Below are 57157 nucleotides of genomic sequence, written 5' to 3'. Positions count from 1 at the left end.
TGAAACTCACAGTAGCAGGGAAAAAATGAGACCACCATCACATAGTTGCAATCAACAAAACTGCAGGTGACATGGGAAATTCTTCACGCTCTAAGGTTCCGGCCCGCGGAGGGAACGACGAAGGCCGCCCCCGCGGGAGCGGCCTTCGAAGAGCTGATCCGCGCGGACTCGGCTCAAGGGGAACCGGAACCATCACGCTCGCGGGTCGCCGGTCAACCACCGTGGGCTAGGCGAAAGGCAGCACCAGTTCTGCGTAGCGTTCCTTCACGGTGGAGAGGACCGTATCGCCGTCGGTATCCCAGATTTCCTGGTTGAAAATTTCCACCTCGATATCCCCGGTGTACCCGGCATCACGGACCCAGGAGCCGATGGTCGCGAAGTCGATGACACCGTCTCCCATCATGCCGCGGGAAAGCAAAGCGTCGGCTGCGATAGGCAGGTTGAAATCGCAGATTTGGTAGGAAGCGATCCGCTGTTCGCGGCCGGCCCGCCCGATCTGCGCCTTCAGATCAGGGTCCCACCAGACGTGGAAGGTGTCTACGGCCACGCCGACGGCGCCCGGATCGTACGGTGCCGCCAGGTCCAGGGATTGCCCTAGCGTGGAGATCAGGGCCCGGTCTGCCGCATACATCGGATGCAGCGGTTCAAGGACCAGCCGCACCCCGTGTTCGACGGCGTAGGGCACCAGGTCCTTCAGGCGGTCGGCCACGCGTTGGCGGGCCGCGACGACATCCTTCTCCCCCGGGGCCAAGCCGCCGACCACCAGGAACAACTCGGTGGTGCCCAGCGCCACGGCCTCTTCGATCGCCGCACGGTTGTCGGCCAGCGCCACTGCCTGGCCCTCGGCATCGGCTGCCGTCAGGAAGCCTCCCCGGCACAGCGATGAGACCCGCAGTCCGGCATCACGGATCAGCTGCGCCGATTCCGCCAGGCCGTGGTCTGCGACGATGTCCCGCCAGGGGCCGATGGCCGGGATCCCGGCGCGGACGCAGCCGTCCACGACCTCGGGCAGGGTCCATTTCTTGGTGGTGGCGCTGTTCAGGGCCAACCGCGAGAAATCGCTCATGCTCCCACCCCATTGGTCTGAAGGAAGGTGGACATCCGGGCTGCGGAGCGCTCAGGATCTAGGAGCAGCCCGGCAGCATCGGCCAGTTCGAAGGTGGTCGCCAGGTGCATGAGCGACCGGCCCGAATGTAGTCCGCCCACCATCTGGAAACCGGGCTGCTGCGCGTTGATCCACGAGAGGAACGCAATGCCCGTCTTGTAGTAGAAGGTGGGGGCGCTAAAGATGTGCTTTCCCAGTTCCCGGGTCGAATCAAGGGTGGCTCGTGCCGCCACCGAATCACCGGCGTCGTAGCTTTGCAGCGCTGCGGAGGCCGCCGGGTAGATGGCGGCGAAGATGCCCAGCAGCGCATCGGAGTGGTGACTGCCGTCCCCGTCGATGAGTTCGGGATAGTTGAAGTCATCCCCGGTATAGAGCCTGACCCCTGCAGGCAGTGAGGCCCGTAGTGCGACCTCGTGCCCGGCGTCGAGCAGGGAGACCTTGACCCCGTCGATCTTCTCGGCATGACCGCTGACCAGCGAGGAGAACGTATCGGTCGCCGTGGCGACGTCATCGGAGCCCCAGTAGCCGGCCAAGGCCGGATCGAACATGGTGCCCAGCCAGTGCAGGATCACCGGTTGCTTGGCCTCACGCAGCAACGTCGAATAGACGTGCAGATAGTCCTCGGCGTCGGTGGCCACGGCGGCCAGCGCGCGGGAGGCCATCAGGATGGTCTTCGCGCCGGCCTCCTCCACCAGAGCCATCTGCTCGCGGTAGGCATCGAGCACGACGTTCAGCCCGGCAGGGCCCGAGGGGACGGTGGCCAGATCCAGCTGGTCGGTTCCCGCGCCGCAGGCGAGCAGATCGCGCACCGATTTGCCGGCGGTGGCGGGGGCCTTCGAGGAGACCACAGCGGCCGCTTCGGCGGCACTGCGGCGGATCAGTTCTCCGGTGGCCGCCCAGTCCAGACCCATGCCGCGCTGGGCGGTGTCCATCGCATCGGCGACACCCAGGCCGTAGGACCAGAGTTCGTGGCGGTAGGCGAGGGTGGTATCCCAGTCCAGTGCCGCCGGGGCTCCGGGCACGTTCTCCGCGTGCACGTCGGGGATGACGTGGGCCGCTGCGTAGGCGTGCCGGGAGGTGATCGGGGCGGTGGGCCTGGACCAGGTCCGTGCCTCGGATAGCTGGTGCGTGCGGGTTCCGCCGTCGTTCCGGGGAAGAATCAGCGAGGCCATCAGAGCGTGATTTCCGGGATGTCGATGGTACGGCGTTCGTCGTTGGAGCGCAGGCCCAATTCGGCCAGCTGGACGCCGCGGGCCGCGGAGAGCAAACCGAAGCGGTGTTCGCGTCCGGCGACGACGTCGGCCAGGAACTCTTCCCACTGCAGCTTGAAGCCGTTGTCCAGCTCGGCGTTGGCCGGGACTTCCTGCCATTGGTCGCGGAAGGATTCGGTCACCGGCAGGTCGGGGTTCCAGACCGGCTTGGGGGTGTGGGCGCGCTGCTGGGCGACGCACTTATTCAGGCCGGCCACTGCCGAGCCGAGCGTTCCATCGATCTGGAATTCGACGAGTTCGTCGCGGTAGACCCGCACGGCCCAGGAGGAATTGATCTGCCCCACGACCTCGTCGCCGGCGGGGGTCTCGAGTTCGAAGATGCCGTAGGAGGCGTCATCGGCGGTCGCGACGTATTCCTGGTCCTGCTCGTCCCAACGGGCCGGGATGTGGGTGGCGGTCTTGGCGTTGACGCTTTTGACCTTCCCGATGATCCCCTCGAGGACGTAGTTCCAGTGGCAGAACATATCGGTGGTCATGCCGCCGCCGTCTTCGGCGCGGTAGTTCCAGGACGGACGCTGCGCTGACTGCACATCGCCTTCGAAGACCCAGTAGCCGAATTCGCCGCGGATGGACAGGATGCGGCCGAAGAATCCCTCATCGACGAGGCGGCGCAGCTTCACCAGCCCGGGCAGGTAGAGCTTGTCATGCACGACGCCGGCGGTCACCCCGGACTCGGTGCCGATGCGGGCGAGCTCGATGGCTTCGTCGAGGGTTTCGGCGGTGGGCTTCTCGGTGAAGATGTGTTTGCCGGCCTGCATGGCCTTCTTCAGCGTCGCGGCGCGCAGGCTGGTCATCGAGGCGTCGAAGACGACGTCGACGGTCGGGTCGTTGATGACCGCATCCAGATCGGTGCTCCATTCGGCGACCCCATGCAGTTCTGCAAGTTCGCGGACCTTGGCTTCGTTGCGCCCGATGAGGATCGGCTCGACCTGGACGCGGCTGCCATCGGCCAGGGTGAAGCCTCCGGCGTCGCGGATCGGCAGGATGGATCGCAGCAGGTGCTGGCGGTAGCCCATCCGGCCGGTAATGCCGTTCATGGCGATACGGATGGTGCGTGGTGTCGAGCCCATGGGACCTCTTTGCTGGGGGTGGATGGTATGAAGACTGATTGGGAAAGCGCATTCCCGTTGTGTCCATCATGCCCATCCAAACAATGCTTGGCAAGCGCTTTCCCAAACTTTTCTGTCATGCGATACTGGAACTCTTGTCCACCATGTGAGCCGTGACGGCCGGCGAAGGGGTAGCGATGTCCGCAACGACACTGGCCGAGGTGGCCCGCAAGGCAGGAGTCTCCCCCGCCACCGCGTCCCGGGTACTCAATGGTTCGGCGCGGATCCCCGGACCGGAGATTGCCGCAAACGTCCGGCGGGCGGCCCTCGAACTGGGGTACGTGCCCAATGCGCAAGCTCAGGGGCTGGCGAAATCCAGCTCGGGGGTCATCGGCCTCATCGTCCACGACATCGCCGACCCGTACTTCGCGGCCATCGCCCACGGCGTCCAGGAAGCTGCGCGGGAACGCAATAAACTCGTCATGCTCGCCACCACCGGCGGCACCCCTGCAGAGGAGGCCACCGCAGTCTCCGCCTTCGCCGCCCACCGGGCTGATGCCATCATCCTGGCGGGCTCGCGGACCACCGCTGCTGCGGACCGTGAAGCCAACAGCACCTTGGCCAACGAGCTGGACCTCTACTGCCGTAATGATGGCCAGGTCGCCGTCATCGGTCGCCCCGTGGAGGGGACCGGTTCCCCCGAACACCACCATGTCATCGCCGTTCCCAACGAAGACCTGGCCTGTCAGCTGGCGGGCGCATTGGCCGCCACCCATCGCGGCCCCTTCCTGATCGTGGCGGGCCCCGAGGGCTTGGCCACCTCGGACGATAGGGTCCGTGGATTCCACCATGGTCTACACGCCGCGGGTGTTCCGGCGGCCGAGGTCTTGCATACCGGATTGGACCGGGCTGGCGGCCATGCCACCGGCGCCGAGCTGGCACCACGGGTCGCCGCGGCTCACCGGGAAGGGGCCCCTGTCTGCCTTTTTGCGGTCAGTGACGTGATGGCCATCGGGCTGGTCGCCGGGCTGCGTGAGGGCGGGGTCCAGGTTCCGCGCGACGCCGCCGTCGCGGGATTCGACGATATCGAGACGCTGCGGGATTTCCATCCCGGATTGACCACCGTGCGGCTGCCGTTGCTGCACATCGGACGGATCGCCGTCGAAAGCACCGTGGCCCTCCCTGGAGGTGCTGCCGGAGCCGAACCCACCGTCACCGGCGAACTCATGCTCCGACGCAGCACCACCGCGGCGGGGCAGGGCTAACGCGGTATTAGTGCCGCGCCAGGCTGAACTGCACCGGCAGCCCGTCCCGGGTGCGGACCGCGATCTCGGTGCGCCCCTGCCGGCCATGATCATGGCCGTGGCGTCCTCCATGATGGTCGTGGCCGCCGTGGCCCTTGCGGGAAGTGACCTTCACGCCGTCGACCTTTTCGGCTAGCTTCCAGGAGCCCTTGACCTTCACGGTCAGGGTGTGGGCCTGGCTCGCGTTTTCCCTCCAGGACACCACGTAGGGAAGGACACCGCCGACGAAACGGCCCTTGGCATCGTATTGGTCCGGGTCTTTGCCCGAATACAGGCGGAGATCCGGATCCGTCACCGACATGACCAGACGGTTCTTTTCACGCCGGGTCATCAACAACGAAGGAGTATCCACCCCTTCGATATCGCCCTCGAACCCGTGCCCCGCCTCGAAGACCGCGTAGCCGGTGATACCGGTCTCCCGATCGCGGACTGCATGCCGGTCGGAGCGCGCCTCCAACACCTCATAGGGGGCTCGCCGGCCGCCCATGGCTTTCGCGAAGGCCGCCGTTTGTTGTGGAGTCCGCCCGATCAGCATCGCGTATTCATAGGATCCGCTCCTCGGTTTGGTCCCATGGCTCAGCCACGCCGTGGCGAAGTCCCCACTGGTGGGTTCTCCGGAGCTCTGGTCCTTCGACTTCTGCGTGGAACGCTCGATCCCCAGGTGCTGCTTGGCCGGGATGTAGTAGCCATTGCCCTTCCCGTCGGCCAGCCATTGTGCATGCTTGGATTTCTTGCGCGATTTGCGCTCGAGCGGGAAGTCGGCGACGGGCCGGGTGGAGTCGATGTAGGTGGGCTCCGACGTCGCCGCCAGGTGGCTCTGGAACAGGGTCGTCCCCGTTTCGTTTCGGCGGTCATTGTTTTCGATCCCCGTACCCACTGCGATGACCCGCTCGTCGAAAAGGAACACTGATTTGCGGGCCCGGTGGCTGGGATCCCAGGAAGGGATCTCGTGCAGGTCCATGGCAAAGAGACCGTGCCGGCCATCGATGTTGGTGGCCCCGCCGAAGCGCGAATCCGAGAGTGGCATGATTTCCACTCCGAGCCCGAGATCGATGAACAGGTCATCAACGGGCTTATGGATCGCCGTCGTGCCCGGGAAACGCCCCCAATCCCAGCCTTCCTGGGAGAACCCGCTATCCAGCAGGGTGATCGGATCGCCCGTGGACTGAACGTTGATCTGCCCGTAGGTGCCGTAGCGGCCATAGATATTGGCGTTTTCGTAGGTCTCCGAGCTCCACAGGTAGCGGTTGTGTCCGCGAACGGTCACCGACCAGTCCTCGCGGCGGTGCACTCCGAGGGCGCCGTAGTTGTAGGTCCAGTGGCCCGTCGGGGAATCTTCCACGGTGACCCCGGTAGCAGCCAATTTGGCGGCCAGCCGTTGGTGGATCGAAGACTGCTTTTCCGGCAGCAGGCGCAGGAAGGCAGCCCCCAGTTCGGGGTCCAGGGCCTTCTTCCCGTCGGGCGTGCCAGCCTGGAACAGCCACTGGAAGGGATCGAGCTTGAGTGTTTGGCCCGCCTTTGGATGGCGGTTACACACGGTCAGCGACCATTCGAATTTATTGGCAAAGGTGCGCATCCCCAGCACCGCCTTTTTCAACAGGGAGTGCGCCGCCTCGGACAGACGGAACGACGTGCCACCCAGGACCATGACCATTGGCGCCAGTCCGGAGAGGCCATCAGCGCTGTAGGCGGGGTAGAACCCGACATGGTGGAATCCCGAGCCATCGGCTTTAATTCCGCCCTGCAAACCGTCACTTGGCTGCAGGGTGACATCGAGGAAGTCGCGGACGGCTGAAAGCCAAGCCGCCTGTTCGCCAGGAGTCTCCCGCAGCATGGCCGCTGCCACAAGGCCCCGGACGTTCGTGTTGTAGATGTCCATGATGCCATCGCGTCGCAGCGGGCGTTCGAGAACGCGCCCCAGGCCGACGAACCAGTCGACATCGGCCCGGGCTTCCTCCAGCAATCCTTCATCCTGGAGGACGTCCTTCATGATAAAGACGGAGTCGTAGTACCCACGGATGTTGTATCCGAGATGGTGGACACTGCCCTGGCTACTGCCCTTGGCCCAACCCACGCGGCGAAGATGCAAGACGGCGCGGACGTACAGCTCGGCCACCAGCGGCCTGCGCGTGGCATCGGCACGTTCCCAGGCCCGGGCGATCTTCTGCATCAGATCCGTGAGCGTGCGCAGTTTGGCGCTTCCAGCCAGCGCAGCCAGTTCGGGGGCGATCTGAGGCGGGAAGATGGCCTGCTGGTTCAAGAGGACCGGTGTCGCCGGCCCACTGGTGGACCGCTCGGGGATGCCGAGCTTGGCCAGTTGCGCCGTCAGATCGGCCACCTGCGAGCCCGTGGTCGCGCCGCCACCGGTGAGGTAGGCCTCAAGGTACCTGGACTTCACCGTCGACACATCGGCCAGCAACGTCGCATCTGTGACCGGTGCCGGCGCCTGGGCATCCTGTAGTTCCTGGAACTTCAGCAGGGCGAGCCAATGCGCATTTTGCGCCGTATCGGCTTCCGGGTTGACGAAAGGGGCCTGCTCGCTCCGCATCGGGTGGTCGGTGCGCATGGACATGTTCAGGACCAGCTGGTCCAGGAAGAGCGTCCCGGAACCCGACGACGGGGCGACGAACCGGAGGGTATCCATGTCGCGGCGCGGTGTGCCTTCCAGGTCCTGGGCCAGGCGGATCCAGACGGTTCGCCAGCCGGTGAAGTCCAGATGGAGGTCGCACCAGGCGTCCTTGCTTCCCTGCCGGCCGAATTCCAGGCGCAGGGTGCCCTGGCGGGCCGTGGAATTGTAGATCCACAGGCCGAAGGTGCTGCGCGATCCGAGCTTCGTCTCGTCGTCCTCCGGGATTCTGGAGTCCTCGGCGTCCAGTGCCGCATCGATCTGCAGGACGGAGCCGGCGGAGTAGTCCCAGCGGAGGGAGTGCTTGCCGATGATGGCCTGCTCGTCACTGATCGCGGGCTCCGCCCCCGAGACCGCAGTGACCTGCTCGGGCACCTTCGTTTCGAAGAGGAAGGTCGGCGGCTGCAGGGCCAGGGCCTTCGCTTCGACGTCACCGGGAGCCGCGGGGGCCATCGGGACCCGGGCACCGGCGGCTTGGGCAGGTGCGGCGCTGAGCGCGAACGCAGCCCCCGCGCTGGCGACGCTGCCGACCTTGATGAGGGTGCGTCGGTTGAATTCGAGGTTGGTCCAGTTCATTGTTTTCCAATCTTCTCCGGTACGCGAACGGGCAACCGGAAGGGCTTTCCATGAGCTCAATCTGGTAGACACCTCCGGCATTTCACCGGGTGCCTCCAGCTGGGACACGGTCAGTCAAGGTGACGCACACCATAGGAATAAATGAGCACCCCGAAGTTCTGTCCGGCCGCGCGGGCCTCAAGCCGGACGGCGGATTAGCTCGAGGACAGCGAGTCGAGGATCTTCCGGGTGGCGGCCAGCGCCTCGCCCAGCTCCGGCAAATCGGGGTTCCAGGCCTTCTCCCATTCCAAGGACACCCAGGGATCGACTCCTGTCGGCGCCTGTTCCCGGTACAGCCGGAGCATCTTCTCCAACGGGATGTCCCCCTCCCCTGGCAGGGTCAGGATCGGGGCATCGGCGGTGGAGCCACGGCGGGCATCCTTGAGCTGGAGGTACTCGATGCGCCCGGCGAGCGCCTTCACGGTCGCTTCGGGTTCCTCCCCGCGTTTCCACGGGTGCAGGACATCCCAAATGGTGCGCACCGCGCCCTGCGGCCCCAGGGGGAACAGGATGCGCGCGGCATCGACCCCGCGTGGATGCGAATCATGAGTCTCCAATAAGAGCTGGACCCCATGCATGGCCGCCGGCCCTTCGGCCGCCGTCAGCCGACGGACTGCATTTTCCTCCAGCTCAAAGGCCTCCTCGCGGTCGGCCTCGGAGGTTGAATCCAGCCCGGCACCGGGAAAGACCCTCACGGCCTTCGCCCCGATGTCTGCCGCGAGCCGCAACGCGGCCTCGAGTTCCCGAAAGACGTCGATGTCCTTTCCGGGCGCGCAGATCTTGACATAGCTCCCCACCGCCAAGATGGTGATCCCGGCATCGGCGAAGGCGGTCTTGACCTTCCCACGCTCGGCGTCGTCCATGCTGGCGGAGATAATTCCACCCTCGTGCATCCGCAGTTCGACGCCGGTGGCACCGTGCTCGCCGGCGAGCGCCAGCACTTCGTCGACATCGGCGTCTGGGCATCCCAACGTGGAGAAGGACAGTTGCATGGGGCGTGGTGCTCCTTGGTATCGCTGACGGTGGTGTGCTCCATTGTTGGCCATGTTCCGTTCAGGCGCTACTGCTTTATTCCTCACCTTGACGTGACGTTGAGTTCCTTCCCAACAGGGCACCGGCACTCAGGGCCGGCCCCGCCACGGACATCAGGAGCGAAGCCATGGACCAGGAACTATCCCGCAGAACCGCACTCAAAGGCGCCGGAGGGGTGGCCGTGACCGGCCTGCTCCTGAGCTTCATCAGCCAAACCGCCCTGCCCGCCCGGGCTGCCGAAATGCCCGCCTTATCAAGCGCCGATTTCGCCACACTGCGCTCCACCTGGGTGGACCAGCTCACCGGCCGGAGGGAATTCATTGCCGGCGATCGGGATTTCGCCAACGCCTTGGCCACCCTGGACCGGGCCGCCGCATCGGCCGTGGGCACCCTGGACTCCTCCGCGGCCAGAACCCGGATCTTCACGGACTTGGGCCTGTCCGCAGCCGGGGACCTGCGCTATACGTATGTGCGCTTATCCCAAATGGCGACCGCCTGGGCCACGCCCGGGGCGGCCTCCTTCGGCCAGGGCACCTTGTTGAAGCAGATCCGTGCCGGGCTGTCCGACGCCCACCGGCTGCGCTACAACGACACCACTGAGGAGGAGGGCAACTGGTGGGCCTGGGAAATCGGGGTTCCCCGGGCCCTGGCGGACACGCTGGTACTGCTCTTCGACGAGCTGGACGAGGACGAGCGGGCCGCATACTGCGCAGCGATCGACCACTTCGTGCCGGACCCGTGGCAGCAGTTCCCGCCCTCGCGCGGGAAGATCACCTCGGTCGGGGCGAACCGCGTGGACCTGTGCCAGGGCATCATCGTCCGCTCACTGGTCGACGGGAACGAAGAGAAGCTCCACCATGCCGTCGCCGGACTGGCCGAGGTGTGGCAGTACGTCACCAGCGGCAACGGATTCTTTGCCGACGGCTCCTTCATCCAGCACAGCACCACCCCCTATACCGGCTCCTACGGGGTGGTTCTGCTCAGTGGTCTCGCCAGGCTCTTCGCGCTGCTCGGCGGAACCGATGCCGCGGTCTCCGATCCGAGCCGGGACATCCTCTTCAAAACCGTTGAGGACTCCTTTGCCCCCTGCCTGATGGCCGGGGCCATGGCCGATTCGGTGCACGGGCGCAGTGTCTCCCGCGAGGAAAACACCGGTTTCGATTTGGGGGCCAGCACCATCGAGGCCGTGCTGCTGCTGTCACGTGCCGTCGACGCACCCACCGCCAAGCGCTGGCGCCGGCGCGCGTTGCAATGGATCACCGATAACGACCACGCCCCCATTCTGGACGGAGCCAGCGTCGCGCGTACGGCACTGGTGAAGGAACTCCTGTCGCTGGGCCTGTCGCCGGCGGCCCCACTGGCCGGCCATTTCCTGTTCCCGGCCATGGACCGCACCATGCACCGCGGCCCCCAATGGTCGCTGTCCACGGCGATGTGCAGCAACCGGATCTCCTGGTACGAATGCGGCAACGGCGAAAATGACCGGGGCTACCATTCCGGCTCGGGCATGACCTATGTCCATGACGCCGATCTGGGCCAGTACGACGACGCCTTCTGGGCCACCGCAAACCATGTCAGGCTACCCGGGACCACCGTAGACACCACGTCCCTGCCGGATAGGGTCGAGGGCCAGTGGGGGGCCGGGACACCGGACAACGAATGGACCGGCTCGAGCGCCAACGAGGAGATCGCCGCCGTCGGACAGCATCTCATCGGTCCCGGAGGCACCGGGCTCAGCGCCCGCAAATCCTGGTTCGTCAGCGAGGACGTCATCGTGTGCCTGGGCTCCGACATCCACACCGGTTCCTCGGCACCGGTGGAAACCATCGTGGACCACCGCAACCTGCACCAGGGCTCCAACGCCTTGGTCACCGCTTCGGGGCGCGTCGCGGCGGCGACCGATGCTGAGTCAGTCCTCTCATCGGACCGCTGGGTCCATCTAGAGGGCTTCGGCGCTTACGTCGCGCTGGACGAAGCGCCACTTCACGTGCTGCGCGAACGCCGGTCGGGGTCCTGGTCAGATGTCAACGCCAAGGGCAGCACCGAGGTGCAGAAACGCAACTACGCCACGCTCTATTTCGATCACGGCACCTCACCGGAGCAGGCCGGCTACGCGTACCTGATCGCCCCGGGCGCCTCGATCCAGGGGGCTGCGAAACTCGCCCGACGGAAGCAGCACACGGTGCTGCGTAATGACGCGGTCGCCCAGGCGGTCTCCTTCGCCCACGAGAAGACGCTGGCCGCCACGTTCTGGGGGCAGGGCACGGTCGCCGACCTCGAACTGTCGGGCCCGGCCTGCGTCGTCCAGCGCGAGGACGGAAACCGGCTTCAGTTGTCGATCAGCGAACCCACCCAGGGCGCTTCTTCCCTCTCGTTGACCTTCAGGACCAGGCGGCGCTACCGGCTCCTCGAGGGTGATAGAGCCAGGCTGACCCGCAACGCCGACGGGTCGACGACGCTAGAGGTCGGTACCCGCGGCCTGGCTGGGGCCACGGTGCACCTCGCCGTTCAGGCCAAGGGCCCGCGGACCTTCACGCCGTCGGGCCGGCAGCACTAGGAGCCGGGGCCCGGCGGTCCGTCGGGCCCGCGGTGGCGGTGCCCGGCACGGTGGCACAGGATTCGCGCACCACAATGCGCGGTCGCAGACGGATCTGATAGATCGGGCAGGCATCGCCTTCTTTCAGCCGGCGCAGCAAGATCTCTGCGGCCATCATGCCCAAACGGTGCTTCGCGGGCGAGATCGCCGTCAACGGGATCGGGGCGATATCGGCCATCTCATCGTCATAGGAGACCAGGGATAGTTCCTCGGGCACGTTCACCCCACGCCTCAGGGCTGCGGTCTGCAGCAGTGTCGCTTCGCGGTCCCCGAACACCAAGGCCGCCGTCGCACGGCTGTCCCGTAGCCGGGTATACATGGCCTCGGCCTGATCCTGCTCCCATTCGGGTTTTGTCGAACTGAAAATCGGCAGTTCCTCCCCGTCGGCAAAAAGTCCGAGGTCGGCTACGGCACTGCGGTACCCGGCGACGACGGCCGATTGGGTGGGGTTGGCGCTCTTGCCCGCTACATTCGACCTCGTCAACACGGCGATGCGTTCGTGGCCCAGTCCGGCCAGGTGTTTCACCGCGTCATAGGCCCCGCCCTGGTGGTCGGAGCAGATGTGTTCGGTCCGATCCGCAGCCCCGAGGTCCTCGAGGCTACGCTCGAGCAGCACCACCGGGACCGGCAGGGCCGCCAGTTCGGCGACCCTCCGCTCCGGATCAGGAATGCCGGTCAAGGTCGGTACGAGCAGCAGCCCGTCGACACCGGCATCGAGCAGGAACTGGATGCTGGAGTTCTCCCGGCTCAGATCGTAATGGTAGGTGGACAACTGCAGGCTGGCCCCCTGCGCCGTGAGGTGCTCCTCGATCCCCTGCAGGACCTTCGGATAGTACAGCTGGGTATCCGGCAGCAGAACACCGATGGTGTAGCGCGGTTTCTTCAAGGCCCGCGAGGGTGGGGTGGCGACGAAGCTGCCGGCGCCCTGCCGCCTGATGACGAGCCCCTTATCCACCAGATCCTCGTAGGCACGCCGGACCGTGGTCAGGGACAGGCCGGTCTCCCGGGCGAGTTGGGCCTCCGTGGGTAGCTTGCTGCCCACGGCCCAAGTGCCCGCGAGGATCTCCCGGCGCAGGTCTTCACTGAGTTCCTGAAATTTCAGGGGCTGCTTGCGGACGTTACGCAGTTCCCCCTGGTCGGCGACGAGCCGTCGGTAGTCTGGCACGGATACTCCTTTGGTCATTCCTCCCATAATGCACGATCGTTGAAGGGGTTTTAAGGGATGATTCGTCAATGACTTCTGAAATCGCTGGATTCTAGCCGTTTTTCTCCGTCAAAAGGGCGCTGATGCCACCTAGTCATTCTTTATTCCTCTCGATAATGCCGGGTATGAAGTAAGGAACACCCGCCATATCCCGTATAGGACTAGGAGTGCCCGTGAAGCGGAACCCACCCAACATCTTGATGATCCTCAGCGACGATCAGGGCGCCTGGGCCATGGGATGCGCGGGCAACGAGGACATCCAGACACCCACCCTGGACGCGTTGGCTGCCGAAGGCACCAGGTTGGAGAACTTCTTTTGTGTCTCACCCGTGTGTTCCCCGGCCCGGGCGAGCCTCATGACCGGCCAACCACCCTCCCGGCATGGAGTCCACGACTATCTGCACGGCGTCGAGGCCGGCCCCAACGCCACCGACTTCCTCTCCGGCCAACCACTTTTCACTGATGAGTTGGCGGCCGCCGGCTACTACATGGGCCTGTCGGGCAAATGGCATCTTGGCGCCAATGACGAGGCCCGCCACGGCTTCGACCATTGGTACGCCTTGGAGGGTGGCGGATGCCCCTACGACCACGCCACCATGTACCGCAACGGCGAGAAGGAATTGGTCACCGACTACCTGACCGACGCGATCACCAACGACTCTGTGGGGTTCATCGAGCAGGCTGCCCGCCAGGATGCCCCGTTCTTCCTGGCGCTGAACTACACGGCCCCACATATGCCGTGGAAGGACCAGCACCCCGAAGAATTCACTCGACTTTACGAGGACACGGCCTTCGCCTCCTGCCCACAGGAACCCATGCACCCGTGGACCACCACCGTGGGTGGGGTCCCGCTGGGCGGCGAGGCCGATACCCGTGCGGCCTTGGTGGGCTACTTCGCGGCGGTCAGCGCCATGGACGCCGGCATCGGGCGCGTATTGCACCGGCTCGAGGAACTCGGACTGCGTGAGGACACGATCGTGGTCTTCTCCAGCGACAACGGCTTCAACTGTGGTCATCACGGTATCTGGGGCAAGGGTAACGGCACCTTCCCGCAGAACCTCTACGACTCCTCGGTGAAGGTTCCCGCCATCTTCTCCCACCGCGGCAGCATCCAGACCGGCCGGATAGCGCAGGAGCTACTCTCCGCCTATGACGTCGCCGCCACCCTGCTGGAACTCGCCGGTCTCGAGGCAAGTGAATTCGAGACGGGGCCCGGTCGCTCCTTCGCCTCCGTGCTGACTGGCCAGGAAACGGAGGCGACGGCCGTTCCCCGGCCCGTAGTGATCTTCGACGAATACGGCCCCTCCCGCATGATCCGCAATCGCTTCTGGAAGTACAACCACCGTTACCCCCACGGCCCACACGAGCTCTACGATCTGGAGAACGACCCGGAGGAACGGGAGAACCTGGTTGATAACCCGGCCCATGCCGACCGGGTCGCCGAGATGCGCGCCGAGCTGCAGGAGTGGTTCGACACCTACGGTTCGGCGGACTTCGATGGCAGTTCCCTGCCCGTCGCCGGCGCCGGACAACTGCATCCGCTCACCGGGAACCCGTTGGGCGCATTCACTGCCCCGAATTGGGACGGAACCCCAATCGGGGACGCAGCACGGAAGGAACACCATGGCGCCTGAGCAACCGAACCTGCTGTTCATCATGGCGGACCAGTTCCGCGATGCGGCACTGGGGTTCCGAGATGCCGACCCCACCTACACGCCCAATCTCGACGGCCTGGCCAGGGAATCAGCCGATGTCGCCCATGCCGTGAGCAGCTACCCGGTGTGCAGCCCGCATCGGGCGATGATGATGACCGGCCAACACCCGCACCGCAACGGGGTGCCGGTGAACATCAACTCCAACACCGATGCCGGGCTTCCACCAGACATCGACACCTGGTCCAGGGTTCTCCAGGAATCCGGCTACCAGACCGGGTACATCGGCAAATGGCATCTGGAGGCCGTGACCGCCGAGGACGCCATCTGGGGCGAGGGCTTCCGCGAAGGCGCCGTCTGGGACGCCTATTCCCCACCGGATCGCCGGCACGGCTTCTCCTTCTGGTATTCCTACGGCGCCGCCGACAATCATCTGCGTCCGCACTACTGGATCGGTGACGCGCCGCGCGAGGAAAAGACGATCGTCGAACAATGGTCGGTCGAACACGAAACGGACGTCGCGGTCGATTTCCTGCGAACCGTGGACACGTCCGGAGGTCCTTTCGCCTTGGTGGTCTCGCATAATCCCCCACACCAACCCTTCGACCAGGCCCCGACCACGTTCCGGGACCGCTATACCGCCCTGACACCCGAGGAACTGTTGCCCCGGCCCAACGTCGACCTCGAGACGCCGGCCGGACGGGAGGCCGTGGAGAAGGCCCCCGACTATTTTTCCACCGTCTCGGCCGTCGATGAACAGATTGGCCGCCTCCTGGCGGCCTTGGAGGAGACCGGACAGCGGGAGAACACGATCGTCATCTTTACCTCCGACCACGGGATGCAACTGGGCAGCCACGGCCTGATGTACAAGAACGTTCCGTGGGAGGAGTCGATGTCGCTGCCGTTCCTCATCCGCTGGCCCGGCCATATTGCCGCCGGTCGTAACGAACGGACGCTGATCGGTTCGGTGGACGTTGCCCCGACCCTGCTGGGTTTGACCGGACTGTCCGGCAAGATCCCCGACGCCATGCAGGGCACCGACGTTTCCGCCGATCTGGTGGACCGGACGCCTTCCGGCTCCGCCGGAGGCGGATCGGCCCTCTACTACGGTCCACCAGCGCCCGACGGCGGCCCGGGAATGCGCGGTTTGCGCACCACCGATTACAAGCTCCTGGTCGATTGCCGTCCCGACCCCCGTCGGCCGGGCCGGTACCTGCTCACACCGCGGCTCTTCGATCTGCAGGCAGACCCCTACGAAATGCGTCATCTGGCAGCAATGGAGGACGCGCGCGGCAAAGAATACTGCGTACAGTTGCTTCATGAGCTCGAAGTCGCCGGCGACACCTGGCCGGCTTTGGAGGACCTCCGGGCGATGGTCGCGGACCTGGACCGTTGGTCACTCTGATTCCGCATCGGCCCAAGCCGCCCCGGCCAGCCTGCCCCATCCCCTGAAGAGGACGCCATGAAACTCGAGATCGCCGTCGTCGACCTTCCCGGAGCACTGATTGCCTCCGAGGAGGGCGCCAACCGGGTCGAGCTGTGCGCGAATCTGGAGGTCGGCGGGCTCACCCCTTCCACTGCCCTGCTCGAGTCGTGCCGCGGCCCCTTGGCCGGCACCACCGAGATCCATCCGATCATCCGTTGCCGTCCCGGGAACTTCGTCTACTCCGGTGAAGAGCTGAGGACCATGGCGGAACAAATCGCCTCCTGTGCCGCCCGAGGCGCCGACGGCGTCGTCTTCGGCGCGCTCACCCCCGATGGCTGGATCGACCGGGCGGGAACCCGCACTCTTCTCGATGCGGCCCGCTGGGCCAACCCCGACATGGAAATCACGTTCCATCGGGCCATCGACGAATGCCGCGACCCGATGGAAGCCATCGATCTGTTGGCCGGACTCGGCTTTACCCGCGTGTTGACCTCGGGGGCCGAGGACTCGGTGGGGGCTGGCCTGGATCTGCTCGCCCGTCTGGTCCAGCGTGCCGCCGGACGGCTTCAGGTCATGGCTGGTGGCGGGCTCGTCGTCGAGGATATCCCGGCATTGAAGGCCGCGGGTCTGGACGCCGTACACCTCTCCGCCAGAAGGAAGCCCGCTCCGGTGCCGGCCGGCGCAGCAGCGGCAAGCCCCCGGGTTCGCACGAGCACCGGGACCATGCCGATGGTGCTGACCCCGTCGCCGGAAACCGCAACCGACCGAGAACTGGTCAAGGAAGCCCGCGCCGCTTCGCGCTGACCCGTCGGTTTCAGGCCCCGAAGACTCCCTGATTGATCGCGTCGGCCGGCCATCGTTCATGGCGAATCCACGACAGGTTCGCGGTGATGGCCCCGTCCGACGCCTGCAGCCCGTCGGGCGTCCAGTTCAGAACGAGGCGCCTGGCCACCGCCTCCAGATCGACGTTCCGCCGGGTGAAGCAGACCAGCCAGGACCATCGCGTCTCCGCGCCGGCGGCAGGATCCAGCGTGATCACCGGTACGGCAACCCGTTCACCAAGGATCGATCCGGAGGCTTCGCGGATGCGGGGAGTGGCAGCTACCGTGTCACCTTCCGGGGCACCGACGAACTGGATACCGGAGCGCAACCCGTCCGAACCGGCGGCCAGGGCTCCCGCGGCGGTGAGTACGGATTCCGGTTCGGTATCACCAGCCAAGGCATAGCCGCTGGCTTCGAGGGGCATGGCCACGGCACCACGGATACGCGCGGCACGCAGCTCCACGCCGTCGGGCAGCAGCGCCGTCGCATAATCGACCTCGATATCACGTCCCGCGGCGTCCAGCCGGAATCTGCTGCTGCCACCTCCCGGACGGGCCACCCCGGCCACCGGTCCGCGGTTCAAACTCGTTGAGTCGTCCAACGGCACATAGAGGTCGTTATCGCGCAGGCTGCCCTGCTGGACCGGGGCACTGGCCGTGCTGAAGGCTAGTCGGCGATACAGGGCCGAATCGTGGCGCGGGTGGCCCCCGGTGCCGAAGTTGGCGACTTTCACGATGTCGTCACGGTGGTTCCCCTGGACCAGCCACTGCGGTCCGGACAGGACCCGATTCACATCGGCCCCCTCAATCTCCAGGGCCGCCTCCGGCGCGGTCCAGGCCGGATGGTCGGCCGGGAGCAGCAACCCCAAAAACCCCTTGGCCGCCCACAACGGGGAGCCCGGGGCGTTATAGGACTGCAGGATGGAGGATCGCGGCCCCCACCATCCCAGCGGGAGCACCCCGTCGTCCCCGACGCCCCGGTCCGTGAAGTGCCGGGCCACCCCGGAAGCGAGCCGCCGGGTCCGCCCCGGAGGCAATGCCTCCACCCCTTGGAGTTCGCCCATCCACAAGGGGGCGACGACGCCCCAGCGATAGATCAGCGACCGCCCCTGGATCAACGGGCTCCCTCCGGCAGCGAAGAGGTGCTGGTAGCCCCGCAGGAACATCTCCAGGCGCTCCCGGTAGAGCCGCAGGCGTTCGGCCGACGCCGTGGCCGCCGCCACGGTTCCGGAGAGCATCTCCAGGATGAAGAACGGGTACAGCTGGAAGGTCCAGGCGTTGTAGTGGTCGAATCGGCGTCCCTCGCCGTCGGAGTACCAGCCATCCCCGGCGTACCAATCCTCGATGCGGTCCAACGCGGCCTCGATGCCGAACCGGTCGCAGGGGGCGCCGACCGAGGCCAGGAAGGCCTGGATGGTGGCCCCGAAAAGGACATGGTTGTTATCGGCAGAGGCCTGGCCGGTGGCTCCGGAGAGCCAGTGGATGATCCGGGCTTGCACCCCGTCGTCGAGCCCGTCCCAGAGCCAGGGGCGGGAGAAATGCAGACCGAGGACGATCGCGGTGGCTTCCACCGTGGGTTGGCCGTGGTCGGTCAATCGCGGCCACTGTTCGGCATCGCCGCACCGGGCTCCTGCCGCCAGCGCGTCGGCGTACCACTGCACCAGGGCAGGATCTGAACCTGCCGAACCGGCGATGCGCAGCGCAGCCAGCAAGAACGACCGCGCGAAACCCTCCAACTGGTCGGTGGCGTTTTGTCCCGCTGCCGGCGGAAAGACCACGCGGGCTCCCGCGGGAGAGGAATGGCGGTGGGCCCCGGCGATCAACCGGTCGGCCAACCGTTCCCACTCGACGCGGCCCCATCCGGTGAAGCTCCGGGCTTTCTCCATGGCCTGCTCTTTTCGCGTCGGTTCCACCTGGTGTCGCTACAGTGCCTGTTGCAGATCCGCTACGGTTTCGGCACGGACGGGTTCGGTCTTCCGTGAGGTGGCGGAACGGTAGGCGGCGAGGATGGTTTCCACGATGCTGCGGGCATGGTTGTTGCTCACCTGTGGTGAGGCCCCGTTGACGGTAGCCAGGAAGTCGGCCAGCTGGGCGGTGAACCCCGTCTGGATGTTATCCGCCGAGGGGACGTGGAGCGTGCTGCTTTGTCCGTGGTGCCGAATGATGGTCCCGCGGTCGGGGGTGCAGGAGATCGTGCCTTCCTCGCAGATCAACAGGATCTCGTCCAGCCGCTGCGGTGGATCCGAGACGATGACGATGTTGATCTCCACCCCGTTGCGCAGGTGCAAATTCAGGTAGCCGTCGGTCTCGACCTCGACACCGAAACGTGCCAGGGTCCGGGAGTCGACGGTTTCGGCCGCCGAATCAGCGAGCCAGAGTGAGCGGTCGATGCAATGCCCGCCGATGTTCATGAACGCACCGCCGCCGGCCATCACCGGGTCGAAGAACCATGCCGGCCGGGTGCCGGGGCGGTAGTTCGTACTGCGGAAATCACGGATCATCAGCAGCTTTCCCAGCTTCCCGGAGGCCAAGGCCTCGTGGGCGGCAACCTTTTCAGGCAGGAAATGCTGGATATGCCCGACAACGAGTGTCACCCCTGCTTGTTCGCAGGCGCGCATCATGACATCGCAGTCCGCCAGGCTGATGGCCATGGGCTTTTCCACCAGCACATGCAGGCCTGCGTCGGCGGCGTCGAGCACCATTTGCAGATGCAGGGCATGCGGGGTGTTCACGATGACCGCATCCAGTTCCGCCTCAGCGTACATCTTCAGGTAGTCGGTATAGACGGCTGCCCCGGTCAACACGGCGACGTCGGAGGCCGTATCGGGCCGAAGGTCACAGACGGCGACCAGTTCGACGTCGGGCAGCGTGGTGGCTGCCTGTGCATGCAACGGGGCGACGGCACCTGCCCCGATGATTCCTAGACGGATCAATTGCTTACCTCTTAATATGCGTCGTGGACCGTGGTTGATGCGTGGTCCTGATCGTGGGTCGTGACCTTGGGTCGGCACGGCCGGTCCTTAAGAGATGATTATTCAAGCCAATAAAGAATGATTCCAGACGTAATCGTCGACGATTATGATCTGCGCTGCTTTCACGGGTCGACGGAATGCGGATAAAACCATGAAAGACCATGTTTTGTCACAGGACTTCTTCAAGTACCACTTGAATCCTTCTTTTTGACGCTGTGATAGTCGTCTCAACCGAACCGCAGTATCCGCGGTTCACCCTCACGAAAGGTGAATGCCATGGGCAAAACAGCCCGCTATTTTCGCCCCACGGCCCTCCTCCTCGGATCGGCTTTGGTCTTCTCGGTCACCGGTTGCGGCGGCCCCGCCTCCTCCTCGAGCGCCGAAGCACAGGCAGATGACATGACGACTTCCATCGACGGCCAGACGCTGACGTACTGGTCCATGTGGAAGGAAGGCGAAGCCCAGCAGAAGGTCATCGCCTCGGCCATCAAGGACTTCGAGAAGGACACCGGCGCCAAGGTGGACGTGCAGTGGCAAGGTCGCAGCAACACGCAGAAGCTGGTGCCGGCACTGAACACCAACAACGTCCCTGACCTGGTGGACGGGGCCTACGGCAAGTTGGCGACCTCGGTCGGCGACACCGGCCAGGCCCTCGGCCTCGGCAGCACGTACGACGCCGATGTCGACGGCAAGACAGTTTCCGAACTGATTCCGGAGAAGTACCTCAAGAACGCAGACATCTCCGACGAGAACGACCAGCCCTGGATGCTGCCCTATAACTTCAGCTCCGAAGCGTTCTGGTTCAACAAGAAGGACCACCCGGAGATCGCCGCCAACCCACCCAAGACGTGGGACGATTTCATGGCCACCTTGAAGAAGCTCGAGAAAGGCAAGGCCGCGCCGCTGGCAGCGGACGGCGACATCGGCGGTTACAACTCGGCGTGGATCATCAACCTGGTCCTGCGACACGGCGGGCCCGGCTCCTTCAAGAAGCTGGCCGCGGACACGTCCGGTGAGGCCTGGTCCTCCCCCGAGGTCCTGGATTCGGCGAAGAAGGTCGAGGAAATCGCCAAGAGCGGTTACCTGATCAGCGGTTACGACGCCAGCAAGTTCCCCGCCCAGCAGCAGAAATGGGCCACCGGCAAGGCAGACCTGCTGTTGAACGGTTCGTGGATCCCGGCCGAAACCGCGCCTTATGCCTCGAAGGGCTTCGACTACGCCTCTTTCCAGTTCCCCTCCGTTGACGGCAACCCGACCAGCGTCCGCGCCGACTTCGTTGGATTCTCGATCCCGCGCAAGGCCGAGCACGCAGCCGCTGCCGAACAGCTCGCAGTGACCCTGCTGGACAAGAAATACCAGGACCAGTTCGGCGCCAAGGCCAAGGTCTTGCCGATCCGCACCGATGCCACCATCGCCCCGGAAATGCAGGACATCAAGGATGCTGTCGATGAGACCGAGAGCATCAACCTCGCCTTCGACGGCGTGGTCTTCCCCGGCTACCAGGGGAAGATCCTCTGGCCCAATACCGACCAGCTCTTCCTGGGCAAGATCACCGCTGAAGAGTACGTCAAGAAGATGCAGCAGGATCAGAAGCAGTACTGGAAGGACAATGGCTAATGACCTTGACCCCAGTCCAAGAGGTCGGCGCTGAACCGGCCGAGCAGCCCCGGGGCGCACCACGGGGGCGCAAGAAGAAGCAGGAATCCGGCAGTTCCATCGACCGGCAGCGGCGCAAGCTCCTGATCCCGTTCGTCGGGCCAGCGTTCCTGTTCTACACCATCCTGTTCATCGTCCCGTCCATCGGCGCCTTCTGGATCAGCCTGCATAAGTGGTCCGGTTCGGGGCCCATGAAGTTCGTGGGTCTGAAGAACTACTCCCAGGTCTTCCGCGACGACCTGTTCCTCACGTCGTTCGGCAACACCCTGCTCCTGCTCTTCGTCGTCGGCATCGCGATCTTCGTGATCGCCTTCGGGCTGAGCCTGGTGCTGCGGGACATGATGGGCAAGAAGATCGCCCGCTCGGTGATCTTCTTCCCCCACCTGATCAACGCGTTGGTCTTTGGCGTTCTGGCCGGGTTCATCTTCAATCCGGGCGGGCTGGTCAACAAGCTGCTCGAGCCATTGGGGGTCACCGACCCGCCCAAATGGCTCGCCGCGGACAACCTCTTCCCACTGATCATGGTGACCATGGTGGCCACCACCACCGGCTACTTCACCACCATCTTGATGGCCGGAGTGGACCGCATCCCCCCGTATTTCTATGAGGACTGCGCTCTCGCCGGGGCGACCCCGTTCCAGCGGCTGCGCTACGTGATCCTGCCGCTGACCTGGGATGTCTTCGGGACGTGTGCGGTGTTGTGGACGATTTCGTCGATCAAGATCTTCGAGATCATCTGGGTGTTCGGCGGCAGCAGCGGCGCCGGACTCCCTCCGACCGAAACCTGGACGACTGCGGTCTACACCTACGTCACCGCGTTCTCGGGCCAGTCCACGCCGGCCTACGGTGCGGCGACCGCCTCGGCGATCATCTCGCTGGCCCTGATCTCCGTCCTCGTCATCATCCTGCGTCGTGCCATGCGCCGTGACGCCGTCGAATTCTAGGAGGAAGCATGTCTGAAAACCTGGACGTCGCCGTCGTCACTCCCATCCGCAGGAAACGCAATCGTGCCGCAAGCCCCGCCATGGCGGGGGAACGCACCTTTCTGCGCGGTCTGGGGATCACGGTCCTCTGGATCGCCGTCGCCGTCATGATCCTCATGCTGGTGTGGATGGTCGCCCAGTCCTTCCGTGGCACCAGGGAAATCCTGAGCGACCCGTGGGGCATCCCGGCCTCGATGGACTTCACCAACTACGTGAATGCCTGGACCGTGGGCAATTTCGCCCAGGCCACGTGGAACAGCTTCATGACCACCGTGGTCTCCTCCGTGGTGGCCGTGGCGGTGGCGGCACCCGCTGCCTACTATCTGGGCCGCGTCGAGAACAAGCTGACCAATGCGTTGAGCCTGTACTTCATCCTGGGTCTGGGCATCCCCGCCCAGGTGATCCTCATTCCGCTGTTCGTCATGCTCAACAAGGTGTACCTGACCGATAGCCTGCTCGGGCTGAACCTGGTGTATATCGGCATCTCGATGCCGTTCACCGTCTTCCTGCTCACGGCCTTCTTCAGGTCGCTGCCGATCGAGATGGAGGAGGCTGCGGCCCTGGACGGTTCCAATGCGTTTGGAACGTTCTTCCGCATCACCCTCCCGCTGGCCAAGGGCGGCATTTTGACCGCCTTCGTCCTGCAGGTCATCGCGCACTGGAATGAAACCCTGCTGTCGTTGACGCTGATGCAGTCCACCGAGAACTACACCCTCCCGGTGGCTCTCATTTCCTTCATCCAGCAGCAGACCTACTCGGGTGCCGACTGGGGAGGCTTGTTCGCCGGGCTGGTGATCGTCGTCATTCCCATGCTGGTGGTCTACCTCTGGCTGGGGCGCCGCCTGACCGAGGGGTTGACCCTGGGCATGGGCAAGTAGTGAACGTCCCCACTGGCGGCCGGCCGAATATCGTGATCATCATGGCCGACCAGTGGGCCGCCCACGCGCTGGGTTGTGCCGGCTCCGAAATCGTCCAGACTCCTTGTTTGGACGCACTTTCCGGGGCCGGCCTTCGCTTTAACCGCGCATACACCACCTTTCCGCTCTGCGTTCCGGCCCGCAGTTCGCTGGTCGCCGGGCGGTACCCCCACGAGTTGGGCATCTCCGGCAATGCCGGCGTCTCCGAGAAGACCCCGGGCCGCTCCCCCGAAAGCCTGGGGCATTGGTTCACTTCCGCAGGTTATGACTGCGCGTACGCCGGCAAATGGCATGCCCCGGGGGCCAGTGCCGTCGAGGCCGATGGGTTCGACGTGGTCCACCCCTTCGGTGATCTGGGGCTTCCCGAGGCCGCCGACGCCTGGTTGGGGACCCGGCAGCAGCAGGAGAAGCCGTTCTTGCTCTTCGCTTCCTTCGATAACCCCCACACCATTTGCGAATACGCCCGCGGACAGCATCTGCCCTATGGTGATGTCCGCCCGCCGGCTTCCGTCCGCGATGCTCCTCCCCTGCCGGCGAACTTCCCGACACCGCCAGCTAGTCCCCAGGCGTTGACGTACGAACGCACTCAGGCCGAGCCGTCCTACGGGACCTCCGAGTTCACCGCCGATGATTGGCGCCTGTATCGACACACCTATGCCCGACTCATCGAGTGGGCGGACGGACAGATCGGTTCGATCTTGGACTCGCTGGAGGCGCACGGACTGGCCGATGACACCGTAGTGCTCTTCACCAGCGACCACGGAGACGGTGACGCCTCCCACGGCTGGAACCAGAAGACCTCCCTGCAGGAAGAGACCGTCAGGATCCCGCTGCTCATGCGTGGCCCCGATATCGGCGCTTCACAGGTCTCCGAGCAGCTCGTTTCCCTCGGGGTGGATCTGATCCCCACCCTGTGCGGGGTGGCCGGCATTAATGCACCGCCGGGGGCCACCGGGCACGATGTCCTGGCGCAGCCGCGCACCAGCGACGACGGAGTCGCGATCGAAACGGCTTTCGGGACCGGCGACAAAGGCTCCACCTTGGGCCGGGCCTTCATCGGGGAACGGTATAAGTATTCGGTCTATAGTTGGGGCAAATACCGCGAACAGCTCGTGGATCTGATCGCGGATCCGGGCGAAATGCGCAATCTGGCCGCCGAATCGGCCTTCGACGAGGTATTGGAGGACTTCCGCGCCCGGCTGCTCGCCTGGTGCCTGGAGACCGGCGACGAGGCCTTCCTGAAGAAGCTCGTGCTGCCCACCGGGGTGGACCCTGCAGTGCGTGCGGGGATCTACGCGATCCCCTACTGATCCGGGGACGGCGAAGGCCCGGGTTCCTTCCCTGCTGGGAGGAACCCGGGCCTTCTGCACACCCTAGGCTTCGATGAAGCGTTCGACGGCGGTCTCCGGACGAAGCCGATCGGCGGGATCGATGTCCCCGGCAAAGGCCAGCCACTGGTAGAAACGGTCCCCCCGCCTGATCAGCTCCTGGTACAGGCGCAGGCGCAGGTCCTTGAGCACCGGGCGGTAGACCGGGACGTCCACGACGTTGTTCAGCTCGTCGGGGTCGGCCTCCAGATCGTAGAGCTCATCGATCCCCTCCGGATTCGCGATGTATTTATACCGGTAGTCCCGGATCATCCGCTGGGCGTAGGGGAAGTGGTGGCCGTGGAACTCGCAGACGATTTCGGTCCTCCACTCCTGTCCCAGGGGTGCGGTGCAGGCCGGCATCAGCGATTCGCCGCGGATGCCTTCTGCGTTGCCGCCGGCAATGTCGATGAACGACGCCGTGAAATCCTGCAACGAGACGAACTTCTCCTCGCGCCGTCCTTCTTGCCCGGGCTCCGCCACGATCGCGGGGATCCGGTAGATGTCCTCATACATGGCCGGGCCCTTGTCATTCAGGCGATGGGCCCCGGTGAACTCTCCGTGGTCGGCGGTGAACATGGTGACGGTGTCATCGGCCAGCCCCAGCTCGTCCACCACGGCCAGGATGCGGCCGATCTCGTGGTCGATCATGGCGACATAGCCCCAGTACACGGCGGTGAGCTTCTTCCACTCCTCGGTGCTGAAGGACTCCGTGGACCAGTATTCGGCGTAGGTCTGCTGGACCTGAGGTTTGCCGTGGAAGGTTTCGGCGAAGGAACCGGGCAATTCGATATCGCTCGGGTCCACCAAGTCGTACCACTGGCGTGGGATCAGGTACGGAAGGTGAGGACCGAAAATATGGCAGGACAGGAAGAACGGCGTCCCGTCGTCGTTCCCTTCGGCGCCGGTCCCCGCAGCGAATTCCCGCAGCTTGGCGATGGTCTGGTCGGCCAGCCAGGCCTCGAAGGTCGCTTCAGTCGGCTGCTCGGTGATCCCGGCAATCAGGTGTCCCTGCGAACCGTCGGAGGCCGTGGTGTAGACAGGTTCCACGATCTTGAAGGCCGGATGCCCGTGGTCCTCGAGCCACTGAACGTAGTCCGGGTCGTCGAAGGTGTTCAGTGCCCCGGCCAGGTGCTTGCCCTCGAAACCGTAGTATTCCGGTCCGCGATGGCGGCCCACATGCCATTTGCCGACGTGTCCGAGCCGGTAGCCCTGGCGGTGTAGTTCATCGGCGAACGTGGGAGTTCCGTCGGGCAATTCCTCGCGGGCACCGGAATTCCACTCGTAGTTCGCCAACAGTCCGTGCTCGAACGGATGCTTCCCCGTCAGCAACGAGGACCGTGCCGGAGTGCAGATGGCCGTCGGAGTGTAGGCCCGCTCGAACACGGTGCCGCGTTCGGCCATCGCATCCAGATGCGGGGTGTGTTCCGAACTGTTCCCGTAGCAGCCCAGCGTGTCGATGCGCTGCTGATCCGTCATCAGGAACAGGATGTTGCGCTTCTTCTGTGTCGGTTCCAACTCTATTGACCTATGCCTTCTTCGTTTCGACGTACAAGTCGCCGGTGTAGAACGTCTTCGGATCGGCGATCTTGTCGATCTTGTCGTCGGCGAGGAACTGCTCCTCCAAGCCCTTGAGCCATTTGCCGATGGTTCCGTCCTTGGTTTTCTCCTCCAGCTCGGCACTGGTGAAGGTGATCGCGACGTCGACCTGCGGCTTGAGCGTTTCCTCCCCGACCTTCAGGAACTTCGCCGAAGCCGAGAGGCTCTTTTCCGTGTTCTCCTGCCGGAAGTCGTTGGAGGCCTTGACCACGGAAATGAACTTTTGCGCGAGCTCCTTGTCCTTCTCCGCCCGGCCCGCTGCCGCAACGAAGGAGCTGGGGAAGGTCAAGTCGTCCAGGTAGTCCTTATTGGCCGCCAGTTCGACGACGTCCGGGACGCGCTCCTTGATGTTGTCGATCAACGGGTACCACAGGGCCGCTCCGTCGATTTGTCCCGAGGCGAAGGCCGAAACAGCCGTCGAGGGATCCATGGTGACGATGTCGAAGTCCTCGCGCTTCAGGCCCTCCTTCTTGAGGACCAGGTTCAGCAGCTGATCCCCCGACGTCCCCTCGGGGACACCGACCTTCTTGCCCTTCAGGTCCTCCATCGAGGAGATCCCCGGCTGGGCGATGACCCGGTCGGCGTTGGACACGGTGTTCAGCGCCCAGATCTCTGCCTTGCCCGATGCCGGAAGCCACAGGGCTCCCGACCCGATGTACGCGACATCCACATTATTGGTTCCCAGCGCCTGGATCGCCAACGGTCCATTGGTGAAGGGCACGAAGTCGGGCTTCAGCCCGGCCTGATCCCAATACCCTTCTTCGTTGGCCAGGGCGAGCAGGGCGGCGCCGTTATAGTCGGCGATGTAGCCCACCTTGATGGGCATCTTTTCCGCCCCGCCGGACGAGCCGCTGGATTCGGAGCCGGCACAGGCCGTCAGCGCGGCGATGGTGGCGAGGCCGAGGCCACCGGCGAGAAAATCCCGGCGTTTGGTGTTGTTCAGGTTCATGATGCCCTCCAGAGGTGTGCTGAGTGGATGTCGGTGGTGCGGAACGAAAACGAGGCTGGTGCCTTATCCGCTGTTTTCGGTATCGGAGTCCGGCTGGTTGTAGACCGCGTCCCAGACCTGTGAGCGGAGCTCGGAAAATTCGGGGGTCATGCGCAGGTCGTTGTCCCGCGGGTAGGGAAGGCCGACGTCAACCACCTTGTAGATCCTGCCGGGCCGGGCCGCCATGACGATGACCTTCGAGGCCAGATATACGGCTTCGTCGACGTCGTGGGTCACGAACAGGACGGTGCGCCGTTCCCGCCCCCACGTCTCGAGGAGTTGTTCCTGCATATGCACGCGGGTGAGGGCGTCCAGAGCTCCGAAGGGTTCGTCCATGAGCAGGATCTCCGGGTTGACCGCATAGGCGCGGGCAATGGCGCACCGTTGCTTCATCCCGCCGGACAGCTCCTTGGGAAGTGCCTCGGCGAACGCCGTGAGCCCCACCAGTTCCAGATAGTGGTCGACGGTGTGGCGTCGCTGCTTCGCGGGGACTTTCTGTAGTTCCAAACCGAACTCGACGTTCTTGCGTACGGTCAGCCACGGAAACAGTGCGTATTGCTGGAAGATCACCCCGGTGCGCGGGCTCGGACCGGTGACCTCCTCTTCGTCGACGAGGACCCGTCCGCTGGTCGGTTCCAACAGTCCGGCTGCTGCGTTGAGGATGGTGGACTTCCCGCATCCCGAGGGGCCGACGACGGTGACGAACTCCCCGTCGGCGACGTCCAGTGACACATCTTCTACGGCGGTGAAGATCTCTCCGCCGAGCATGAATTCCTGGTGGATGTTTTCGAACTGGATCATCGGCTTGGTGGTCGCACGAGGCATGATCGTCTTCTCTCTATCGTCGTTCTTGCCAGCGCGTGAGGCGGGCCTCAAGCAGCAGGAGGATGCGGTCCATGATCAGCCCCAGCAGACCGATCGCAATCAGGTCCACAAAGATGGTGGGGAGGTCGTAGTACAGCTGCGCCTGTTGCATGCGGAAGCCCAATCCACTGGGTGCGGCGATGAGCTCGGCGGCCACCACGGTGGCCCATGAAGCACCCAAACCCACGCGCATGCCGACGAGGATGAACGGGCTCGACGCCGGCACCACGACTCGTCGGAACACGACGAAGCTGGAAGCTCCCAGAACCCGGGCCGCGTTGATCAGCGTCTTTTCAACGGTCACGACCTCCTGGAACGTCGAGACCACGCAGGTAAGGAACGAGGCCAGGAAGATCACGAAAATCTTCGGTGTCTCGCCGATGCCCATCAGGACGATCGCCAACGGGATGATGGCCAGCGGCGGGACGGTGCGGAAGAACTGGACGTATGGCTCCAGGATGGACCGGAATAACGGGTACCAGCCCATCAGGAAGCCCACGGGGATGGCCAAGAGAACGCCCAGCAGGAAACCGCTCAGCACACGGGCCAGGCTGGCTGCGATATCCGAGATCAAAACCCCTGACTGACCCATTTCCACGCCCTTCGCCGCCACGGCGACGGGCCCGGGGATCACGACCAGACCGCTGGCCGAGACGAGCCACCAGACAGCGATGCCACCGATAACTGCTAGAACGCTGATGATCCGCAAGGTCTGCGTGGACATAGGCTGGCGGGCTTCTTTTCGCGGTGGCCGCGGGCCCGGGGTTTCCTGTGAAGGAATAGTGCCCCGCCCGCTGTCGGCGGGAGCTGTTTGCGATGTCATACAGGTCACACTATCCACTGACGCTACTTACGACAAGCACATTTACCTAAGTCATTTCTGTGCAACAAAAATTCTGGTCGATTCTTATCAAGTTCCGCTAGGCTCCAAGGTATGAATGCCCAGGGTGAACTCTCGACTACCGATAAACGGGTTGTCCAAACACTGCTTCAGGATGGCCCCACGAGTCGTTCTGGTTTGCAGCAGCAGCTGGGTTTTTCGCGTCCCACCATCTCCTCCGCGGTCACTCGTCTCATCGAGCGGGGCCTGTTGGAGGAGGCCGGTCTGGCTGCCTATGGGGCCGGACGCAACGGCAGGCCGCAGGTCCTGTTGCGCCCGCGCAGCACCATTGGAGCCGCGCTGGGAATCGAAGTGGGGCGGGCGCGCGTGGCCGTCACCGTCGCCGCTTTGGACGGAACAGTCCTCGCCCAGAAACTCACCACCTTCGAAGCCGGACCCAGTTTGTCTCACCGGCTAGGTATCGCCCTGCGTTCGGTCCGTGCCCTGATCAGCTCCGGGACCATCACCGCGGATTCGATCATCGGAACGGGTGTGGCGATCTCCGGAAGGCATCTGCCCGCCGCCGATGATCCGGACGCCACCGGCGCAGACCCCGCAGGTTTCCCCCTAGAGCGGCTGCGTCGACTCATCCCCGCCCCGGTCCTCTGGGATAACAACACCCGGTTGGCAGCACTCCGCCATCTGCGGGAGGCCCCTGCCGCGGCCACGACCGGCCTGCTCTACGTCGTCCTCTCGGACGGGATCAGCGCCGGACTGATCGACGGGACCGAGATCTTCCGCGGAGGGCACGGGGCCGCCGGGGAGCTGGGGCACCTGTGCATGGATCCGGCAGGGCCCCTGTGTTGGTGTGGCTCCCGAGGGTGCTTGGAGGCTCTGATCGGTATGGGGGCGATCCTGCGCCGCGCTACCGATCACGGGCTGGAGGTCACCGATCTGTCGGAGCTGTCCGCCCTGGCCGGCGACGGAGAGCAGCGCGCCGTCGAGCTGGTCTCTTGGGCCGGGACGCTGCTGGGTGTGGCATTGTCCAGCGCGACGATGCTCATCGACCCCCGCCGGATCATCCTCAGTGGCCAGTTGGCGCATTTGGGGGTTTCGCTCCACGAAGCTGCCCTCCGGGAACTAACCCGTCGACGCACCGCCGTCTCGCTCCCGGTCCCCGAACTCGTCCTCCACGAAGGCACTCAATACGAGGCCAGCCATGGGGCCGCCCTGCAGGCGCTGCAGCGGTGGGGCACCGATTTCATGGTCGCGATACAGTGACCGCATCCGATCCGAAGGAGAACTCCTTGTCCTGCTGCCATGGTCCGGCCCGCTCCGAGCCAGCCCACACCACCGAGGCTGCTGCTGCCGCCTCTGCCGCACCTGCCGCCGGGCCAGCAACGAAAGAGCATCGCCTGCTCGACACGGTCGAGTTGACCGGCGGAACCTTCAGCATGGGCGACGCCTTTGACGAGGGATACCCCCACGACGGGGAACTTCCGGTCCATGACGTGTCACTCTCGCCCTATTCCATCGATTCCACGACGGTCACCAACGCCGAATTCAACCGTTTCGTTCAGGCCACAGGATTCCGCACGGAGTCCGAGGAGTACGGCTACTCTGCGGTCTTCCATCTGCTGGTCGACGCCGACGACCGCGACATCCTCGGCCGCTCCAGTGATGTGCCCTGGTGGATCACCGTCCGCGGCTCCGACTGGGCCCATCCGCATGGGCCCCGTTCCTCCTGGCGGCAGGAACCGCAGTCGCCGGTGGTCCAGGTCTCGTGGAACGACGCCGTGGCCTACTGCCGGTGGGCCGGAAGGTCCCTGCCCACCGAAGCACAGTGGGAACATGCGGCACGCGGGGGCCTGGAATCTCGCCGCTACGCGTGGGGGAATGAGCTGTTGGCCACCGACGGCGGGCACCTGTGCAATATCTGGCAGGGAAGGTTCCCGGTGCAGAACACCCTCGAGGACGGCTATCTCGGACCTGCTCCGACGGGCACGTTCGCCCCCAACGGGTTCGGCCTCTACGAGATGGCGGGGAACGTCTGGGAATGGTGCGCCGATTGGTTCGACCCCAACTACTACTGCAACTCCCCGCTGAAGGACCCTACCGGGCCAGCTGCCGGCCCCGGGCGGGTGATGCGGGGAGGCTCGTTCCTCTGCCACGATTCCTATTGCAACCGGTACCGGGTCTCAGCACGGTCGGCCAACACCCCGGATTCGGCCAGCAGCAATCTCGGCTTCCGGACCGTTGCACCGGTGGCGCAGCAGCCCCGCTAGACCAGCGGGTTGGCGGCCCGCCCCTCGGTATTGACCAGTACGACGACGGAGTCTTCAGTGACGCCCAGTTCCCGGCGTCGTGCGGTCACGGCCAGGGCGTTCCGGGTCCCTGCCAGCGCTGCGGCCCCGCAGGGTCCAGCATCCTGATCCAGCTCCTCGAGATCCTGAACCCCCCGGCGACATTGGCCTTCGGTGACCCCGACGGCGGCGTCCATTCCGGCGGAGAGCAGCGGCCAGCCCAGTGAGGAAACGCTCCCGCAGTTCAGCCCGGCCATCAGGGTGGGAACCGAGGTATCCACGGTGACGGGCGCCCCGGCCTGCAACGATCGGGTCAGGCAGGCCGCGGAGTCCGGTTCCACCCCGAGCAGGGCCGGCCCTGGGCCTGGGCGGCTTCGATAATGTTCCACGAGCGCCTGGGCCAAGGAACCCACCCCCACCGGGCAGGCCAGCAGATCCGGGCTGACCCCCTGAGCCTGAAGGGCGTCGTCGATCTCGCGGAACAGGGTGGTGTATCCGTCGACGATCCACTGCGGGGCCTGGGTGTACCCCTCCCAGGCGGTGTCCTGGATCAGCACATCCCTCTCGCTGCCCTCGACCGAAGCGGCGGCCCTGGCCACGACGTCGTCGTACACTGCCTCCTCTTCCACGAGGCGGGCGCCTTCGCCCCTGATCCCCTCCAGCGCGGCGACTCCGAGTCCAGCGGGAACATGGATTCGGGCCTCCACCCCGAGCAGCCGGGCCATCCGGGCGATGGCCCGGCCATGGTTGCCATCCGTTGCCGTGACGAGCACCGGCAGCTTTCCCGGCGCGCCCTCTTGGCGCAAGAGTCCGGCCAGTCGAGGCACGGTCATCCTCTCGGGGTCCTGGCCCAGACGCTGGCAGAGCGCCCGGCACACGGCCCAGGAGGCGCCGAGGATCTTGAAGGCCGGCAGCCCCAACCTGCTGGATTCGTCCTTGAGCAGGACGCGCCCCACCCGCAGTTCGGCGGCCAGCGACGGCAGCTCAACCAGGGGCGTGGGCGCATAGCCGGCCAAGCTGCGGTGGTAGTCCAGCCCCGATCCCGCTGCTGTGGTCCGCCACCTCTTGGCGGCTGGACGGGAATACCAGGTGCTGGGTTCGCCCATGGTCATGTCTCCCTTGTGGAACGGGACACCGGGCCCGGCATCCCTGACGCGGTGTAGTGCTAGACGGCAGTGTTCTCACCGATGACGGCGGCGATGGCGTCGATTTCGATACGCTTCTCCCCCCGGAACCGGGAGACCTGCACGGTGGTCCTGGGCGGAAGGGAATGTCCTTCCAGCCGGAACAGATAGGCCTCATTGAACTCATCGAATTCATCGAAATCCGCCACGAAAACGGTCAGCTTCAGCAGGCTCGTCAGCGAGGCCCCGGCCTGGGCCAGGACCTCTTCGAGGTGGTCGAAGGCGGCGGCCACCTGATCGGTCATCGTGACCGGGGTGCTGCCATCGGCCAACGTGGGGACCTGTCCGCAGGCGTAGACGACACCGCCGAACACCGCCGCTGCCGAATAGGGGCGGACCTTCGAGTCCTGGTGCCAGTGGCGTTCGATCTCAGGCATTGTCTTCTCCTACCAGATATCCCTCGGCGGCGGCCTTGATGGTCTTCCACAGTCGTCCGTCCACCGGCAATCCGATGGCCCACGCATTTTCACGGCGTTGGGCCAGCTCCTCCGGGGTATGGAGGGCGAAGTTGTCGTCGGGGACCTCGTCCAGGGTGCGGATGAGGGTCCCGGGTTCCGCCCCGCCGACGGGGACAAAGGCCTCGGAAGTGACCCTGACCTGTCCCACGTAGCCGGCGGGGGTGGCGATACGAGTGCCATGGTGGCTTGCGGTGCCACGAGTGAGCCGAGCGACCATGACCGTCTTCCCACAACGGACTGCCGCGGCCAGTAGCGGGGCGTCTAGCAAACCGGCCTCGAGGTCGATTTCCGGGGCGACGACCACGTTGCCCTCCCGGGCCGTTGCCAGTTCGATGAGCATCGTGCCGTGCATCAGCGGCGCGACGTCAATTTTCGAGTCGATCACGTAACGGTGACCGCCGTCGTATTCGCTCCGTTCAAACGCCAGCGCGGGGGCGCTCCAGTTCAGCTGTTTCAGGCAGTCCAGCAGCTCGGCGAAACCGGTGCCGTAGTGGACCTGGGAGAAAAGCACCTGGTGGGCGGCCGCATGGGCCACCGAAGTGCAGGCCCCGTGGGCCACCATGGCCCGGAAGGCGTACTCCCTGATTTCGCGGACCGCGATGCGCACGATCCGGTCCTCGGTGCCGTCCATGTGTTCCCTCGTTTCGATGTGTTCGGAGATCACTGCCACCATCATGCATCCTTTCCGACGAAGACCTTGTCGAAAAGGTCGAGCCAGTTTTCCCCGAGCACCCCGCGGATGGTGGACTCCTGGAGTCCGACCTTCTGCAGGCCCTCGGTCAATTGCGGGAAATCTTCCGGTCCGGCGAACCAATGCGGCCAGGCCGGCCATTCGGGAGCCGGTTGGGTCGGTGGCTGCCAGCGTCCGTTGCGCAGGTACCCCACATAGTCCTGGCCCCAGTTCCGGGTGCAGTCGCTGCCCAGGCCCACCCGGTCGGGTCCGTAGTCGTCGACCATCCGGGCGACCATGGTGCAGAACTGTTCCAGACTCGTCGTCTCCCCGCCGAGCACGATCGGATACAGGCAGGCCCCGATCATTCCGCCCCGGTCGGTGACGGCACGGATGACCTCGTCGGGTTTGTTCCGCGGGTTGTCCACGAACCAGGTGGGATTCGAATGCGTGATGGCAATGGGTGCCGAGGAGGCCTCGACGGCATCCAACGAGGTGCGGTTGCCGACGTGTGAGAGATCCACCAGCATGCCCACCCGGTTCATCTCGGCGATGATGTTCGCCCCGAATCGGGTCAGACCCGAATCCGAGGGTTCGTAGCAGGAGCCGCCGACCAGGTTCTGGATGTTGTAGGTCAGCTGGGCAATGCGCACCCCCAGCTTGTGGAAGACCTCCACCATCCGGAAGTCATCGCCGAAGGAGCTGGTGTTCTGCAGCCCCATCAGCACGGCCACCCGGCCCTCGGCCTTGGCCCTGCGGATATCCGCGGCGTTGTGGGCGAGGAAGGCCAGATCGGCGTTGCGGGCGGCGAGTTGGTACCAGTCCCCGATCTCCTGCAGCGTTTCCAGGGGTCCGTGGTAGACGGCGCAGGTGGCGTTGACGCCGCTGACACCGCCGTCGATCAGTTCCTGCAGGACGGCACGGTCCCAATTATTGATCTGCAGGCCGTCCACGACGGTGGCCTGTTCATGAAGGGCGGTCATGCCGTTGCCTCCGGGGTGGGGCGCTGGGTGAAGAGCCAGTCATCGGTGATGCTGCCGTCCTTCAGATCGGCGATCCGCGGACCGCCGGAGAGCAGTGTCACGCGCAGCCAGTCGGTGGACTGCGGCGTGTAGTTTTCCATGCCGTAGACCGAGAGCTGGTAGCGCTGGACGTTCAACGGCAGGAATTCGGCACCGCGCAGATTATCGTGGACCTCGCCGTAGGCCAGCGGCCCGATGTTCTGGACCCGGGCGGTGAACTGGCGGTGCCAGGGGTGGGACAGCAGGAACTCGGCCACGCTGGTCCCGGCGTCGGCGGCCAGGAGGTCGCGGCGCAGTTCGGCGACGGCACGGGCAATATCGACGCCGTGTTGGACGTTCTCCCCGGGGTCCCGTCCGTGCACTCCCCTGCGTGGTTCCTCGTTGTCCGCCGAGGAGAACCAGAAGTAGCGGTTCTGGGCCGGATCGGCGAAGTCGTGGTCGGCCACCCACTCGTAGTCGGTGTCGATGAGGTGGGCCAGTTCCGCGCAGCTCATGCCCGGAGCCAAGGGCCTGGACTCATCACAGCGCAGCCGGGCTTCTACTTCCGCGTCGAGGTCGCCGGTCAGTTCGGTGAGGATCGTGGCGACGAGACCACGCTCCTCGGGCCCGGAGGCGGCGGCCGCCGCGTGCAGGGCCTTCCAGATCCGATTCGTCTCGGTACCCCGGAAGCTCCCGGTGGAGGACCAGCGACGCAGATCCTCCAGCAGCGGACGCACCCGGTCTGCCAGTTCCGGTCCCGGCAGGAACGGCTGGGAGACATCCAGGTCCTGCTCCTCGAGGTAGTCCATGGCGCGGTCGAACAGTTCAAGCACCCGGACCACCTCCGGGTCCGTGGTTTCGGTGCTGCGACCGGTGACCTCGGCCAGCGGCAGCTCGCGCAGTTCGGCCCACGCGTTGAGCACCTCGGGGTGGTTGATGGCGTAGGGCACCATGCCCAGACCCGTCGCGTTGCCCATGCCGAGGTAGTGGCGCCAGCCCCCGGTCAGGGTGGCGGCGTCAGGGTTGCGGTGCCGGGCACAGGCCTCGACGAGGTTGTAGCTGAATTCGCGCAGCAACCAGGCCGAGAGCATATGCGCCCGGTAGGGGGCCGAGAAGGGGTGGGCGTCGGTGAGGTGTTCGTAGTCGGCCAGACCGCATTTGCCGTTGCTGTAGAACGCGGTGCTGCGGATGACATACGGCGACCCCCCGAATTTCGCGCTGTCGGGCTGTTCACCGTGGGCCAGGCGATCGGCGACGTATTCAAAGAACCGTTCGCTGCGGTTGGCGCGGGTCCAGATGATCGAGCCGGGTTCGGCCCGGCCACGCTCCTGCAGCGGGACCTGGGTCCGGAGCCGGGCCAACCGCTCCTCATCGACGGTTCCCTCCACCAGGGCAGCGGTGATGTCCCACGCCTTGGCGATCACCCGGTCGGTGTGTTCGCCGGTCTTCTGCGAGAAGATGACGAAGCTGAACGTCATGGATTCGGCACGAATCCGGTAGACGGCGTCTCCGCAGCCATCGGCGTCGATGTCGAAGTGGGTGCGTTTGATCTTCCACCCCCGGGCCGTGGCGCGGCGGATCATGGTGCGGATGAAGCTGTGCCGGGTGGCGCGGGCTCCTCCCATGTCGGCGGGGTCCATCACTTCACGTGCGGGGCGCAGCTCCGAGGGCGACGGCAGTCGCAGCGCCGGTTCGCTGATCGATGCGGACATTTTTCATGCTCCTTCCGGTGCCAGGCGCAGGTAGGCCGTCTTGGTGAGGGTGAAGAAGTCGGAGGCGGCGTCGCTGTTCTGCTCGCGCGGACCCGGCTGGGAGGAGTCGCGCAGGCCACCGAACGGTGCATGGACCTCGGAGCCGGTGGAGGGGCCGTTGACCTTGATCAGCCCGGCCACCAGGTCGTTGAGGCAGCGCCGGATGGAACGCTCGTCGCTGGTGAACACGGAGGCGGTCAGACCGAATTCGGTGGCATTGGCCAGTTCGATGGCCTCCTGAAGGGATTCGGCGCGCAACAGGGTGGTCACGGGCCCGAAGACCTCTTCGCAGCAAATGGTCAGCTCGCTGGTGCCACCGAGCAGGGTGGGGGCCACGAAATGTCCCTCCGCGTCGGGGATCGGTGCACGCGCCAGGACCTGGGCGCCTTCGGCTTCGGCCTGCTGGACGGCCTCGTCGATATCACGGCGGGCGCGCTCGTTGACGACGGGTCCGATGCCGGCTCCTGCGTCGGTGCCGGCGCCCACATTCAGTGCGTTGAACCGTTTGACCAGTTCATCCCGGAGCTGGTCGTGGATGGCTCCCACGGCGATGACGCGGCGGGTGGCCGTGCACTTCTGGCCGGTGCTGCCGGTGGCCGCGGCGGTGATGAAGTCGGCGGCGGTGGCAAGATCGGCATCGGGCAGCACGATGGCGGCATTATGTCCACCGAGTTCCATCTGCAGCTTCGCTCCGCGTAGGACCGTCTTTTCGCGGATCCGGTGTCCGACCTCCACGGATCCGGTGAAGGTGACGGCGTCGGCCCGTGGATCGGCCACGAGTTCCGAGCCCAGGGCCCCGGGGCCGAGCAGCAGGTTCAACACACCTGCCGGGACTCCGGCTTCTTCAAGGATCTCGGCGAACATCACGGCGGTGGCCGGGGTGTCGCTGGCTGTCTTCCACACGACCGTGTTGCCCCAGAGCAGTGCCGGGGCGATCTTCCAGGCAGGGATCTGCAGCGGGAAGTTCCAGGGGGTGATCACCGCAACGGTGCCCAACGGCCTGCGGATCGTGCGGACCACTTCGTCCGGGTTGGCCGAGGGGTAGACCGCTGCGTTGGCCCGACGGGCCGACCCTGCGTTGTAGTACAGGGTTTCAATGCTGGCCCCGACTTCGCCGCGGGAGTCGGCCAGGATCTTGCCCTGCTCGCGGGTCATCAGTTGGGCGACCTCTTCGGCACGGCGGCCGAGGATCTCGGCGGCGCGGCGCAGGATGTTCCCGCGGGCGATGATGCCCATCCGGTCCCAGCCGGCGGCGGCCTGCGTGGCTGCGTCCAGGGCGTGGTCGAGCTCGGTGGACGTGGCCGTGGCGTACTGCGCCACCACTTCCTGGGGCAACGCCGGGTTGGAACTGGTGGCAGCCGGGCCGCTTCCTTCCACCCACTGGCCGTTGATGAGTTGCTTCAGGCCAAGGGTCTGCTGTCCGGGGTTGGTCACGCTGATGCTCCTTCGTGCTGCGGTGGTGCTCGTCATGTCTTTGAGGCTACGGCGCTATTTGATCGGCGTGAAGTATCTATTGCTTATGTATTGATCATCAATAACACTTAGTTCATATGGAGATCCGTCAATTGCGCTACTTCGTGGCGGTGGCCGAGGAAATGCATTTCAACCGGGCGGCAGCACGCCTGCTTATCGCCCAGCCGGCGCTGAGCCAGCAGATCCAACGACTGGAACGGGAGCTGAAGACCCGGCTGTTCACCCGCACCACCCGATCGGTGGAACTGACCGAGACCGGCAAGGTCCTGCTGGTGGCTGCCCGCAAGGTGATCCTGGAGTCCGAGCAGGCACTGCGCGGCATCGAACAGGCGGTGGAAGGCCGGACCGGCCTGCTTCGCGTGGGTTTCGTGGGGTCGGCGGCCCTGAATCTCATCCCCCGGATCGTCCCGCCGCTGCGCATCCAATATCCGGGTCTGGAGTTGGAACTCCACGAGTTGACCACCGAACAACAGCTCGGGGCGCTGGAGTCGGGGACCCTCGATGTGGGCATCGTGCGCGATGTCGAGTCGCTGCCGGGCATCACCGCCCGCGAACTGACCCGCGAGCCCCTCATCGTCGCGCTTCCGGACGACCATCCGTTGGCCCGCCGGCCGTCCCTGGCCCTGGCCGACCTGTCCGAGGCCGGCTTCGTGGTCTTCCCCCGCGACCAGGTTTCGCGGCTCTATGACGTCATTTCTGCTTTATGCCTGCACGCTGGATTCCGTCTGCGCGTCGCCCAGGAGGCCATCCAGTTCCCGACGATCCTGGGCTTGGTGGCCGCCAAGACAGGTATCGCCGTCGTGCCCGAAGGAATGCGCGCCCTCCAGCTGGCCGGGCTGCGCTATGTGCCCTTGACCGACACCACGGCCACCTCGACCGTTTCGCTGATCGTCAAGACCGACCGGGCCGAGACCCCCCTGATCGCCCGGTTCACCGCCGCCGCCACCGGTTTCGCCAGCACCGAGGCCACGGTTGGCTGAACCGTGGCCCCTGCCTGGGTGCATGCCGGCCGGACTATTCCTTGGAGGTCGGCAGCTTCGTGGTGGTCGCCGATTCCTTCTCCCCGGCCTGCTCCCCCACGGCTTCCTGCGTCGGGCCCGAACCTCGCGGGTGGATGACTCCCTGTTCGATGGCCATCCGCCGGGCATAGATCGGGGCGGCGAACACCGAGGGCAGCATCAGGAAGCCGACCGGGACCGCGGTGATCACGATGAAGGACTGCAGTCCGGAGATGCCGCCATCACCGATGGCGATCAACACGGCTGCCGCCACCCCCATCATCACGGCCCACGTGGCGCGCAGCTTGGTCGACGGTTCACCGGAAATGGTGCAGGACTGGGCGATGGCGTAGGACATGGAGTCCGTCGTCGTGGCCACGAACGTCACCGTCAGCAGCAGGAAGGCGCCTCCGACCAAACCGGAGAGCGGAAGCTGGGCCGCGATGGACATCACCACCGCCGGTAGTCCGTCCGATTCGTAGGCGGCGCCCACGCTTCCGGGGTTCTGCTGCTCGAACATGATGCCGGTTCCGCCCAGGACGCTGAACCAGACGGTGGTCAACACCGGCGGGATCACTGCCGTGCAGATGATCAGATCGCGGATGGTCCGGCCGCGGGAGATCCGGGCCACGAAGATGGCCATCAGCGGCCCGTAGCCCAGGAACCAGCCGAAGAAGAAGACCGTCCACCCCGAGAGCCAGGTCGGGTCTCCCTGGTAGACGGACATGCCCACGAAGTTGCCGATGTAGGTGCCGAAGCCGCCCAGGAAGGCCTTGAAGACGTAGCCGGCCGAGCCGAGGACGACCACGGCGGCCATCAGGGCGATCGCCAGCCAGACGTTGGCCCTGCTGAGGATCTGGATGCCCTTGTTCAGCCCGGAGGACACCGAAAGCGCCGCGATGCCGGTCAACACGGCGATGACGATCAGCTGGGTGGCGTAGTTGTTGGGGATCCCGGTCATTTCGGCTAGCCCGTAGGAGACCTGCAGGCCCAGGAACCCGACCGGTCCCACGGTGCCGGCGACGACGGCGATGATCGCCACGACGTCGGCGACGGTGCCGATCCAGCTGTGGAGGACCTTCTTGCCCATGATCGGGTAGAGCAGCGTACGCGGGCGCAGCGGCATGCCCTTGGAGTGGGCGTGGGTGATCACGATGGCGCCCAGGGTGCCCAGGATGGCCCAGGCCAGGAAGCCCCAGTCCACGAAGCTCTGCGCCAGGGCCGCGCTGGCCTGGTCGCTCTCGGATTCGAGGCTGTCCCCGTAGTAGGGCGGGGAGGCGATGTAGTGGGCGATCGGCTCGGCCGCGGCCCAGAACACGCCACCGCCGGCCAGCAGGGTGCACATGATCATGGAGACCCATTTGAACCGGGTGAATTCCGGTTTCCCGGTGCTCAGCCGTGCCTTCGCGTAGGGGGTGAAGGCCAGGATGATCGCCACGAAGAAGGTGATCAGCAGCAGGTACTGCCAGTAGGCGCCGAACCATTTGGCGGCACCGCTGAAACCGGAGTTGATGACGTTGGCGGTCCAGTCGGGGAATCCGAGGCTTGCCGCGACGAAGAGGACGACGATGCCGATGCTGATGCCGGCGACCTTGCGGTCAAGCCCCGCAGCCAAAGCGGAGGGAGGCGCATCAGCCTCGGGGGTGGTCAGGGGGGTGGGCTCAGTCATGTGTGTCTCACTTAGCTGATTGAACGCAGCCGGGTGCGAAGCGACTACCGAATAAAGTTCTTGGAGACCCGCGCCATGGTGCGCGTTCGGCACGCGGACTGCGGCACAGTCCGGCCACCCGGGTCAGGAAGGGGTTCCCCGGGATTGCTCCCGGAAAATGGCAAACCTATACGTTAGCATTTTTTCGTCGGTTGGACCCAATCGGCCTCCTGGCCACACCCCTCACCCGACCACGCACGACGCCTCCGGCGGCCCGTGGGAGCGGGGGCGTCGGAGGCGTCGTGGTGGACCGGAAGAGGCTAGCTCCAGATATCGTCTCCGCGCAGCGAGGCGTCTGCGCCGCCATCGGCGTAGATCGTCTGACCGGTGACGTGCGTATTTTCCACGCTCGTCAACCAGGCCAGCAGCCGGGCCAGCACGATCGATTCCGAGTGGTAATTCAACGGCATCGGCACGTGCTGATCCACCATGGCCCGGCCTTCGGGGGTGGAGAGCAGCTCAGTGGTCATCGGGGAGATCACGGTGCCCGGTGCGATCGCATTCAACGGGATGCCGGCGCCGGCGTACCGCTCGGTGATGCAGGCCCGACGCACCCAGCGGGAGAGGGCCCGCTTGCTGGAGGGGTAGTTCAGGTAGCCCTGCTCGGGGCCGGCCTCGGCCAGTGCGGTGCCGATCTCCACCGCGCGGTCCTCGTCCCCGGCGAGCAACGCGTCGACCAGCTCGGGGGAATTGGGCTGCAGCGAGGCCATGGAGCTGACGACGACGGCTCGGGGGGAATCGCTGTTGGCCAGGGTCGGTGCCAGCTGATCGAGGAACTCGGTAACCCCGAAGTAGTTGACCTTCACGGTGAGCGGTTTGGGCATGGAGATCCCGGCGCAGGCGATGACGGCGTCGATGCGGCCTTCGGCCAGGTCTATGGCGCGTTCGACGCCCGAGCTGCGGCCCTCGGGGGTGCTCAGATCGGCATCGATCTCTGCCCCCTTCAGGTCCACGCCGATGACGATTTCCCCGCGTTCGCGCAGCAATTGCGCGGTGGCGGCTCCGATGCCCGATCCGGCTCCGGTGATGGCATAGGTACGGCTCATGGTGTTCCTCCTGTGGTGGGTGGTTCGGTGGTTCCGAGCGTTCCTGCGAAGGATGTTGAGGCGACGGCAAAACGTTCGAGCAAGGTCACGAACGTCCGCCGGTCGGTTTCGCTCCATCCTTCAAGTAATTCGTCGACCATCCCGTCTCCTGCTTTCACGAAAGCCCCGGCGACGTGCTCTCCTGCGGGCGTCAGCTGCACTCGCTGAGCCCGGGCATCCTCGGGGTCGGTGGCCCTGACGACCAGCCCGGCCTCGGAGAGGCGCCGGATGATCTTGCTGATGTTGGAGGGGCCGGTCACCAGGTGGGCGGCGAGCGCCGAGGGGCGTTGGGGGCCCTTCTGGGCGATCACGGTGACCATGACGATCGCCGGCGGGTCCAGATGGACTCCTTCACGGGCGGCGACCCCTGTAAGGAATCCCGGCGCCGTCCATTCGCCCAGGATGCGGGTCAGGGCGGCAATCAGTGCTGGCCGGTAGTCCGTCTCGTTAGTCGTCATGGACGGTTCCCCCATCGACGGGGAGCACGACGCCGGTCACGAAGCTGGCTTCGTCGCTGAGCAGCCAGGCCACGGCGTTGGCGATCTCCGCCGGCTGTCCCAGGCGCTTCATCGGGATCTTGGAGCTGTGCTCGGCCTTGGCCTCAGCCGGCAAGGAGGCCAGCGAGGCGGTTTCGATGGCCCCGGGGGCCACGGCGTTGACCCGGATGCCCTCGGGCGCATTCTCCATGGCGACGCTCCGGGTCAGGGTGACCACTCCGTGCTTGGAGGCGCCGTAGGGGGTCAGCATGGGCGTGGACTGCACTCCGGCGATCGAGGCGACGTTCACGATGGAGCCACTCCCCTGGGAACGGAAGTATCCGATCTGGGATTTCAGCGCCAGGAAGGTCCCGCGCAGCGTCACCGACATGACACGGTCGAAGTCCGAGTTCTCGGTCTCCTCGATCCGGCGTGGCATGACGCCGACGCCCGCGTTGTTCACGGCGAGGTGGAGTCCACCGAAGGTCTTCACGGCGAAGTCGACCAGTCCGGCGACTTCCTCCGGATCGGCGACGTTGGCCCGCTGGTAGGCGGCCCGTCCACCGGCTTCGACGATTTCGGCGACCACCGCTTCACCGGCCTCGTCATTGATATCCGAAACGACGACCGCGGCGCCCTCGGCGGCCAGGCGGACCGCAATGGCCTTGCCAATTCCCGCGCCGGCTGCCGTCACCAGTGCCACTTTGTCTTCGAAAAGCATGTCCGTTTCCTACTTCCCGGTCGCTGCCTGCAGCAGTGGCCTTCTTTGATGTCTTGAGGACACAATATCATCTTTACTGTCGAGAAGACAGTAAATAATGATCGGGCTCTTCGGTTCCCTGACGGGGCTGCTGCCCTGCGTGGCCAGGAACACCCCGTCATAAGCAGTCCACGTTCCCCCGCCCGCCCGCAGCGGCGATAGCATCAGCCCATGCCCGAGAGCCGTTCCGCCGCAGATCACGGCCACGCGTTCAGGTTCCCGGCCCTGCTGCTCACCGCATTGGCGCTGCTGTCGATGGCCGGTCCGGTCGCCACCGACCTCTATCTGCCGGCCTTCCCCGCAATGGCCCGCGAGTTCGGGGTCAACGCCTCGTCCGTCCAGCTGACCCTGACCGGTTTCCTGCTGGGCATGGGAGGCGGCCAACTACTCTTCGGACCGCTCTCGGACCGGTTCGGGCGGGTCCGGCCGCTACTCATCGGCTCCTCGGTCTTCGTCCTGTCCTCGGTCGCGGTCGCACTGGCGCCCACGATCGAGACCCTCACCGCGTTCAGATTCCTCCAAGGCCTCAGTGCGGCAGCCGGCGTCGTCCTCTCCCGCGCCGTCATCTCCGACCGGGCCGTGGGAGGCCAGGCCGCCCGGCTGTTCTCCATCATGATGACCATCAGCGGCGTCGCCCCGGCGGTGGCCCCGTCCGTGGGCAGCCTGATCTTCATCACCTCGGGCTGGCGGGCCGTGTTGTGGGCGATCACCGCGATGTCGGTGGTGATGCTGCTCGGCGCCCTCTGGCAGGTCCGCGAGACACTGCCGGTCTCCCATCGCCGCACCGGACCGCTGTTCGGCGGGCTGGCGGTGGCGATCCGACATCGCCGGTTCGTGGGCTACATCGTGTTGTTCGGGGCGGCCTTCGGGATCCTCATGGGCTACATCTCCGCCTCTCCCTTCCTCTACCAGGGGGTCCTGGGCCTGAGTCCCGGAACCTTCGCGCTGCTCTTCGGGGCCAACGCCCTGGGCATGATGAGCACCGGCCTGGTTTCCGCCCGGCTGGCCACCCGGATCCCATTGCGCAACACCGTCACCGTGGCGGTGACCACCCTGGTGGCCGTGGCCGTGGCCTTCACCCTCTGCGCCCTGTTCGGGGCCCCGGGCTGGACCCTGGCGGTATTGATCTTCGCCACCACCTGCAGCATCGGGTTCGTCATGGGCAACACCACCTCGCTGGCCTTGGCCGAGGTCAGGCACGTCTCCGGCAGCGGTTCCGCCTGGCTTGGCGGGGCCCAGTTCACGCTCGGGGCGATCGTCTCCCCCTTGGGTGGTCTCGGCGGTTCAACCAGCGCCGTGCCCCTCGGATTCGTCCTGCTCGGATGTTCCCTGCTGGCTGCCGGCGCCCTTTTCGCCACCTCGGACCGTTTCCACTCCGAGGCCACCGGATGAGCCGGCCGGCCGCGGTCCGCCCCGCCCTGCCGTGGGTGATCGCCGGGATCGTCATGGTCGCGTTGAGTCTGCGCGCCCCGATCATCGCCCCCACCGCGGTGATCGCCGACATCCGCGAAGGCACCGGGCTCAGTGCCGCCGGGGCGGGCCTGCTGACCGGCCTGCCGGTGCTCCTCTTCGCGTTGGCCACCCCGCTGGCGTCGCGGGTGATCCGCCGTTTCGGCCCCGAAACCACGATCGTGCTCTGCCTGGCCGGGATCATGGCCGGCACGCTCATCCGCTCCTCGGGGCCGGCCCTGGTGGTGCTCGGCGGCACCGCGGTCATCGGCGCCGCCATGACGCTGGGCAATATCGCTGTCCCGGTGCTGATCCGCCGGGACGTCCCCTGGAATAAGGTCTCCTCGGCGACGGCCGCCTATTCGGCCACGATGAATGTCGGCTCGATGGCGACCCTGCTGGGCACCGCACCGTTGGCCGGGGTGGCCGGCTGGAGGTGGGCGATCGCCGCCTGGTCGATCGTCACCGCCGTCGGACTCATCTATTGGGTCCTGCGACGGCGCAACGCCCCGGGGGCCCCGGTTTCCTCCGGCATGGCGAGCAAGACGACTGGCCCGGCGGCGGCCCCGGCCCGCACCCCGGAACAGCGGGCCCACACCCAGCGCATCGTGGCGCTGCTAGTCTTCGCGTTCTGCGGGCAGTCGGCGGCCTACTACGCCACCACGGCGTGGCTGCCGTTGCTGCTCACCGAAACCCGCGACCTGGCCCCGGCGGCCTCGGGAGCGTCGGCCTCGCTGTTCCAGGTCGCCGCGATCCTCGGCGCCTTCGGGGTCCCGTTGCTGGCGAACCGCACCCGACTGTCGGTGGCGGCGATCGTCGTGGCGGTCTTCTGGATCACCCTGCCGGTGGGGCTGTTGATCGCCCCGCAGGCCTTCGTGCTCTGGTCGATCATCGGCGGCATCGCCCAGGGCGGCGGGTTCACCGTGATCTTCTCCGTCATCCCCCGCATCTCGCATTCCGACGCCGAAGCGGCCTCGGTCTCGGCCCGCATCCAGGGTGGCGGTTATCTCGCGGCGACCGCAGCCCCGCCGTTGGCCGGCTGGCTAAACACCCTCACCGGGGGCTGGACGGCCCCGCTGGTGTTGGTTCTGGTGGCCACACTGACCTACACGACCGGTGCCGTGACCGCGGCCCGGCTCTCCGACCGGGACTGACCCCGGCCGCAGGCCAAACGCAGGACTATCTGCTATTCACCGCCAGCGAGGCCCCGAACCCCAGCAGTGCGACTCCCGCGCCGCGGTCGGTCCAGCGGATGAAGCCCGGCTTCTGGAAGGTTCCCCGGGCCAGATGGGTTCCGTTGATGAGCAGCGAGAACCAGATCAGCGCCAACAGGTTGTGCACCCCGGCCAGCGCAATGCCCATGAGCAGTGTCGAGGTTCCTGCGGGGATGAACTGCGGGATCATCGCGATGTAGAAGACCCCGACCTTGGGGTTGAGCAGGTTCGTGCCCGCACCCTTGGCCCAGGAGAACAGCAGCCCTCGGCTGGCCCGCGCGACGGGTTGATCGGCAACGACCGTGGGTGGGGTGCGACCCAGCGAACGCCAGAGCATGGTCGCGCCCAGCCAGGCCATATACAGGGCACCGACCAGTTTGAGGATCGTGAACGCCGTTTCGGAGGCGGCCAGCAAGGCCGATGCCCCGACGGCAGCGGCAATGCCCCAGAGCATGGCACCCGAGTTGACGCCCAACGCGGTCGCGTAGCCATGGCGGCGTCCTTGGCTGATCGAAGCGCGCAGCACCAGCACGGTGTCCAGCCCCGGGATGATGGTCAACAGGGCGGCCACGACGGCGAAGGACAGCAGGGCCGATTCGATGCTCACGACTGCCATGCTAGGGCCACCGCAGCCAGGACCGCATCCGGCACGTCGCCGGGCGGGCCATCTGGAAGCAGACTACCTAGAAACCGCGCCCCGGCGTCGTGCTGTGGTCTTCGGAGAGATCATCGAACTCGGCGTCGATGGCGTTGGCGTTGGCGTTCCGATCTTTTTTGATCACCGCGGACACCACCCCCGCGACCATTGCTAGACCAAGAATGTTCATGACGATCGTAAAGACCATGGCCGACGCCCTCCCCAGTTGTTGATACGTTCTCGCAGGCGACAGAATTCATCCAAGAACCTGTCTTAAGCCCCAAGGTACAGTCTCGACCCGCCCGGCAGGGGAGGCAAGGCCGCCAGATGTCGAACCGTGACCAAGGCAACCCTGCAGGTACCGCCTTAGCGCAGAATCTGGACGGCAGCAGGCACAACGTCGATCAGTACCGCCCCGCTGCCGACCATTCCCTCGGTTTCGCCATCGCCCCCGTAAAGAATCGCCGGCTCGGCCGAGAGTGTGATGGATCTGCCGCGGAAGGTGTGCACCGTGGGCAAGTCGACGTGGGTACCTCCGTAGACCTTCGGCAAGGCACGGATCATGTCCAGCCGGCCGAAGGCCTCAATCACCACGATGTCCAAGAGTCCATCGTCGATGCTGGCTTCCGGGGCAATGCGCATACCCGAGCCGTAGTAGGCCGAATTGGCAACGGCCACGCAGGCCGCTTTGAAGATCCGCTCGGTCCCGTCGATGCCCACGGTCAACCGGGTGGGACGGAACGTGGCCAAGGCGTACAGGCCGTTCAGCGGATACTGCCACGACCGTGGCAGCCAGTGCCCGCGGGCGACCCGGTCGGCGACCACTGCGTCGATGCCTGCGTAGATCGAACCCGCCACCACTCGTGAGGTGCCGTCGGGGGCGGTGGTGGTGATGAGGTCGGTTTCCGCGGGTTCCTCGTCGAGCAGGATGGTTGCCACGGCGTGAGGATCCGTGGGCAATCCCAGCATCCTGGCGAAGTCGTTGCCCCGTCCGGCGGGGATGACCCCCAGGATCCCGCCGAGCCGGGCCACTTCTCCGGCGAGCGCCGAGACGGTCCCGTCACCTCCGACAGCGACCACCACATCGCCGCGGATGACGGCCTGGGCAAGGGCTCTTTTGCCCTCCGCCGGCCCCGAGGGGGCCACGGTTTCGACCCGGGCCCCGGACTCGCGTAGGATCCGCTCCACGCGGGCGGCCGCGGCCAGAGGGTCGCCGCTGCCGGCAGCCCGGTTGACCAGGAGGGTAAAGGATCGATTCACGCGGACCAGACTACGGTGCCGCGGGCGGCCCGCCGCTTTTCGCGTGCCGCGGTTGCTGTCGCCTCAGTCGGCGGTTCCGGGGAGTGCTGGTGCTTGCGAGCGGTAGACGTGTCCTGTCGGCGTTGTGGTTTCCACCGTGTGCCGGGCTCCGGCGACCTTGCGGGAGTGCCAGTTCAGCGCTTCCTTCGTGTGGTTGCAGCGGACACAGGTTCCCTGCCCGTTTTCCGCGACGGTCGCCCCGCCTCCGGCCCAGGCCAGGATGTGATCCATATGCCGGATGGGAGCATCGCACCACGGGCGGGTGCAGGTCTGGTCCCGTACTTCAATGAAGCGCCGCAAGCCGCGCGGGAACAGTCTGGCCCGCGAATCCAGGCCCACGAGTTCCCCCGTGGCAGGCGCCGTATAGAGCCGTCGGATCCAGGCCAGGGAGTCGGGCCCGGGCGGCGCGTTGGACTCTTGCCCGTCGGTGGGTTCCTGGGGTGTCGCTGTCGACAGACGGGCAGCCCGAGTCGCTTCGCGGATCATGTCCCGGGCGACCTGCGCCGGAACGACCCCATAGCCCTGCAGGTGTGCCGGTTCCGCATCGCCCTGGAACAGCGTCCGGTCCGTCATCACCAGCTGGAGCTCCACGCGCATACCCTCGGCCCGCTGCTGCCCGGTGACCCGTTCCACCAACGTGTCGGCCATGACCTGGCCGCGACTGCGCGCATCCCCGGTTGCCGTCGCGAGATCCGCGGCCCGGGTCAGTGCCTTCAGCACCGCAACCCCCTGGCCCACGGGCAGGGACCCGGTCAGGATGGCCATGGTATCCGGGGCCGGACGTAGGCTCACATGCCGGTCCCCCACGGCCCGGCGGGCGCGTTCGACCGCCGCCTCCGGGCTGGCCTGCTCGGCCAGATGCCGGGCCATGGCCTTCAGCTTCCGATTTCCGACCCCCTCGATGGTGCGCGGATCGGCCATCAAGGCCGCATCGACCTTCTTCCGGTCGTCCAACTCCAGGCAGGCGGTCTCACCCACCAGCAACGTGGCGCGCCACTCGCTGATCTCCCCGGCGCGGAACGCCTCATGGGTATGGGGCATTTCATCCACCATGGCCCGGGCGAAGCCCAGGAGCCGGGAGCCCTCATGCGGGGACTCGCGCCGGGCCAATGCCACCTGCGCACCGACCCCCTGCCCACGCTTTTCGGGGTCGACACCGGCGGCCGCTTCGCGTCTGACCACCCGCTCACGCAGGGCCACGGCCACCCGTGCCTGATAGGCACCGGCAGCCGACTTCACCGCTTCCAACCCGGAAAGCAGATCCACCAGACCCGCTTCGCCCAGCCGGGTTCCCCCGAGCGCCAGGGCCACCCTCACCGCCTCGATCCGGGCGAGCGCGGGCTCCGCAACCGCCGCGGCGTCGGACACCCCGGGGGAGCCCGGGGCTCCGCCGGCATTTTCTCCTACCTCATACTCGAACATGTATTCGAGTTTAGTTTTCTTCCTCCGACCCCATCCCGACGGGATCCCGCCTGTGCACAGCCATCACCGGCACGGCGCCTGTGGAGGGGACGAACAGGGCTCCTGTACTTCACCGGGAGCTTATGCGTACGTTGGCTGGAAGGGGATGCCACCCCGCCCATCCGACCAGGAAGAGGATGATTTCCATGCCACAGATCACCGGAGCCGACGGAAACACGCTGAACTACGAGGACACGGCGGGCGAAGGCCGTCCAGTCGTCCTGATCCACGGCTGGCCGCTCGATGGCACCTCCTGGGCCAACCAGGCGGGCCCCCTGGCCGAGAAGGGCCATCGCGTCATCACCTATGACCGCCGGGGCTTCGGCGCCTCCGAGCCGGCCGCACGCTACGACTACGACGCGCTGGCCGCCGACGTCGCGGCACTACTGGAGGGGCTTGACCTCAAGGACGTCACCCTCGTCGGGTTCTCCATGGGTGGCGGCGAGGTCGCCCGCTACGTCTCGGCCCACGGCGAGCAACGCCTCCACTCGATCATCTTCGCCGCGGGGGTGCCGCCCTTCCTGCTCAAGACCGACGGGAACCCGGACGGTCCGCTGGAGGAGGCGCAAGCCAACGAGATGAAGTCCCAACTGACAGCGGACCGCAACGCCTTCTTCGAGGGGTTCACCCCCGGCTTCTACTCGGCCGGGGACCAGTTGTGCGTCAGCGAGGACCAGCTGAAGGAAACCATCGCCGTGTCCTGCCGGTCCAACGAGGCGGCCGCAGTGGCCTGCATGGATGCCTTCGGCACCACCGACTTCCGCGAGGACCTGCCCAGCATCACGGTGCCTACACTCGTGATCCACGGCGATAGCGACGGCGTCGTACCCTTCGAAGGCTCTGGCCAGCGCACCCACGAAGCCATCGGCCACAGCGAGCTCGTCGTCATCGAGGGAGCACCCCACGGACTCATCGTGTCCCACGCCGGGGAATTCAACTCCGCGCTGCTGGACTTCCTCGATCGCTAGCCGACACATCTGTCTGGAGGCCCACGGTCGTTGTGATCCCCCGCAGGGGGTGTGAGACTGGGCCCTGACCCGTCGACTCCAAGGAGGGGTGTGATGCCGAAAACCGGCCTCGAGAAGGAACGTTTCGCCGCATCCCTGGACCTGCCGGGGGCCGGCTCATGAGCGAGGCCCCGCCCCGCTCATTGGCCCGCGGCCTCACCACGGCCAGTCGCTGGACCGCCAAGTCCCTGGTGCTGGTCGTCGGGTTGGTGGTGTTGTGGCTGCTGCTGCGCACCTTATGGGCGGTGGTCTTCCCTTTGTTGCTGGCCCTGCTGCTGTCCTCGTTGTTGTGGCCGCTATGCCGGGGACTCCACCGGGCAATGCCCCGCGCGCTGGCCGCCCTGCTGTCGTTGCTGGTGTTGTTGGCCGTCGTGGCGGGCGTCATCTGGGCGGCCATCCCCGCCCTCGGTTCAGGGACCCGCCGCCTGGGCGCACTCGCCCAGGAGAACCTCACCAGCTTCACCACGCAACTGCGCGATTTGCCGCTGGATCTGAGCGGGGTGGACCTGCAGCAGAACCTGGAGGACATCCTGGGCTGGGTGGGCGGCCGCTGGCAGGACATCCTGTTCGGCATCGCCTCGGGTCTGGGATCGGTGACCAGCCTCATCGTCGTGCTGCTGCTGACCCTGGTGCTGACCTTCTTCTGCCTCAAGGACGGCGAGCGCTTCCTGCCCTGGGTGTTCCACTGGACCTCGCCGGAGACCCACGTCCATGCCGGACGTCTGGGCGAACAGGCCTGGCAGGCCCTGTCCGCCTACCTGAAGACGCAGATCATCGTGGCCCTGGTCGACGCCGTCTTCATCGGGTTGGGCCTGTGGCTGCTGGACGTCCCGCTGGCCTTCCCGCTGGCGCTGCTGATCTTCTTCGCCGGATTCATCCCCGTGATCGGCGCCGTCTCCACCGGCCTGCTGGCCACCCTGGTGGCTCTGCTGGCGCACGGCTGGGCCACCGCACTGGCGACCCTGGTGGTGGTGCTGGCGGTCCAGCAGCTCGAGGCGAACCTGCTGCAGCCCTACATCGTGGGCAAGGCCCTGCATCTGCATCCGGCCGTCGTCATCGGGGCCGTCACACTCGGCTTCACTCTCTTCGGCATCATCGGGGCCTTCCTCGCCGTGCCGGTGACCGCCGTTGCAGTCGTCGTCCTGCGCTACCTGCGCGAACAAACCCAACCCGCTCCCCCACCGGAAGCCCCCGAGACGCCCTCGGACGCGGCCGACGAGGATCCGGCGTCACCCACCCCGGCATGACGAACCAACCTTCCGGTTGGTAAAGTAAGGGCATGAGTGCCGATACCCGCGACCAGATCATCGATTCCTCCCTGCGCCTGCTACGCCAGGGGGACACGGTCTCCCTGGAATCGGCGGCCCGCGAGGCTGGGCTGACCAAACCCGGGCTGATGTACCACTTCCGGACCAAGGAAGCGCTCATGCTCGGGCTGGTCGACGCGGTGATCGATCAATGGGTCGTCGAACTTTCGGCCCGTCTGGGAGATACCCCGGAACAGGCCACGGCCACCGACCGGGTCACGGCCTATCTGGAATGGACACTGGAGCGGAACTTCGACGCCTCCGATCTGGTGATGCTCACCGATCCGCGACTACGCGACCCGCTGACCGAACGGTGGAGTGAACGCTTCGGCCCGTGGTTCGCCGTGCCCGACGGCGCATCGGCGGCCCTGCGCGGACGGTTGGCAGCGGTCAGGCTGTTGGCCGACGGCATCTGGTTCGCCAGCGCCACCGACATCCTGCCCCCAGCGCAGGACGAGCTGGAGACCATCCGCACCGCCGCCGTCTCACTGTTGGAGGACCAGCCATGAAGAAGTGGCTTCTGTTGACCGGGGCCATCCTCACCGAGGTCACCGGCTCGGTGTCACTGAAGGCCGCCGTCGAACACCCCGGCTGGTATTTCCTCACCGCCGTCGGATTCGTGGTGGCCTTCGTCTTCCTCGCCGCCGTCCTGCGCGAAGGGATGCCCTTGGGCGTGGCCTACGGCATCTGGGGTGCCAGCGGTGTCGCCCTGACTGCTGCACTGTCGGCAATCATCTTCGGCGAACCATTGACGGCCACCATGCTCGCCGGGATGGGGCTGATCATTGCCGGGGTGCTGACCATCGAACTCGGTTCCCAACGCGCCGCGGAGCGTGCACATGAACAGCAAGGGACTCCAGCATGATCGGCTGGGTCCTGTTGGGTGCGGCCATCGTCAGTGAAGTCGCCGGCACCTTGTCCTTGCGCATGGCCACGTCCGGGAGTCGCCGTTGGTACGGTGCCGTCGCCGTCGGCTACCTCGTCGCCTTCTCCTGCCTGGCCCTGGCACTGCAGACCGGGCTGGCCCTCGGCGTCGCCTACGGGATCTGGGCCGCCGTGGGGGTGGCGTTGACCGCTCTGGCCAGCAAGGTCCTCTTCGGTGAACCGCTGAACTGGGTCATGACCTGCGGCATCATCCTGATCATCGGGGGTGTGCTCCTGGTCGAAACCGGGGCCGCAGCCTAGGAAGCTACCGATCGGCTCCCGTCGGCGCGGTCCGCCGGAACCCCGGCCCACACCTGCAGGGCGGCCCAGGCTGCTGCCGTGAACGGGACCGCGAGGATGGCCCCGAGAACCCCGGCGACCACGGCGCCGGTGGCCAGCGCGAGCAGGACCACCAACGGGTGGATCTGGAGCGTGCGGCCCATCACCACCGGCTGCAGCAGATTGCCTTCGAGCTGGTTCACCACGACCACCACCACCAGGACGATCACTGCCGCCACCGGGCCGACACCCAAAAGTGCGACGACGGAGGCCAGGATCCCGGTGACCGTGGCACCCAGGATGGGGATGAAGGCCCCGATGACCTCGAAGATCACTTCCCACAGCGAAGCGCCGTTGTCTTTGTCGAAACACTAGTTCTTCAGTACTTTTGAGTTTTTCAACTTAACGTTGCTTAACGCCCCAGCCTCGTTCTGTAATAGAAATCACAACGTCAAGTAGCGCTAAACACACCATCAAGGTCCACACCGAAGGAAGCCGGCATGACAGATAGCCCATCCGCGATGAAGCTCTCATATGACGAAAGCGCGCCACGCCCGGCTAAGACTTCTGCCGCCGCCGTTGCTCGCGCTTGTGGGGTCTCAGCAGCAACAGTGAGCTACGTGATGAATGGGCAGCCGGGCGTCTCGACCGAAACACGTCGCCACATCGTCAAGGTAGCCAACGAATTAGGTTACCGACCAATACGTCATGGGCGTCTTCCCGACCCGCTATTGACCCGCGTCGTGGGATTGATTCTGCCCAACATCGTCAACCAGATGTACACCGGGTGGGCACAACACATCATTGATGCAACGGCCTCCAAAGGTTTCGAGGTCTTCGTAGCCACCACCCAGGACGACGCCGAGTCCCTAGCTCAGGTCGCCTCTACATTAGCGGCCAGAAACGTGGATGGTGTCATCATCGCAGCAGCTCTGAGGGAGGACTCTAGGGCTCTGAGGACGTTGCGACAGAAACGCATCCCCTACGTCTATCTATCTCGTCGTTCCGACCATATTCCTGGGGACTTTGTCGGCATCGACGACGACGCTGCCGCCTCGGCCCTCATGACTCATGTCCTTTCCCACGGATACACAGAGATCGCAACGGTCATCGGCCCAAGGTTTTCCACTGCCTCATTGGCACGAGAGCAAGCATTTGTCCGAACCGCCGCCGCAGCCGGAATTCCCATCACTGGTCAACGAAAAATCAGCACACGACTTAATTCCGACGGCGGTGTAGTAGCCGCCGAAAAACTATTCGGCTCCCCACAACCTCCGGAGGCAATCGTCTGCGGCTCCGACGAGATTGCCATCGGCATTATGGAGCACGCTCTTTCATTGGGTCTGACCATTCCAGGCGATGTTGCCGTCGCCGGGAGTGATGGATTACCTCACAGCCGGTCTCGCCTCATTGATCTGACCACGATCGTTCAGCCGGTCCAACAGATGGCCGAGCGTTCCTTCGAGCTACTCCTCAACCAAATCACCAGTCCGCGCACCACATATGCGCATACAGTCTGCGATCACTCCATTCACATAGGTGCGACTTGCGGTTGCCCAAAGAGTATCGCTTCTCTGCATTAACGGTTTGTTTCACACTCCTCACGGCAACACCACCTTTTCCATACCCAACACCACGCAAAGGTAGCCATGTCCACTCATACGAACGCGATGGCAATGAGACCACAGCATGTCGTCAACAAACTCATTTTCCGGCGTGTCATGCCTCTACTGATTGCCGCCTATGTAATGGCATTCCTAGACCGCACCAACATTGGCATGGCCAAGGACCGCATGGAGATCGATCTCGGCATCTCCGCCACGGCTTACGGCGTCGGCGCCGGCTTGTTCTTTCTGACCTACGCCCTATCAGAAATCCCTTCTAACCTGATTATGCACAAGGTCGGAGCTCGCTTTTGGATCATGCGCATCATGATCACGTGGGGCATTCTGTCTGCTTGCATGGCTCTCGTCCAAGGGGAATGGTCTTTCTACATATTACGAATGCTCCTCGGAGTCGCTGAGGCTGGCCTCTTTCCTGGAGTCATCTACTTCTTGACCCAATGGTTCATCGCGAATGATCGCGCCAAAGCTAACGGCATGTTCCTGCTCGGAGTCTCGTTGGCTAACATCATCGGTGCTCCACTCGGTGGCGTGCTACTTACGCTGGACGGTCTAGGTGGTCTTCACGGCTGGCAATGGATGTTCATCGTCGAAGGGTTGCCTGCCTGCGCTCTAGCATTCGTAATTTGGAAGTTCTTGCCCAACAAACCGACCGACGCAAAGTTCCTCTCTAGGGCCGAGGCAGAGGACCTAGAGGCTCGCATCGCCGCTGAGGAGAAATCGGGGGCCGAGGCAGCAGGGAACTCAAAACTGATCCACGTGCTGAAAGACAAGCAGATTCTTCTAGTTGTGGCTATCTACTTCGCCCATCAAATCGCTGTGTACGCATTGAGTTTCTTCCTTCCCTCAATCATCGGGACTTATGGCGAACTAAGCACGATCCAAATCGGTCTACTTACTTCTATCCCGTGGATTTTCTCTGCAGCCGGCGCGTTACTGCTTCCCCGCTTGGCGACCAACGCCAGCCGCTCACGACTGATCGCCACATGCACAATGGTTGGTATCGTGGCCGGATTCACTCTCGGCGCAATTGGCGGTCCTGTGCTGGGTCTCATCGGATTCTGCCTCGCGGCGTTCAACTTCTTCGCGTTGCAGCCCATCCTCTTCACCTACCCGGCCACACGTCTGTCCGGGGCTGCGCTAGCAGGTGGCATTGCCTTCGTGAACACAGTGGGACTGTTCGGGGGATTCCTCGGACCATACGTCATGGGATTCCTGGAAGACGCCACCGGTTCCAAGTTCGCGGGCCTTTGGTTCATCGTCGCAATGTGCGTCATCGGTGCTGTCCTCACGCGCTGGCTAAAGCGAGGCACCGAAGATCCTGCCCTCGCCACAGTCTCTGGCCACTAGGCACTGACTTTCAGCAAATTAGACCGCCCAACATCGGACGAAAGCCTCGGATTCACACCTGAGCATCAGCGTTTGCAAATATTCTTCACCACCAAAAGGAGCAGTACCCGTGGATTACACCGGACTAAACTACGCCGGCCGCAAGGTTCTCGTCACAGCCGGGGCCGCAGGCATCGGTCTAACGATCGCCACTCGCTTTCAAGATCTGGGCGCCAAAGTATTCGTAACAGACATCAACCCCGCAGCTGTGGATTCAGCACGTGCCTCCGGCTTTTCCGCAGCGGTCAGCGATGTCTCCAATGAGGACCAAGTTCGATCCCTTATGGACACCGTTGCCACTGACCTCGGCGGACTGGATATTTTGGTCAATAACGCGGGGATCGCTGGCCCTACTGGCTCGATTGAAACCTTAGAAGCAGCGGATTGGAAAGCAACGTTCGACGTTAACGTCCACGGGCAGTTCTACTGCATCAAATATGCGCTGCCGTTCCTCCGACTCTCCACAGACGCGGCAATCGTCAACCTCTCCTCCGCCGCCGGACGACTGGGCATGGCGGGCCGCAGCCCCTACTCCGCCTCCAAATGGGCAGTCGTCGGGCTAACTAAAACGTTGGCCATCGAACTCGGTGGCGATGGCATACGTGTCAACGCCATATGCCCAGGGGCCGTCGACGGCCCCCGCATCGATGCAGTCATTGAAGCCAAGGCAAAGATGTTGAAGCGACCATTGGCTGAAGTCACTGACCTCTATCTCGGCCAGTCATCTTTGAACCGACTTGTTGAGGCAACTGATATTGCAAACATGGCAGTGTTTTTGGGCAGTGATCTCGCCCGAAGTGTCAATGGTCAGGCGATGGCTGTCGACGGCAATACAGAGAAGCTCTACTAGCCCCAGACCCTCTTCTTACGGCAACACTCTCGAGTACCACCAAAGGAATTAACATGGCCTCCAAGAAAAAAGTCATCATCACCTCCGCCGTCACTGGCGCCATCCACACGCCGACCATGTCCCCACATCTGCCCGTTACACCAGACGAGATCGCAGACGCGGCGATCGGAGCCGCGCAAGCCGGCGCCGCGGTCGTCCACATGCACGCCCGGGATCCCAAGGATGGGCGCCCTTCCCAAGATCCGAAGCACTTTGAGCCAATTCTTGAAAAACTCAAGGCCAACACGGGCGCGATCATCAACATCACGACTGGTGGCTCCCCCCATATGACTGTCGAGGAGCGAATGCTCCCGGTTGCTACTTTCAAGCCAGAATTGGCATCACTGAACATGGGATCCATGAACTTCGGGCTCTACCCGATGCTGGACCGATACGCTGATTTCGACCACGAGTGGGAGCGTGAGTCTCTGGAGAAGTCCAGAGATCTTGTCTTCAAGAATACGTTTGCGGACATCGAGACAATCCTCGGCATCGGCAGCTCAAATGACACGCGCTTCGAGTTCGAGTGCTACGACATCTCTCACCTTAATAACCTGGCTCACTTCCATGGGCGAGGGCTGGCGCGTGGCCCCCTATTTGTCCAGTCGGTCTTCGGCTTGCTGGGAGGTATCGGGGCCCACCCCGAGGATCTCATGCACATGCGCCGCACCGCCGACAGGTTGCTCGGCGAGGACTACCAGTGGTCGATCCTTGGAGCTGGTAAAAATCAGATGCCATTGGCCACTATCGGGGCCGCCATGGGCTCACACGTCCGTGTCGGGTTGGAAGATTCCCTGTGGATCGGACCAGGCCAGCTGGCAGCGTCCAACGCCGAACAGGTTTCACGTATCCGAACCATTCTGGAAGCCCTGAATTTTGAGGTCGCGACACCAGATGAGGCCCGCGAAATACTCGATCTCAAAGGCGCAGACAAGGTGGGGTTCTA

The 57157-nt window shown here is 65.1% G+C and carries 50 protein-coding genes; 23 read left to right on the top strand and 27 right to left on the bottom strand.

The genetic code is table 11. From position 1 onward, the window contains the following. Positions 1–226: 226 nt before the first annotated feature. From ACT3S6_RS12225 to ACT3S6_RS12215, 3 genes are read right to left on the bottom strand one after another with little or no spacing between them, the layout of a single operon-like run. Positions 227–1066: a sugar phosphate isomerase/epimerase family protein gene (locus ACT3S6_RS12225; RefSeq protein ID WP_444555176.1), complete on the bottom strand. Its 840-nt coding sequence runs from the start codon at positions 1064–1066 to the stop codon at positions 227–229. Further along, complete coding sequence (locus tag ACT3S6_RS12220; RefSeq protein WP_444555175.1) at positions 1063–2277, bottom strand: dihydrodipicolinate synthase family protein; 1215 nt, start codon at positions 2275–2277, stop codon at positions 1063–1065. Before ACT3S6_RS12220 ends, ACT3S6_RS12225 begins: the two co-directional genes overlap by 4 nt. Next, on the bottom strand, positions 2277–3446 hold the full coding sequence (locus ACT3S6_RS12215) for a Gfo/Idh/MocA family protein (protein WP_444555174.1): 1170 nt from the start codon (positions 3444–3446) through the stop codon (positions 2277–2279). Before ACT3S6_RS12215 ends, ACT3S6_RS12220 begins: the two co-directional genes overlap by 1 nt. Positions 3447–3622: 176 nt before the next feature. On the opposite strand from ACT3S6_RS12215, the gene ACT3S6_RS12210 reads away from it, so the two are divergent. After that, positions 3623–4690 carry a LacI family DNA-binding transcriptional regulator gene (locus ACT3S6_RS12210; protein ID WP_444555173.1) on the top strand — a complete coding sequence of 356 codons (1068 nt, stop codon included), beginning with the start codon at positions 3623–3625 and terminating at the stop codon, positions 4688–4690. 7 nt (positions 4691–4697) lie between these two features. On the opposite strand, the gene ACT3S6_RS12205 is transcribed toward ACT3S6_RS12210, so the two are convergent. Then, positions 4698–7931, bottom strand: a complete 3234-nt coding sequence (locus tag ACT3S6_RS12205) for a chondroitinase family polysaccharide lyase (RefSeq protein ID WP_444555172.1) — start codon at positions 7929–7931, stop codon at positions 4698–4700. Between the two features lie 194 nt (positions 7932–8125). Next, positions 8126–8962, bottom strand: a complete 837-nt coding sequence (locus tag ACT3S6_RS12200) for a sugar phosphate isomerase/epimerase family protein (RefSeq protein WP_443384178.1) — start codon at positions 8960–8962, stop codon at positions 8126–8128. Between the two features lie 167 nt (positions 8963–9129). On the opposite strand from ACT3S6_RS12200, the gene ACT3S6_RS12195 reads away from it, so the two are divergent. Further along, positions 9130–11559, top strand: a complete 2430-nt coding sequence (locus ACT3S6_RS12195) for a polysaccharide lyase 8 family protein (protein WP_444555171.1) — start codon at positions 9130–9132, stop codon at positions 11557–11559. Here ACT3S6_RS12195 and ACT3S6_RS12190 read toward each other — a convergent pair. Then, complete coding sequence (locus ACT3S6_RS12190; RefSeq protein ID WP_444555170.1) at positions 11534–12763, bottom strand: GntR family transcriptional regulator; 1230 nt, start codon at positions 12761–12763, stop codon at positions 11534–11536. The two genes, ACT3S6_RS12195 and ACT3S6_RS12190, sit on opposite strands and share 26 nt — an antisense overlap. 212 nt (positions 12764–12975) lie before the next feature. Here ACT3S6_RS12190 and ACT3S6_RS12185 point away from each other — a divergent pair, with 212 nt between their 5' ends. The 3 genes from ACT3S6_RS12185 to ACT3S6_RS12175 are packed head-to-tail and all read left to right on the top strand — an operon-like array spanning position 12976 to position 16684. Next, on the top strand, positions 12976–14436 hold the full coding sequence (locus tag ACT3S6_RS12185; RefSeq protein ID WP_444555169.1) for a sulfatase-like hydrolase/transferase: 1461 nt from the start codon (positions 12976–12978) through the stop codon (positions 14434–14436). Beyond that, positions 14426–15859: a sulfatase family protein gene (locus ACT3S6_RS12180; RefSeq protein WP_444555168.1), complete on the top strand. Its 1434-nt coding sequence runs from the start codon at positions 14426–14428 to the stop codon at positions 15857–15859. Before ACT3S6_RS12185 ends, ACT3S6_RS12180 begins: the two co-directional genes overlap by 11 nt. Before the next feature lie 57 nt (positions 15860–15916). Further along, positions 15917–16684, top strand: a complete 768-nt coding sequence (locus ACT3S6_RS12175; protein ID WP_443384173.1) for a copper homeostasis protein CutC — start codon at positions 15917–15919, stop codon at positions 16682–16684. A gap of 10 nt (positions 16685–16694) precedes the next feature. Here ACT3S6_RS12175 and ACT3S6_RS12170 read toward each other — a convergent pair whose 3' ends face one another. Further along, positions 16695–18587: a DUF2264 domain-containing protein gene (locus ACT3S6_RS12170; protein ID WP_444555167.1), complete on the bottom strand. Its 1893-nt coding sequence runs from the start codon at positions 18585–18587 to the stop codon at positions 16695–16697. Positions 18588–18623: 36 nt separating this feature from the next. Next, positions 18624–19634: a Gfo/Idh/MocA family protein gene (locus ACT3S6_RS12165; RefSeq protein ID WP_443384171.1), complete on the bottom strand. Its 1011-nt coding sequence runs from the start codon at positions 19632–19634 to the stop codon at positions 18624–18626. A gap of 315 nt (positions 19635–19949) precedes the next feature. On the opposite strand from ACT3S6_RS12165, the gene ACT3S6_RS12160 reads away from it, so the two are divergent. The 4 genes from ACT3S6_RS12160 to ACT3S6_RS12145 are packed head-to-tail and all read left to right on the top strand — an operon-like array spanning position 19950 to position 24539. Then, positions 19950–21290 (top strand): ABC transporter substrate-binding protein, encoded by a 1341-nt coding sequence (locus ACT3S6_RS12160; RefSeq protein ID WP_444555166.1) that lies wholly within the window; start codon positions 19950–19952, stop codon positions 21288–21290. After that, a complete protein-coding gene (locus ACT3S6_RS12155) occupies positions 21290–22273 on the top strand; it encodes a carbohydrate ABC transporter permease (RefSeq protein WP_443384308.1) in 984 nt (327 codons plus the stop codon). The genes ACT3S6_RS12160 and ACT3S6_RS12155 overlap by 1 nt, the downstream gene beginning before the upstream one ends. Before the next feature lie 8 nt (positions 22274–22281). Further along, positions 22282–23190: a carbohydrate ABC transporter permease gene (locus ACT3S6_RS12150; RefSeq protein WP_443359120.1), complete on the top strand. Its 909-nt coding sequence runs from the start codon at positions 22282–22284 to the stop codon at positions 23188–23190. Beyond that, on the top strand, positions 23190–24539 hold the full coding sequence (locus ACT3S6_RS12145) for a sulfatase family protein (RefSeq protein WP_444555165.1): 1350 nt from the start codon (positions 23190–23192) through the stop codon (positions 24537–24539). Before ACT3S6_RS12150 ends, ACT3S6_RS12145 begins: the two co-directional genes overlap by 1 nt. Before the next feature lie 63 nt (positions 24540–24602). Here ACT3S6_RS12145 and ACT3S6_RS12140 read toward each other — a convergent pair whose 3' ends face one another. The 4 genes from ACT3S6_RS12140 to ACT3S6_RS12125 all read right to left on the bottom strand — a co-directional run bounded on the left by ACT3S6_RS12140 (position 24603) and on the right by ACT3S6_RS12125 (position 28771). Further along, positions 24603–26114, bottom strand: coding sequence for a sulfatase-like hydrolase/transferase (locus ACT3S6_RS12140; protein WP_444555164.1), 1512 nt, complete (start codon positions 26112–26114; stop codon positions 24603–24605). 10 nt (positions 26115–26124) lie between these two features. Beyond that, on the bottom strand, positions 26125–27144 hold the full coding sequence (locus ACT3S6_RS12135; protein WP_086994324.1) for an aliphatic sulfonate ABC transporter substrate-binding protein: 1020 nt from the start codon (positions 27142–27144) through the stop codon (positions 26125–26127). A 63-nt stretch (positions 27145–27207) separates the two neighbouring features. Beyond that, positions 27208–28008, bottom strand: a complete 801-nt coding sequence (locus tag ACT3S6_RS12130) for an ABC transporter ATP-binding protein (RefSeq protein ID WP_086994322.1) — start codon at positions 28006–28008, stop codon at positions 27208–27210. A gap of 13 nt (positions 28009–28021) precedes the next feature. Next, positions 28022–28771, bottom strand: a complete 750-nt coding sequence (locus ACT3S6_RS12125; protein ID WP_443384030.1) for an ABC transporter permease — start codon at positions 28769–28771, stop codon at positions 28022–28024. A 210-nt stretch (positions 28772–28981) separates the two neighbouring features. On the opposite strand from ACT3S6_RS12125, the gene ACT3S6_RS12120 reads away from it, so the two are divergent. Beyond that, positions 28982–30148: an ROK family protein gene (locus ACT3S6_RS12120; RefSeq protein ID WP_443384029.1), complete on the top strand. Its 1167-nt coding sequence runs from the start codon at positions 28982–28984 to the stop codon at positions 30146–30148. Next, the gene (locus ACT3S6_RS12115; RefSeq protein WP_443384028.1) at positions 30145–31152 is read left to right on the top strand and encodes a formylglycine-generating enzyme family protein; all 1008 of its coding nucleotides are present in this window, start codon (positions 30145–30147) and stop codon (positions 31150–31152) included. Before ACT3S6_RS12120 ends, ACT3S6_RS12115 begins: the two co-directional genes overlap by 4 nt. On the opposite strand, the gene ACT3S6_RS12110 is transcribed toward ACT3S6_RS12115, so the two are convergent. The 6 genes from ACT3S6_RS12110 to ACT3S6_RS12085 are packed head-to-tail and all read right to left on the bottom strand — an operon-like array spanning position 31149 to position 37704. Next, on the bottom strand, positions 31149–32276 hold the full coding sequence (locus tag ACT3S6_RS12110) for a diaminopropionate ammonia-lyase (protein WP_443384027.1): 1128 nt from the start codon (positions 32274–32276) through the stop codon (positions 31149–31151). The genes ACT3S6_RS12115 and ACT3S6_RS12110 overlap by 4 nt on opposite strands. Before the next feature lie 59 nt (positions 32277–32335). Then, positions 32336–32731: a RidA family protein gene (locus tag ACT3S6_RS12105; protein ID WP_444555163.1), complete on the bottom strand. Its 396-nt coding sequence runs from the start codon at positions 32729–32731 to the stop codon at positions 32336–32338. Beyond that, on the bottom strand, positions 32724–33488 hold the full coding sequence (locus ACT3S6_RS12100) for a hypothetical protein (RefSeq protein ID WP_444555162.1): 765 nt from the start codon (positions 33486–33488) through the stop codon (positions 32724–32726). Before ACT3S6_RS12100 ends, ACT3S6_RS12105 begins: the two co-directional genes overlap by 8 nt. Next, positions 33485–34465, bottom strand: a complete 981-nt coding sequence (locus ACT3S6_RS12095; RefSeq protein ID WP_443384024.1) for a membrane dipeptidase — start codon at positions 34463–34465, stop codon at positions 33485–33487. Before ACT3S6_RS12095 ends, ACT3S6_RS12100 begins: the two co-directional genes overlap by 4 nt. Continuing rightward, complete coding sequence (locus tag ACT3S6_RS12090; protein WP_443384023.1) at positions 34462–36195, bottom strand: hypothetical protein; 1734 nt, start codon at positions 36193–36195, stop codon at positions 34462–34464. Before ACT3S6_RS12090 ends, ACT3S6_RS12095 begins: the two co-directional genes overlap by 4 nt. 3 nt (positions 36196–36198) lie before the next feature. After that, on the bottom strand, positions 36199–37704 hold the full coding sequence (locus ACT3S6_RS12085; RefSeq protein WP_444555161.1) for an aldehyde dehydrogenase family protein: 1506 nt from the start codon (positions 37702–37704) through the stop codon (positions 36199–36201). Positions 37705–37784: 80 nt separating this feature from the next. Here ACT3S6_RS12085 and ACT3S6_RS12080 point away from each other — a divergent pair, with 80 nt between their 5' ends. Further along, positions 37785–38687: a LysR family transcriptional regulator gene (locus ACT3S6_RS12080; RefSeq protein ID WP_444555160.1), complete on the top strand. Its 903-nt coding sequence runs from the start codon at positions 37785–37787 to the stop codon at positions 38685–38687. A gap of 34 nt (positions 38688–38721) precedes the next feature. Here ACT3S6_RS12080 and ACT3S6_RS12075 read toward each other — a convergent pair whose 3' ends face one another. From ACT3S6_RS12075 to ACT3S6_RS12060, 4 genes are all read right to left on the bottom strand, one after another. Further along, positions 38722–40374: a BCCT family transporter gene (locus tag ACT3S6_RS12075; protein WP_443384020.1), complete on the bottom strand. Its 1653-nt coding sequence runs from the start codon at positions 40372–40374 to the stop codon at positions 38722–38724. Between the two features lie 299 nt (positions 40375–40673). Continuing rightward, the gene (locus tag ACT3S6_RS12070; RefSeq protein WP_443384019.1) at positions 40674–41459 is read right to left on the bottom strand and encodes an SDR family oxidoreductase; all 786 of its coding nucleotides are present in this window, start codon (positions 41457–41459) and stop codon (positions 40674–40676) included. Continuing rightward, positions 41456–41956: a MarR family winged helix-turn-helix transcriptional regulator gene (locus ACT3S6_RS12065; protein ID WP_443384018.1), complete on the bottom strand. Its 501-nt coding sequence runs from the start codon at positions 41954–41956 to the stop codon at positions 41456–41458. Before ACT3S6_RS12065 ends, ACT3S6_RS12070 begins: the two co-directional genes overlap by 4 nt. Continuing rightward, complete coding sequence (locus ACT3S6_RS12060) at positions 41946–42695, bottom strand: SDR family NAD(P)-dependent oxidoreductase (protein WP_444555159.1); 750 nt, start codon at positions 42693–42695, stop codon at positions 41946–41948. The genes ACT3S6_RS12065 and ACT3S6_RS12060 overlap by 11 nt, the downstream gene beginning before the upstream one ends. A 210-nt stretch (positions 42696–42905) precedes the next feature. On the opposite strand from ACT3S6_RS12060, the gene ACT3S6_RS12055 reads away from it, so the two are divergent. After that, positions 42906–44126 carry a multidrug effflux MFS transporter gene (locus tag ACT3S6_RS12055; protein ID WP_444555158.1) on the top strand — a complete coding sequence of 407 codons (1221 nt, stop codon included), beginning with the start codon at positions 42906–42908 and terminating at the stop codon, positions 44124–44126. Then, the gene (locus ACT3S6_RS12050; protein WP_444555157.1) at positions 44123–45337 is read left to right on the top strand and encodes an MFS transporter; all 1215 of its coding nucleotides are present in this window, start codon (positions 44123–44125) and stop codon (positions 45335–45337) included. The genes ACT3S6_RS12055 and ACT3S6_RS12050 overlap by 4 nt, the downstream gene beginning before the upstream one ends. A 25-nt stretch (positions 45338–45362) precedes the next feature. On the opposite strand, the gene ACT3S6_RS12045 is transcribed toward ACT3S6_RS12050, so the two are convergent. From ACT3S6_RS12045 to ACT3S6_RS12030, 4 genes are all read right to left on the bottom strand, one after another. After that, a complete protein-coding gene (locus tag ACT3S6_RS12045) occupies positions 45363–46013 on the bottom strand; it encodes a LysE family translocator (protein ID WP_444555156.1) in 651 nt (216 codons plus the stop codon). Between the two features lie 67 nt (positions 46014–46080). Next, positions 46081–46242, bottom strand: a complete 162-nt coding sequence (locus ACT3S6_RS12040) for a hypothetical protein (RefSeq protein WP_441380806.1) — start codon at positions 46240–46242, stop codon at positions 46081–46083. 158 nt (positions 46243–46400) lie between these two features. Next, positions 46401–47294 carry a diacylglycerol/lipid kinase family protein gene (locus tag ACT3S6_RS12035; RefSeq protein WP_444555155.1) on the bottom strand — a complete coding sequence of 298 codons (894 nt, stop codon included), beginning with the start codon at positions 47292–47294 and terminating at the stop codon, positions 46401–46403. A 63-nt stretch (positions 47295–47357) separates the two neighbouring features. Next, positions 47358–48755 carry a DUF222 domain-containing protein gene (locus tag ACT3S6_RS12030; RefSeq protein WP_444555154.1) on the bottom strand — a complete coding sequence of 466 codons (1398 nt, stop codon included), beginning with the start codon at positions 48753–48755 and terminating at the stop codon, positions 47358–47360. A 185-nt stretch (positions 48756–48940) separates the two neighbouring features. On the opposite strand from ACT3S6_RS12030, the gene ACT3S6_RS12025 reads away from it, so the two are divergent. The 5 genes from ACT3S6_RS12025 to ACT3S6_RS12005 all read left to right on the top strand — a co-directional run bounded on the left by ACT3S6_RS12025 (position 48941) and on the right by ACT3S6_RS12005 (position 52293). Further along, on the top strand, positions 48941–49762 hold the full coding sequence (locus tag ACT3S6_RS12025; protein WP_444555153.1) for an alpha/beta fold hydrolase: 822 nt from the start codon (positions 48941–48943) through the stop codon (positions 49760–49762). A gap of 158 nt (positions 49763–49920) precedes the next feature. After that, a complete protein-coding gene (locus ACT3S6_RS12020) occupies positions 49921–51048 on the top strand; it encodes an AI-2E family transporter (RefSeq protein ID WP_087000793.1) in 1128 nt (375 codons plus the stop codon). 32 nt (positions 51049–51080) lie between these two features. Next, positions 51081–51617, top strand: a complete 537-nt coding sequence (locus ACT3S6_RS12015; protein WP_087000791.1) for a TetR/AcrR family transcriptional regulator — start codon at positions 51081–51083, stop codon at positions 51615–51617. After that, positions 51614–51973, top strand: a complete 360-nt coding sequence (locus ACT3S6_RS12010; protein WP_087000789.1) for a DMT family transporter — start codon at positions 51614–51616, stop codon at positions 51971–51973. Before ACT3S6_RS12015 ends, ACT3S6_RS12010 begins: the two co-directional genes overlap by 4 nt. Beyond that, entirely contained in the window at positions 51970–52293 is a 324-nt protein-coding gene (locus tag ACT3S6_RS12005; protein WP_443390151.1) for a DMT family transporter, read from the top strand. Before ACT3S6_RS12010 ends, ACT3S6_RS12005 begins: the two co-directional genes overlap by 4 nt. Here ACT3S6_RS12005 and ACT3S6_RS12000 read toward each other — a convergent pair. Then, positions 52290–52646: an AI-2E family transporter gene (locus ACT3S6_RS12000; RefSeq protein WP_443390150.1), complete on the bottom strand. Its 357-nt coding sequence runs from the start codon at positions 52644–52646 to the stop codon at positions 52290–52292. The genes ACT3S6_RS12005 and ACT3S6_RS12000 overlap by 4 nt on opposite strands. Before the next feature lie 165 nt (positions 52647–52811). Between ACT3S6_RS12000 and ACT3S6_RS11995 the strand changes: the two genes are divergently transcribed. From ACT3S6_RS11995 to ACT3S6_RS11980, 4 genes are all read left to right on the top strand, one after another. Further along, positions 52812–53894 (top strand): LacI family DNA-binding transcriptional regulator, encoded by a 1083-nt coding sequence (locus ACT3S6_RS11995; RefSeq protein ID WP_241895399.1) that lies wholly within the window; start codon positions 52812–52814, stop codon positions 53892–53894. 66 nt (positions 53895–53960) lie between these two features. After that, entirely contained in the window at positions 53961–55283 is a 1323-nt protein-coding gene (locus tag ACT3S6_RS11990; RefSeq protein WP_179204198.1) for an MFS transporter, read from the top strand. A gap of 109 nt (positions 55284–55392) precedes the next feature. Continuing rightward, a complete protein-coding gene (locus ACT3S6_RS11985) occupies positions 55393–56172 on the top strand; it encodes an SDR family oxidoreductase (RefSeq protein WP_086994179.1) in 780 nt (259 codons plus the stop codon). 53 nt (positions 56173–56225) lie between these two features. Further along, positions 56226–57157: 3-keto-5-aminohexanoate cleavage protein (locus ACT3S6_RS11980; protein WP_086994176.1), on the top strand; the 932-nt coding region annotated here is incomplete at its 3' end.

It is taken from the genome of Arthrobacter sp. AOP36-C1-22 (assembly GCF_052377515.1).
In the GTDB taxonomy this organism is placed as follows: domain Bacteria; phylum Actinomycetota; class Actinomycetes; order Actinomycetales; family Micrococcaceae; genus Arthrobacter_H.
The sequence above is the reverse complement of the archived record's forward strand: the minus strand, read 5'-3'. Positions and strand labels throughout refer to the sequence as shown.

Excerpts from the sequence above, each read along its gene's own strand:
- ACT3S6_RS12045 (WP_444555156.1), bottom strand. The coding sequence starts at position 46,013 with ATGGCAGTCGTGAGCATCGAATCGGCCCTGCTGTCCTTCGCCGTCGTG.
- ACT3S6_RS12025 (WP_444555153.1), top strand. The coding sequence starts at position 48,941 with ATGCCACAGATCACCGGAGCCGACGGAAACACGCTGAACTACGAGGAC.
- ACT3S6_RS12220 (WP_444555175.1), bottom strand. The coding sequence starts at position 2,277 with ATGGCCTCGCTGATTCTTCCCCGGAACGACGGCGGAACCCGCACGCAC.
- ACT3S6_RS12120 (WP_443384029.1), top strand. The coding sequence starts at position 28,982 with ATGAATGCCCAGGGTGAACTCTCGACTACCGATAAACGGGTTGTCCAA.
- ACT3S6_RS12215 (WP_444555174.1), bottom strand. The coding sequence starts at position 3,446 with ATGGGCTCGACACCACGCACCATCCGTATCGCCATGAACGGCATTACC.
- ACT3S6_RS12210 (WP_444555173.1), top strand. The coding sequence starts at position 3,623 with ATGTCCGCAACGACACTGGCCGAGGTGGCCCGCAAGGCAGGAGTCTCC.
- ACT3S6_RS12205 (WP_444555172.1), bottom strand. The coding sequence starts at position 7,931 with ATGAACTGGACCAACCTCGAATTCAACCGACGCACCCTCATCAAGGTC.
- ACT3S6_RS12100 (WP_444555162.1), bottom strand. The coding sequence starts at position 33,488 with ATGATGGTGGCAGTGATCTCCGAACACATCGAAACGAGGGAACACATG.
- ACT3S6_RS12090 (WP_443384023.1), bottom strand. The coding sequence starts at position 36,195 with ATGTCCGCATCGATCAGCGAACCGGCGCTGCGACTGCCGTCGCCCTCG.
- ACT3S6_RS12105 (WP_444555163.1), bottom strand. The coding sequence starts at position 32,731 with ATGCCTGAGATCGAACGCCACTGGCACCAGGACTCGAAGGTCCGCCCC.
- ACT3S6_RS12170 (WP_444555167.1), bottom strand. The coding sequence starts at position 18,587 with ATGGAGAAAGCCCGGAGCTTCACCGGATGGGGCCGCGTCGAGTGGGAA.
- ACT3S6_RS12125 (WP_443384030.1), bottom strand. The coding sequence starts at position 28,771 with ATGTCCACGCAGACCTTGCGGATCATCAGCGTTCTAGCAGTTATCGGT.
- ACT3S6_RS12110 (WP_443384027.1), bottom strand. The coding sequence starts at position 32,276 with ATGGGCGAACCCAGCACCTGGTATTCCCGTCCAGCCGCCAAGAGGTGG.
- ACT3S6_RS12150 (WP_443359120.1), top strand. The coding sequence starts at position 22,282 with ATGTCTGAAAACCTGGACGTCGCCGTCGTCACTCCCATCCGCAGGAAA.
- ACT3S6_RS12160 (WP_444555166.1), top strand. The coding sequence starts at position 19,950 with ATGGGCAAAACAGCCCGCTATTTTCGCCCCACGGCCCTCCTCCTCGGA.
- ACT3S6_RS12200 (WP_443384178.1), bottom strand. The coding sequence starts at position 8,962 with ATGCAACTGTCCTTCTCCACGTTGGGATGCCCAGACGCCGATGTCGAC.
- ACT3S6_RS12095 (WP_443384024.1), bottom strand. The coding sequence starts at position 34,465 with ATGACCGCCCTTCATGAACAGGCCACCGTCGTGGACGGCCTGCAGATC.
- ACT3S6_RS12080 (WP_444555160.1), top strand. The coding sequence starts at position 37,785 with ATGGAGATCCGTCAATTGCGCTACTTCGTGGCGGTGGCCGAGGAAATG.
- ACT3S6_RS12030 (WP_444555154.1), bottom strand. The coding sequence starts at position 48,755 with ATGTTCGAGTATGAGGTAGGAGAAAATGCCGGCGGAGCCCCGGGCTCC.
- ACT3S6_RS12060 (WP_444555159.1), bottom strand. The coding sequence starts at position 42,695 with ATGCTTTTCGAAGACAAAGTGGCACTGGTGACGGCAGCCGGCGCGGGA.
- ACT3S6_RS12130 (WP_086994322.1), bottom strand. The coding sequence starts at position 28,008 with ATGCCTCGTGCGACCACCAAGCCGATGATCCAGTTCGAAAACATCCAC.
- ACT3S6_RS12135 (WP_086994324.1), bottom strand. The coding sequence starts at position 27,144 with ATGAACCTGAACAACACCAAACGCCGGGATTTTCTCGCCGGTGGCCTC.
- ACT3S6_RS12225 (WP_444555176.1), bottom strand. The coding sequence starts at position 1,066 with ATGAGCGATTTCTCGCGGTTGGCCCTGAACAGCGCCACCACCAAGAAA.
- ACT3S6_RS12005 (WP_443390151.1), top strand. The coding sequence starts at position 51,970 with ATGATCGGCTGGGTCCTGTTGGGTGCGGCCATCGTCAGTGAAGTCGCC.
- ACT3S6_RS12155 (WP_443384308.1), top strand. The coding sequence starts at position 21,290 with ATGACCTTGACCCCAGTCCAAGAGGTCGGCGCTGAACCGGCCGAGCAG.
- ACT3S6_RS12085 (WP_444555161.1), bottom strand. The coding sequence starts at position 37,704 with ATGACGAGCACCACCGCAGCACGAAGGAGCATCAGCGTGACCAACCCC.
- ACT3S6_RS11990 (WP_179204198.1), top strand. The coding sequence starts at position 53,961 with ATGTCCACTCATACGAACGCGATGGCAATGAGACCACAGCATGTCGTC.
- ACT3S6_RS12055 (WP_444555158.1), top strand. The coding sequence starts at position 42,906 with ATGCCCGAGAGCCGTTCCGCCGCAGATCACGGCCACGCGTTCAGGTTC.
- ACT3S6_RS12065 (WP_443384018.1), bottom strand. The coding sequence starts at position 41,956 with ATGACGACTAACGAGACGGACTACCGGCCAGCACTGATTGCCGCCCTG.
- ACT3S6_RS12015 (WP_087000791.1), top strand. The coding sequence starts at position 51,081 with ATGAGTGCCGATACCCGCGACCAGATCATCGATTCCTCCCTGCGCCTG.
- ACT3S6_RS12050 (WP_444555157.1), top strand. The coding sequence starts at position 44,123 with ATGAGCCGGCCGGCCGCGGTCCGCCCCGCCCTGCCGTGGGTGATCGCC.
- ACT3S6_RS11995 (WP_241895399.1), top strand. The coding sequence starts at position 52,812 with ATGACAGATAGCCCATCCGCGATGAAGCTCTCATATGACGAAAGCGCG.
- ACT3S6_RS12175 (WP_443384173.1), top strand. The coding sequence starts at position 15,917 with ATGAAACTCGAGATCGCCGTCGTCGACCTTCCCGGAGCACTGATTGCC.
- ACT3S6_RS12040 (WP_441380806.1), bottom strand. The coding sequence starts at position 46,242 with ATGGTCTTTACGATCGTCATGAACATTCTTGGTCTAGCAATGGTCGCG.
- ACT3S6_RS12195 (WP_444555171.1), top strand. The coding sequence starts at position 9,130 with ATGGACCAGGAACTATCCCGCAGAACCGCACTCAAAGGCGCCGGAGGG.
- ACT3S6_RS12075 (WP_443384020.1), bottom strand. The coding sequence starts at position 40,374 with ATGACTGAGCCCACCCCCCTGACCACCCCCGAGGCTGATGCGCCTCCC.
- ACT3S6_RS12020 (WP_087000793.1), top strand. The coding sequence starts at position 49,921 with ATGAGCGAGGCCCCGCCCCGCTCATTGGCCCGCGGCCTCACCACGGCC.
- ACT3S6_RS12180 (WP_444555168.1), top strand. The coding sequence starts at position 14,426 with ATGGCGCCTGAGCAACCGAACCTGCTGTTCATCATGGCGGACCAGTTC.
- ACT3S6_RS12010 (WP_087000789.1), top strand. The coding sequence starts at position 51,614 with ATGAAGAAGTGGCTTCTGTTGACCGGGGCCATCCTCACCGAGGTCACC.
- ACT3S6_RS12070 (WP_443384019.1), bottom strand. The coding sequence starts at position 41,459 with ATGAGCCGTACCTATGCCATCACCGGAGCCGGATCGGGCATCGGAGCC.